Source organism: Caulobacter sp. BK020 (assembly GCF_004342605.1).
Taxonomy (GTDB): domain Bacteria; phylum Pseudomonadota; class Alphaproteobacteria; order Caulobacterales; family Caulobacteraceae; genus Caulobacter.
This window is the reverse complement of record NZ_SLZL01000007.1, coordinates 168,680-223,159: the sequence shown is the minus strand read 5'-3', so window position 1 is coordinate 223,159 and position 54,480 is coordinate 168,680. Positions and strand designations below refer to the sequence as shown.

At 69.5% G+C, this 54,480-nt stretch carries 58 protein-coding genes and 1 tRNA gene (2 of these 59 only partly in view); 46 read left to right on the top strand and 13 right to left on the bottom strand.

The window, feature by feature from the left end:
• From EV278_RS11110 to EV278_RS10965, 30 genes are all read left to right on the top strand, one after another.
• On the top strand, positions 1–186 hold the 3' end of the coding sequence (locus tag EV278_RS11110; protein WP_207905475.1) for a hypothetical protein. It extends 393 nt beyond the left edge of the window; 186 of the gene's 579 nt are visible here — the last part of the coding sequence; the start codon falls outside the window, past its left edge; it ends in the stop codon at positions 184–186.
• A complete protein-coding gene (locus EV278_RS11105; RefSeq protein ID WP_132090793.1) occupies positions 183–1,283 on the top strand; it encodes a toprim domain-containing protein in 1,101 nt (366 codons plus the stop codon). Before EV278_RS11110 ends, EV278_RS11105 begins: the two co-directional genes overlap by 4 nt.
• The gene (locus EV278_RS11100; protein ID WP_132090790.1) at positions 1,280–1,786 is read left to right on the top strand and encodes a hypothetical protein; all 507 of its coding nucleotides are present in this window, start codon (positions 1,280–1,282) and stop codon (positions 1,784–1,786) included. The genes EV278_RS11105 and EV278_RS11100 overlap by 4 nt, the downstream gene beginning before the upstream one ends.
• A complete protein-coding gene (locus tag EV278_RS11095) occupies positions 1,783–3,633 on the top strand; it encodes a hypothetical protein (protein ID WP_132090787.1) in 1,851 nt (616 codons plus the stop codon). The genes EV278_RS11100 and EV278_RS11095 overlap by 4 nt, the downstream gene beginning before the upstream one ends.
• A 536-nt stretch (positions 3,634–4,169) precedes the next feature.
• A complete protein-coding gene (locus EV278_RS11090; RefSeq protein WP_132090784.1) occupies positions 4,170–4,712 on the top strand; it encodes a hypothetical protein in 543 nt (180 codons plus the stop codon).
• A gap of 245 nt (positions 4,713–4,957) precedes the next feature.
• Positions 4,958–6,529 carry a hypothetical protein gene (locus tag EV278_RS11085; protein WP_132090781.1) on the top strand — a complete coding sequence of 524 codons (1,572 nt, stop codon included), beginning with the start codon at positions 4,958–4,960 and terminating at the stop codon, positions 6,527–6,529.
• 15 nt (positions 6,530–6,544) lie between these two features.
• On the top strand, positions 6,545–6,898 hold the full coding sequence (locus EV278_RS11080; protein WP_132090778.1) for a hypothetical protein: 354 nt from the start codon (positions 6,545–6,547) through the stop codon (positions 6,896–6,898).
• Positions 6,898–8,469, top strand: a complete 1,572-nt coding sequence (locus EV278_RS11075) for a hypothetical protein (protein WP_132090775.1) — start codon at positions 6,898–6,900, stop codon at positions 8,467–8,469. Before EV278_RS11080 ends, EV278_RS11075 begins: the two co-directional genes overlap by 1 nt.
• 54 nt (positions 8,470–8,523) lie before the next feature.
• A complete protein-coding gene (locus EV278_RS11070; RefSeq protein ID WP_132090772.1) occupies positions 8,524–8,724 on the top strand; it encodes a hypothetical protein in 201 nt (66 codons plus the stop codon).
• 22 nt (positions 8,725–8,746) lie between these two features.
• Complete coding sequence (locus tag EV278_RS11065; RefSeq protein WP_132090769.1) at positions 8,747–10,426, top strand: portal protein; 1,680 nt, start codon at positions 8,747–8,749, stop codon at positions 10,424–10,426.
• A gap of 218 nt (positions 10,427–10,644) precedes the next feature.
• The gene (locus EV278_RS11060; protein ID WP_132090767.1) at positions 10,645–10,992 is read left to right on the top strand and encodes a hypothetical protein; all 348 of its coding nucleotides are present in this window, start codon (positions 10,645–10,647) and stop codon (positions 10,990–10,992) included.
• Complete coding sequence (locus EV278_RS11055; protein ID WP_132090764.1) at positions 10,922–11,830, top strand: hypothetical protein; 909 nt, start codon at positions 10,922–10,924, stop codon at positions 11,828–11,830. Before EV278_RS11060 ends, EV278_RS11055 begins: the two co-directional genes overlap by 71 nt.
• Positions 11,831–12,071: 241 nt before the next feature.
• Complete coding sequence (locus EV278_RS11050) at positions 12,072–12,986, top strand: phage capsid protein (RefSeq protein WP_132090761.1); 915 nt, start codon at positions 12,072–12,074, stop codon at positions 12,984–12,986.
• Between the two features lie 99 nt (positions 12,987–13,085).
• Positions 13,086–13,565: a hypothetical protein gene (locus EV278_RS11045; RefSeq protein ID WP_132090758.1), complete on the top strand. Its 480-nt coding sequence runs from the start codon at positions 13,086–13,088 to the stop codon at positions 13,563–13,565.
• A 130-nt stretch (positions 13,566–13,695) separates the two neighbouring features.
• Positions 13,696–14,301: a hypothetical protein gene (locus tag EV278_RS11040; RefSeq protein ID WP_132090754.1), complete on the top strand. Its 606-nt coding sequence runs from the start codon at positions 13,696–13,698 to the stop codon at positions 14,299–14,301.
• A 25-nt stretch (positions 14,302–14,326) separates the two neighbouring features.
• Positions 14,327–14,545 (top strand): hypothetical protein, encoded by a 219-nt coding sequence (locus EV278_RS11035; RefSeq protein ID WP_132090751.1) that lies wholly within the window; start codon positions 14,327–14,329, stop codon positions 14,543–14,545.
• Between the two features lie 35 nt (positions 14,546–14,580).
• The gene (locus EV278_RS11030) at positions 14,581–16,863 is read left to right on the top strand and encodes a hypothetical protein (protein ID WP_132090748.1); all 2,283 of its coding nucleotides are present in this window, start codon (positions 14,581–14,583) and stop codon (positions 16,861–16,863) included.
• Entirely contained in the window at positions 16,856–17,260 is a 405-nt protein-coding gene (locus tag EV278_RS11025; protein ID WP_165916607.1) for a hypothetical protein, read from the top strand. Before EV278_RS11030 ends, EV278_RS11025 begins: the two co-directional genes overlap by 8 nt.
• Positions 17,261–17,263: 3 nt before the next feature.
• Positions 17,264–17,788: a hypothetical protein gene (locus tag EV278_RS11020; protein WP_132090742.1), complete on the top strand. Its 525-nt coding sequence runs from the start codon at positions 17,264–17,266 to the stop codon at positions 17,786–17,788.
• Positions 17,788–20,175 carry a hypothetical protein gene (locus EV278_RS11015; RefSeq protein WP_132090739.1) on the top strand — a complete coding sequence of 796 codons (2,388 nt, stop codon included), beginning with the start codon at positions 17,788–17,790 and terminating at the stop codon, positions 20,173–20,175. The genes EV278_RS11020 and EV278_RS11015 overlap by 1 nt, the downstream gene beginning before the upstream one ends.
• Complete coding sequence (locus EV278_RS11010; RefSeq protein WP_165916606.1) at positions 20,175–22,373, top strand: transglycosylase SLT domain-containing protein; 2,199 nt, start codon at positions 20,175–20,177, stop codon at positions 22,371–22,373. Before EV278_RS11015 ends, EV278_RS11010 begins: the two co-directional genes overlap by 1 nt.
• Before the next feature lie 55 nt (positions 22,374–22,428).
• Positions 22,429–22,629, top strand: coding sequence for a hypothetical protein (locus tag EV278_RS11005; RefSeq protein ID WP_132090736.1), 201 nt, complete (start codon positions 22,429–22,431; stop codon positions 22,627–22,629).
• The gene (locus tag EV278_RS11000; RefSeq protein WP_132090733.1) at positions 22,626–25,130 is read left to right on the top strand and encodes a hypothetical protein; all 2,505 of its coding nucleotides are present in this window, start codon (positions 22,626–22,628) and stop codon (positions 25,128–25,130) included. Before EV278_RS11005 ends, EV278_RS11000 begins: the two co-directional genes overlap by 4 nt.
• Positions 25,131–25,197: 67 nt before the next feature.
• Positions 25,198–27,468, top strand: coding sequence for a hypothetical protein (locus tag EV278_RS10995; protein WP_132090730.1), 2,271 nt, complete (start codon positions 25,198–25,200; stop codon positions 27,466–27,468).
• A 2-nt stretch (positions 27,469–27,470) separates the two neighbouring features.
• Positions 27,471–28,895: a hypothetical protein gene (locus tag EV278_RS10990; protein ID WP_132090727.1), complete on the top strand. Its 1,425-nt coding sequence runs from the start codon at positions 27,471–27,473 to the stop codon at positions 28,893–28,895.
• Positions 28,892–29,320, top strand: a complete 429-nt coding sequence (locus tag EV278_RS10985) for a hypothetical protein (RefSeq protein WP_132090724.1) — start codon at positions 28,892–28,894, stop codon at positions 29,318–29,320. The genes EV278_RS10990 and EV278_RS10985 overlap by 4 nt, the downstream gene beginning before the upstream one ends.
• Before the next feature lie 45 nt (positions 29,321–29,365).
• On the top strand, positions 29,366–30,049 hold the full coding sequence (locus tag EV278_RS10980; RefSeq protein ID WP_132090721.1) for a DUF1796 family putative cysteine peptidase: 684 nt from the start codon (positions 29,366–29,368) through the stop codon (positions 30,047–30,049).
• 52 nt (positions 30,050–30,101) lie between these two features.
• Positions 30,102–30,776 carry a glycoside hydrolase family 19 protein gene (locus EV278_RS10975; RefSeq protein WP_132090718.1) on the top strand — a complete coding sequence of 225 codons (675 nt, stop codon included), beginning with the start codon at positions 30,102–30,104 and terminating at the stop codon, positions 30,774–30,776.
• A 3-nt stretch (positions 30,777–30,779) separates the two neighbouring features.
• Positions 30,780–31,193: a 3TM-type holin gene (locus EV278_RS10970; RefSeq protein ID WP_132090715.1), complete on the top strand. Its 414-nt coding sequence runs from the start codon at positions 30,780–30,782 to the stop codon at positions 31,191–31,193.
• A 51-nt stretch (positions 31,194–31,244) separates the two neighbouring features.
• On the top strand, positions 31,245–31,535 hold the full coding sequence (locus EV278_RS10965) for a hypothetical protein (protein ID WP_132090712.1): 291 nt from the start codon (positions 31,245–31,247) through the stop codon (positions 31,533–31,535).
• Here EV278_RS10965 and EV278_RS10960 read toward each other — a convergent pair.
• Both EV278_RS10960 and EV278_RS10955 read right to left on the bottom strand, forming a co-directional pair.
• Positions 31,489–31,851, bottom strand: a complete 363-nt coding sequence (locus tag EV278_RS10960) for a hypothetical protein (protein ID WP_132090709.1) — start codon at positions 31,849–31,851, stop codon at positions 31,489–31,491. The genes EV278_RS10965 and EV278_RS10960 overlap by 47 nt on opposite strands.
• 108 nt (positions 31,852–31,959) lie before the next feature.
• Positions 31,960–32,035 (bottom strand) — tRNA-Lys (locus tag EV278_RS10955).
• 81 nt (positions 32,036–32,116) lie between these two features.
• Here EV278_RS10955 and EV278_RS10950 point away from each other — a divergent pair.
• Both EV278_RS10950 and EV278_RS10945 read left to right on the top strand, forming a co-directional pair.
• Complete coding sequence (locus tag EV278_RS10950; protein WP_165916605.1) at positions 32,117–32,455, top strand: Hpt domain-containing protein; 339 nt, start codon at positions 32,117–32,119, stop codon at positions 32,453–32,455.
• 91 nt (positions 32,456–32,546) lie between these two features.
• Positions 32,547–33,377 carry a TIGR00266 family protein gene (locus EV278_RS10945; RefSeq protein ID WP_132090704.1) on the top strand — a complete coding sequence of 277 codons (831 nt, stop codon included), beginning with the start codon at positions 32,547–32,549 and terminating at the stop codon, positions 33,375–33,377.
• Between the two features lie 111 nt (positions 33,378–33,488).
• On the opposite strand, the gene EV278_RS10940 is transcribed toward EV278_RS10945, so the two are convergent.
• Both EV278_RS10940 and gcvA read right to left on the bottom strand, forming a co-directional pair.
• Positions 33,489–33,818: a chorismate mutase gene (locus tag EV278_RS10940; protein WP_132090702.1), complete on the bottom strand. Its 330-nt coding sequence runs from the start codon at positions 33,816–33,818 to the stop codon at positions 33,489–33,491.
• A gap of 62 nt (positions 33,819–33,880) precedes the next feature.
• Positions 33,881–34,837: a transcriptional regulator GcvA gene (gene gcvA / locus EV278_RS10935; protein WP_132090699.1), complete on the bottom strand. Its 957-nt coding sequence runs from the start codon at positions 34,835–34,837 to the stop codon at positions 33,881–33,883.
• Between the two features lie 221 nt (positions 34,838–35,058).
• On the opposite strand from gcvA, the gene cobA reads away from it, so the two are divergent.
• The 7 genes from cobA (at position 35,059) to EV278_RS10900 (ending at position 40,429) form a co-directional block, all read left to right on the top strand.
• Positions 35,059–35,934, top strand: coding sequence for a uroporphyrinogen-III C-methyltransferase (gene cobA, locus EV278_RS10930; protein ID WP_132090696.1), 876 nt, complete (start codon positions 35,059–35,061; stop codon positions 35,932–35,934).
• A complete protein-coding gene (locus EV278_RS10925) occupies positions 35,931–36,296 on the top strand; it encodes a DUF2849 domain-containing protein (RefSeq protein WP_132090693.1) in 366 nt (121 codons plus the stop codon). The genes cobA and EV278_RS10925 overlap by 4 nt, the downstream gene beginning before the upstream one ends.
• 5 nt (positions 36,297–36,301) lie before the next feature.
• Entirely contained in the window at positions 36,302–37,960 is a 1,659-nt protein-coding gene (locus tag EV278_RS10920) for a nitrite/sulfite reductase (RefSeq protein ID WP_132090690.1), read from the top strand.
• Positions 37,944–38,444: a DUF934 domain-containing protein gene (locus EV278_RS10915; protein WP_132090688.1), complete on the top strand. Its 501-nt coding sequence runs from the start codon at positions 37,944–37,946 to the stop codon at positions 38,442–38,444. The genes EV278_RS10920 and EV278_RS10915 overlap by 17 nt, the downstream gene beginning before the upstream one ends.
• Positions 38,444–39,235 (top strand): phosphoadenylyl-sulfate reductase, encoded by a 792-nt coding sequence (locus EV278_RS10910; protein ID WP_243692157.1) that lies wholly within the window; start codon positions 38,444–38,446, stop codon positions 39,233–39,235. Before EV278_RS10915 ends, EV278_RS10910 begins: the two co-directional genes overlap by 1 nt.
• Positions 39,236–39,546: 311 nt before the next feature.
• Entirely contained in the window at positions 39,547–39,924 is a 378-nt protein-coding gene (locus EV278_RS10905; protein ID WP_132090961.1) for a hypothetical protein, read from the top strand.
• Between the two features lie 34 nt (positions 39,925–39,958).
• On the top strand, positions 39,959–40,429 hold the full coding sequence (locus EV278_RS10900; RefSeq protein ID WP_132090685.1) for a response regulator: 471 nt from the start codon (positions 39,959–39,961) through the stop codon (positions 40,427–40,429).
• A gap of 35 nt (positions 40,430–40,464) precedes the next feature.
• On the opposite strand, the gene EV278_RS10895 is transcribed toward EV278_RS10900, so the two are convergent.
• On the bottom strand, positions 40,465–40,956 hold the full coding sequence (locus EV278_RS10895; protein ID WP_132090682.1) for a 3D domain-containing protein: 492 nt from the start codon (positions 40,954–40,956) through the stop codon (positions 40,465–40,467).
• 346 nt (positions 40,957–41,302) lie between these two features.
• On the opposite strand from EV278_RS10895, the gene EV278_RS10890 reads away from it, so the two are divergent.
• On the top strand, positions 41,303–42,340 hold the full coding sequence (locus tag EV278_RS10890; RefSeq protein ID WP_132090679.1) for a S1/P1 Nuclease: 1,038 nt from the start codon (positions 41,303–41,305) through the stop codon (positions 42,338–42,340).
• Positions 42,341–42,344: 4 nt separating this feature from the next.
• Positions 42,345–42,791, top strand: coding sequence for an NUDIX domain-containing protein (locus tag EV278_RS10885; protein WP_132090676.1), 447 nt, complete (start codon positions 42,345–42,347; stop codon positions 42,789–42,791).
• 11 nt (positions 42,792–42,802) lie between these two features.
• On the opposite strand, the gene EV278_RS10880 is transcribed toward EV278_RS10885, so the two are convergent.
• Positions 42,803–43,138 carry a hypothetical protein gene (locus EV278_RS10880; RefSeq protein WP_132090673.1) on the bottom strand — a complete coding sequence of 112 codons (336 nt, stop codon included), beginning with the start codon at positions 43,136–43,138 and terminating at the stop codon, positions 42,803–42,805.
• 145 nt (positions 43,139–43,283) lie between these two features.
• Between EV278_RS10880 and EV278_RS10875 the strand changes: the two genes are divergently transcribed.
• Positions 43,284–43,631 carry a GIY-YIG nuclease family protein gene (locus EV278_RS10875; protein WP_132090670.1) on the top strand — a complete coding sequence of 116 codons (348 nt, stop codon included), beginning with the start codon at positions 43,284–43,286 and terminating at the stop codon, positions 43,629–43,631.
• Positions 43,628–44,191 (top strand): DUF2239 family protein, encoded by a 564-nt coding sequence (locus tag EV278_RS10870; RefSeq protein ID WP_132090667.1) that lies wholly within the window; start codon positions 43,628–43,630, stop codon positions 44,189–44,191. Before EV278_RS10875 ends, EV278_RS10870 begins: the two co-directional genes overlap by 4 nt.
• Positions 44,192–44,204: 13 nt before the next feature.
• On the opposite strand, the gene EV278_RS10865 is transcribed toward EV278_RS10870, so the two are convergent.
• Positions 44,205–45,254: a ThuA domain-containing protein gene (locus EV278_RS10865; protein ID WP_132090664.1), complete on the bottom strand. Its 1,050-nt coding sequence runs from the start codon at positions 45,252–45,254 to the stop codon at positions 44,205–44,207.
• A gap of 6 nt (positions 45,255–45,260) precedes the next feature.
• The gene (locus tag EV278_RS10860) at positions 45,261–45,656 is read right to left on the bottom strand and encodes a VOC family protein (RefSeq protein WP_132090661.1); all 396 of its coding nucleotides are present in this window, start codon (positions 45,654–45,656) and stop codon (positions 45,261–45,263) included.
• A 122-nt stretch (positions 45,657–45,778) separates the two neighbouring features.
• Here EV278_RS10860 and EV278_RS10855 point away from each other — a divergent pair, with 122 nt between their 5' ends.
• On the top strand, positions 45,779–46,285 hold the full coding sequence (locus tag EV278_RS10855; protein WP_132090658.1) for a PepSY domain-containing protein: 507 nt from the start codon (positions 45,779–45,781) through the stop codon (positions 46,283–46,285).
• Positions 46,286–46,397: 112 nt separating this feature from the next.
• Here the strand turns inward: EV278_RS10855 and EV278_RS10850 are convergent, their stop codons facing one another.
• A complete protein-coding gene (locus tag EV278_RS10850) occupies positions 46,398–47,408 on the bottom strand; it encodes an SDR family oxidoreductase (RefSeq protein ID WP_132090655.1) in 1,011 nt (336 codons plus the stop codon).
• Between the two features lie 132 nt (positions 47,409–47,540).
• On the opposite strand from EV278_RS10850, the gene EV278_RS10845 reads away from it, so the two are divergent.
• The gene (locus EV278_RS10845) at positions 47,541–48,917 is read left to right on the top strand and encodes an MATE family efflux transporter (RefSeq protein WP_132090653.1); all 1,377 of its coding nucleotides are present in this window, start codon (positions 47,541–47,543) and stop codon (positions 48,915–48,917) included.
• 43 nt (positions 48,918–48,960) lie between these two features.
• Here EV278_RS10845 and EV278_RS10840 read toward each other — a convergent pair whose 3' ends face one another.
• Both EV278_RS10840 and mdoH read right to left on the bottom strand, forming a co-directional pair.
• The gene (locus EV278_RS10840; RefSeq protein ID WP_132090651.1) at positions 48,961–49,863 is read right to left on the bottom strand and encodes a cobalamin biosynthesis protein CbiG; all 903 of its coding nucleotides are present in this window, start codon (positions 49,861–49,863) and stop codon (positions 48,961–48,963) included.
• A 106-nt stretch (positions 49,864–49,969) separates the two neighbouring features.
• On the bottom strand, positions 49,970–51,976 hold the full coding sequence (gene mdoH / locus EV278_RS10835) for a glucans biosynthesis glucosyltransferase MdoH (RefSeq protein WP_132090649.1): 2,007 nt from the start codon (positions 51,974–51,976) through the stop codon (positions 49,970–49,972).
• A 324-nt stretch (positions 51,977–52,300) separates the two neighbouring features.
• Between mdoH and EV278_RS10830 the strand changes: the two genes are divergently transcribed.
• Positions 52,301–52,645 carry a copper-binding protein gene (locus EV278_RS10830; protein WP_132090648.1) on the top strand — a complete coding sequence of 115 codons (345 nt, stop codon included), beginning with the start codon at positions 52,301–52,303 and terminating at the stop codon, positions 52,643–52,645.
• A gap of 163 nt (positions 52,646–52,808) precedes the next feature.
• Here the strand turns inward: EV278_RS10830 and EV278_RS10825 are convergent, their stop codons facing one another.
• Positions 52,809–54,026 (bottom strand): RtcB family protein, encoded by a 1,218-nt coding sequence (locus EV278_RS10825; RefSeq protein WP_132090646.1) that lies wholly within the window; start codon positions 54,024–54,026, stop codon positions 52,809–52,811.
• 337 nt (positions 54,027–54,363) lie between these two features.
• Positions 54,364–54,480 carry the 3' end of a potassium channel family protein gene (locus tag EV278_RS10820; protein WP_132090643.1) on the bottom strand. It continues 243 nt past the right edge of the window, so only the last 117 of its 360 coding nucleotides appear in the window; its start codon lies off the right edge, out of view; it ends in the stop codon at positions 54,364–54,366.

Here is a 54,480-nt window from a genome sequence, read left to right as displayed (position 1 = left end):
GCGGCGGGCGCGAAGATGATCTGCGTGGCGGGGAACAATTTCCGTCGTGCGGACGGCGCCGCCGCCATGGGCATAGACTGGCCCGCCACGCGCGCTGAGATCGCGCAGGCCATTCCGCCGGCCTACACCGAATTCCTGGGCCGCCAGCTTCTGGCCCAGGTCACGGCGGCGAGGGCCGCCGCATGACCGCCTCCCGCCGCGAACTCCCCTACGCCTGGCCCGTGGTCAAGGCCGCGATGCAGCAGACCTTGCCGCGGCTGCTGGACCGCTTCGGCTTTGGCCAGTCGCGCCCTGACTTCCAGGGCCGCATCTGGCCGGTGAACCCCTGGCGCGACGATCGCCGGCCGGGCAGCTTCAACATCGCCGTGCGCGACGTGCCGGGCCTGGACGCCGGCGGCTGGCACGATTTCGCCACCAAGGACGGCGGCGACATCTTCGACCTGGTCGCCCGCTGCGAGCGCCACGCCGACAAGATGAGCACCTATTGGTGGTGCCTGGAATGGCTGGGCTGGGGCAAGGGCGACGTACGCACCAAGGCCCAGGCCGACCAGGACCGGGCCCGCGAGGAAGCCAATCGCAAGGCCGCCGAGGCCCGCAACGGCGAGCAGGCCAGCGCCCGCCGCCAGAAGCTGCTGAAGTACTGGCTGGGCCTGGAGCCGATCGCCGGCACGCTGGCGGAAACCTATCTGCGCCAGGCGCGGGGCATCGACCTGTCGCGCCTGCCCAAGATCCCCGGCGCCCTGCGCTTCGATCCGGCCTGCGACCACCTGGACGACGAGACGGGCGAGGTGACCACCTGGCCGGCCATGGTCAGCCACATGACGCGGCGGTCCAGCCTGGCGGGTCTGCACCTGACCTGGCTGGCGCCCGACGGCGGCGGCAAGGCCCCGGTGACCCCGGCCAAGAAGATGCGCGGTCAGATCAGCGGCGCGGCCATTCGCTTGACCCAGGGCCCCAGCCTGATGAGCCCCAGCGAGGCGGCGGAGCGCAAACGCTTTGACCCGCTGCTGATCGGCGAGGGGATCGAGACCACCCTGACCTGCGCCGTGGCGCGGCCCGACTATCGCGCCTGGGCGGCCGGATCGCTGAGCCTGATGGGCCTGCTGGAATGGCCCCCCTGCGCCAGCGCCGTGATCCTGTTGAAGGACAACGACTGGAAGCCCGAAGCCCTGAAGGCCTTCGAGCGCGTGGAACAACACTGGCGCTCACAAGCCGCCGGCCGCCCCCTCAAGGTGGTGGGCGCGGCCGTGGGCAACGACTTCAACGATTGGGTGCGTGGGTGATTTGGCAGCAGTCCTGGAGAGCGGACCCGTTCGCGCGCGAGATCGCCGACCGTCACTATTCGCGTCAGACAGTTGGCGCGACGCAGTTCGTGGCCACCGGCAGCTGCGTTGTTTTCAAAGCGCTGACTGCAACCGGGCGGGCGTACTGGGTCACAGGCTGGCCCAAGGCGGAGTGGGTTAAGCACGCCTGGGCAGGGGCTTGGATGTGTGCGGCCTTTCGTAACGAAGGTGCAGGCCTTTCGTCTGACCTGATCCGCCAGGCCGTGGCCGCGACGCGGGCCTATTACGGGGAGCCGCCATCGCTCGGGATGGTGACATTTGTGGACGCCGCCAAGACGGCGCGCGGTCGCTCTCGGACCGCGCGTCCAGGGCAGTGCTTCCTCGCGGCGGGTTTTGACGACGTGGGCCAGACTGCTGGTGGTCTTCATGCCCTTCAAATGCTGCCAGAAGCCATGCCGGCAGCCGAACCCGCGATTGGCGCTCAGCAAGGTCGCGTCGCATGAGCCCGCCCGCCAACAACCGCCTGGCGGAGATCGCCCGCGAACTCGATCTGGACGAGGTGGAGCTGCAGCAGCTGCGCGAGGCGGCGGCTGGCGATCCCCAGGCCGGCGAGCCGCGCTATATCGGCCAGGAGGTGGTGGAGCCCGGCGCCTGGCGCGAGGGCGGCCATTTCGACCGGGTGACGGGCCTGCCGGAGGGCTGCCCGGTGGCGCCGTTGGGCAAGGCTGGCGACGTGGTCTATCTGCTGGATACCCTGGGCGAGGTTTCGACCTTGAAGGCCAGCAGCAGCGGCAAGGGGCCGATCGGCTATCTGTTCGCCGGTCGCAGCGCGTTCCTGGAATGGGCCTGGCCGCGTTTCGGCAAGGCGGCCAAGGGCGGCAAGCGGCCCGTGGTGGGCTGGGAGGCCGACGACGCCCGCCAGGCCATTGTCGACGCCTGCGCCTGGAAGGGCGTGTTCGACGATGTCGACCGCGTGCGCGGGCGCGGGGCCTGGCTGCACAGCGACGGCAGCCTGATCTATCACGCCGGCAGCCGCGTGCTGTTCCAGGGCAAGTGGCAGCATCCGGGCGAGCTGGGCGACTGGGTGTTTCCGGCCCGCACCCCGATCATGAGCCCCCAGCCGGCGGCGGCCGACCCGGGCCAGGTCGAGAGCCTGATGATGCTGCTGGAAACCTGGAACTGGACGCGCGGCGAGCTGGACGCGCGGCTGCTGTTCGGCTGGATCGCGGCGGCGATGATCGGCGGCGCCCTGGATTGGCGGCCCATGGTGTTCCTGACCGGTGACGCCGGCACGGGCAAGAGCACGCTGCAGAAGCTGATGGCGGCGGTGATCGGCCGGGGGCTGGTGTCGTCGGTGAACACCACGGGCCCGGCGCTGTATCAGCGGCTGAAGCACGACGTGGTGCCGGTCAGCGTCGACGAGCTGGAGAGCGAGGCCGACACCCGCGCCGCCGACGTGGTGATCAAGCTGGTGCGCACGGCGGCCAGCGGCGGCAAGATCAGCCGCGGCAGCAGCGAGGGCGTGGCGCGGGAATACGAGTGTCGCAGCGCGTTCGTGCTGTCGGCCATCAACCACCCGCCGCTGGGCGGCCAGGACGAGCAGCGCCTGGCCATCCTGGCTCTGCGGCCGATCGAGAAGGCGGCCGTGGACGGCCTGTTCGAGGGGCTGGAGCCGCACAAGGTGGGTGCGGCCCTGCTGCGTCGGATGATCGACGGCTGGCCGCGCTGGGCCCGGACGCTGAAGGCCTATCGCAAGGCCCTGATCGAGGTGGGCGGCCACACGGGCCGCAGCGCCGACCAGTTCGGGCCGATGATCGCCGCCTGGCACATCGCCCTGCACGACGCTGACCCGGACCCCGGCATGCTGGACTATTGGGTCAAGGCGCTGGACGTATCGATCCTGGCCGAGGCCAACGGCCAGGCGCCCAACTGGCGCCAGTGCCTGAACCACCTGGTCGACGTGCAGCCAGACGCCCTGCGCACCTACGCCCACAAGAACCTGGGGCCGTACATCCAGGGCTTCAGGGACCAGAACCACCTGGATGACCTGGAAAAGCGGGCCAATGACGTGGGTCTGGCGATCAGCTTCGCCAAGGGCGCTGCCGATACATGGGAGAACGCACGCCTGTTCATTCCCAGCACCCACCCGGAGGTCAGCCGGCTGTTCTCGGGCACGCAATGGGGCGGCCGGCCGGGCGCCGGCGGCGTCTGGGCCAGCGCCATGCTGCAAGCCCCTAAGGACGTGGCCTGGGCGGGCGTGTGCGGCCGAGGCCTGGACCGCGAGCGCAAGGGCGTGCTGGTGCGCCTGAGCGCGGTGTTTGGGCCGTCCTCGGCCTCTTCCAGCCCCTGAAGCCCACAGGCAGGTGACGGCCAGCCCAGGACGCGCGCAGCGCCCGTCCTGGGCGGTGCGGCCGTCACTCCAGCCAGACCCGCATGAAGGGCGACGCTACAGCGTCGCTCCGCTTCTCCAACCCCTTGGACCCTGACCCGATACGGGTCTGCGGTCGGGCCGCCAGGCCCGCGCCCGGACCCCTTCGCCGACGCTAATTGAGGGCCTTAACCCTCCCCCGACCCATCCCGGGGATACAAGAAAGAGGGCGCGGAGCCGCCCGACGGCGTCCAACCGGTCCAACCGGAGCCAGGTTGGACGCAAAGCCTTGCCCGGCAAGGGCTCAAGCCTCATCCAACCATCCTACCGGTCCAACCGTCGCGCCCGCGTGTGTGAGATTGATAGCGCCCCTCGAAATGCTCGCACGTAGGAAGAGGCCGGTTGGACCGGTAGGACGGTAGGATGATGATATTGACCTTCTCATCTCTCTGAAAAGGCTCGAAAAAATGCACAAATCGGTCCAACCTGACCCGAAGTTGGACCGGTTGGATTAAATAATGCCCGATTTATTCGACAGCCCTGGCCCAGGCGGCGTTTCGCGCGCGAGCGCGGCCGAGCCGGCGGCGCGGCGGCGAGGCCGGCCAAAGGGCGCCCTGGGCAAGAAGTCGGGCGATCTGAAGGCGATCCTGGTCCACACCTATGACGGGCGGACGCCTGGCCAGCAGCTGGCCGAGTTCTGCATGCCGACGGCGCGGGAGGTGAAGGCCTGCAGGGCCGAGGCCAAGGCCCTGGGCCTGTCGCCCGGCGTGCTGGCCCAGATGCGCAAGGCCAAGGTGGTGGCCAAGGAACTGTCGATCTCGCCCGACCAGGCCTACGCCATGATGCTGACCGCCAACCGCGAGCTGCTGCCCTACGTCCACCAGCGCCTGCCGCAGGCCGAGGCCCCGCGGGAGGGCGCGCCGCTGCCGCTGATCGTGCTGCCGGACGGTCCCGACGCCGTGGCCGCCCTGCCGATGGCCGCGCTGAGCGAAGACGTGGAATTTCAAGGGCTTAACGATCTAGTCCCAGCGCAACTCTCACGCCCAAACTCTCACGACTGACAGCAAGCCCTTGTAGCGCAAGGGTTTGCGCCATCTCGACCAACTGATTGAAAATCAGCGGGTCAAGCTGGGCAGGGCACCTCCCGGGGGCCTTCGACCACCCCCACCCCCCAAATCGCGGCCGGCCCCATCTTCTCAAGGGGGGTCTTCCGAGCGATCGCCTCGAATTTCTGGCCAAGCCCCCCGGCTGCCGGGCGAGCCCAACCTGACCACATCGAAACGGGTCGGGGTCGGGGAAGAGGCTTTTGGCGTCACTGGAGCATATCAGCGACTGGACGAACGTGGCCGGGCCTGTGGCCCGGGCCTACGAACTGTCGCGCGTGCCCCTGTGCGTGATCGAGGGGCCTACTGGGGGTGGGAAAACGCAGGCCTCGGCCCGCAAAATTCTCCGCGTCGCTCTCTGGCAGCACCCTAGCCCTCGCAGAAACCTGCGCAAGGCCGAATATCAGGGCAAACAGGTCTGGGTTGGCGAGCGGCGGGCCAAGATCACCGTGGTGGCGCCCACCTATCCAGTGCTGTGGGACACCGCGATCCCCAGCTACCTGAAGGTTTACAACCAGGGCTGGAAGAACGCCAACGGCAGCGGCGGCTGGGGCGGCACGCGCAGCCGGCCGGCGGAACACAAGTTCGAGCTGGCCTCGCCCGACGGCGGGATGCTGCATATCGAGGTCGATTTCCGGGCGATCAACGACGAAGACGTCGAGGATTTCATGAAGGGCCGGGAATCCACGGCCTTCTGGCTGCCCGAGCTGACCACCCACCCGGCCGAAAACCTGTTGTCGAAGGCCTCCAACCGGGTGGGGCGCTTTCCCGAGCCCGAAGACCGCTGGGATCCGGACGAGGCCGCCGCCCTGGGCTGGGAGCCCGCCTACAAGGGGGTGTTCGGCGACACCAACTCGCCGGTGATCGGCAGCTGGTTCCATGATCGCTTCTACGTGCGGATGGAAAACCGCGACGGCTATTACCGTCAGCCGCCCGGCGTGCTCGATGACGGCTCGACCAACCCGATGGCTGAGAACCTGCACAATCTGCGCAAGATCTCGCCCGACTACTATGGCGACCTGATCCGCGGCGGCATGGACGACTATGACGTCGCCCGCCTTCTGGCCTGCAAGCCGGGCTGGAGCCTGAACGGCAAGCCGGTGCACGCGTATTTCGACCCGCTGCGCCACGTGGCCAAGCGCCGGCTGGAGATCGACCGCGGCCTGCCGGTGCGGATCGGCGTGGACGGCGGCAACACCCTGAAGTTCGCGGCGGTGTTCTATCAGCGCAGCTTCAGCGGCCAGGTGCGCGGCCTGCGGGTGATCGCCCCGCGCGACAGCCAGATCGACCTGGCCACCGGCTGCGGCCAGGTGCGGCGGATCTTGGACACCGAGTTCCAGGGCCTGCCCGCCGAAATCACCGTCGACCCGGCCGCCAAGGCCAGGACCGCCCTGGACAAGTCCATTAGCTACGCCCAGCTGATCCAGGCCCACAGCCGGGTCACCACGCGCCTGGCGGCCAGCAACGAACCGACCATCCGCCGTGCCGCCCTGAGCAAGCTGCTGAAGGCCCAGGCCGGCCCGGGCGAAGAGGCCTTCCTGCTCGACCCCGAGCACTGCCAGGATCTGATCCAGGCCCTGGGCGGGGGTTTCAGCTACAAGAAGACCGGCAGCGTCTACAGCCCCCAGCCCGAGAAGAACGACCACAGCCACCCCGCCGAGGCGGCCGAGTACGGCTGCCTGGGGCTGGAGGGCATCGGCGCCCTGACCGGCGGGTTTATCCCCCCCCATGCGGGCGGCTCGCAGAATGGCCCGGGCGTGATCCACGACCGATAGGCGGAGCTGTAGGCGATGAAGGTTCAAAGTGATCCCGACCACCCCCTGATCACGCGGGCGGACCCGACCGTCTATCAGCTGGCCACCAACCAAAGTCTGGCATCGGGGGCCAACACCAGCGCTGTCGACGGCGTCCCGGGCGCTTCGTACCTATGGGACGTCCAGGGCAGCTTCGCCGGCGGCTCCACGGTCAGCTTGCAGTACCTCAAGTCAGACGGCGCGACCTGGGCCATTGCGACCAAGCCGGACGGCACGCCGGCCACGGTGAGCGCCTCCGGGATCGTCGGGGTCGTCCTGGGGGGCAACGCCTCGGTGCGCCTGCTGGGCGCCGTGGCTACCACCACCAATCTCTATTCGAGCCTGAGCTGATGAGCCTGCCGAAGTCCTATGGTATCGCCCTCGGCTGGCCGGCGGGCACCGGCCAGAAGGCCGTGCCTAGCCCCCCAGCGCTGCTGGCCTACTGGTCCGCCCGCTCGGCGAATGTCAGCGGCTCGCTGATCAACACCGTGCCGGGGCGCAAGGCGCGCCTGATCTCGAAGACCTCGGACGCGACACGGCCGACCTTGACCGCCGGTCGGATGATCTTCACGGCGGGCTCGAACACGCGGCTCCAGGAGAACCCCGCCGTTCTCCAGCCGCGCAAGCTGACGGCCACCACGGTCGTTACGCTGCCCGACGCGACGGGATCTGACGCCGGCAAGGGCTTCACCTGCACGGGCGGCTGCACCGCGCCGGACGGCACGCGCTGGGCGATGAATTTCGGCGTGCCGACCGAGCTGTCTGGAGCAACGCCCGCGCCGTCGCTTGTTCACCTGTCGGCGGACCTGAACTCGCCGACCATACTGGCGCAATACAGCCTCGCGTCCATCTCCGCGACCCTGACGACTGGCGTTCAGGGTGTTGGCTACGACATGGTGGACGATCTCGTCTACTTCTGGGGAGCCAACAACTTTTGGTTCGTGAACCCTGCGAACGGCGCCTTGGTGCGTTCCCTTCCGTTCACGGCGTTTCCGGTCAACGGCACGGATTTTGACCCAGCGACTGGGAACATCGTTGCCTGCGCCACGGGCAACAACACCACCCTTTACTGGATCAACAAGTACACCGCGGCGCTGGGGCGTTCCGTGCCGATCGCGGGCACTGCGATCGACCATTTGCGCTTCTCGGGCGGCTATCTCTGGTATTCGGGCGGCGATAACGGCTCGGCTCAGGGCGGGGCGATCCGGCAACTGGACTATTCGGTTGTCGGGAGTGAGCGCGTGGTCGGAGAATGGTTCACCGACGCTGGCGCTCCAGAGGGGCTGGTTGAGGTCAACGGAGCCGTCGTTTGGCTACTGAACGACGGCTACTACCACAACCCGCCAGGTGACGCGACAAACACGGTGCGCCGCTATGTCCTGGACCCGGTCCCTGGGACCTATCCCGGCGCCGGCCGCGTAGCCGTCGCGGCCTGGGTTGGAAACCTCGTCGCGGCGACCGGCGGCACGACCATGGCCTGGTCGGTCGGCGAGCCGACTTCCTCGGGTCAGCGCGGCATTGGCGTGGCCTTTCCGGCCTCTGTTACCAACTCCCTGCGCGTCTACGCCAACAACTCGTTCGCCACCTTCAGCGTGACCACGAACGTTGAGGCGGTGTGGTCTGTGGTCTGGGATTTCAACGCAGGCACCGCGCGGCTGCGCAAGAACGGCGTCGATGTCGCCACCACGGCGATCTCCGGCCTGTCATCCACGGCTCTGTACCCGACGATGCAGATCATGCTCGGCGCCACCCGTGAAGACACCTCGCTGACGCGAAGCTCCACCTCCTCGCTGGCGAACCTGCTGATCGGATACGATCCGGCGCTGGTCGAACTCTATGAGGGCGAGGTGGCCTGGGATGCGGAGGTTCAGGCTCTGTTGCCGACTGGCCATGCCTATAAGGCCGCCGCGCCGATCTACTAAGCGCAGCCACCGCCCTAACCCCCCCGCCGTCTTCCCGCCCGCAAGCTCAGCGTCATGAGCTTCCTGCGCCCCCCCAAGCAGCCGGCCCCGGTGGCCACGCCCGATCCGGCCGATACGGCCAATCGCATCGACGACGCCCGCCGCCGGCGGCTGCTGGGCGGCGGGCGCAACGGCACGGTGCTGGGCCAGATGGTCGAGGGGGCGGCGGCCAGCCGCTCCAGCCCCAACACCCTGACCGGCCTGAACGGCGGCTGAGCGCGAAGGGCGGGGGGCGGTCATGGCCGAGGACTTCAAGGCGATCCGTCGGGAGTGGGACCACCTGCAGGCCCTGCGCGCCACGCGCGACGGCGAGATGCAGCAGATCGCCGACGTGTTCATGCCGCGCAAGAGCTTCATCTGCACGCCCCAGCCTGGCCTGCTGCGCCCGCGCATGGTGACCACCAGCAAGCCGATCGAGTGCCTGAACCGCAGCGCGGCCATGCTGGTGGGCTATCTGGTCGATCCCACCCGGCCCAACATCCTGCCTAACGTGTCGCGCGGCCTGGTGGCCGCCGGCCGCAACACCGAGCTGGACAGCGAGAGCCGCGACTACCTGACCGACACCGGCTGGACCGTGCATGACCGGATGATGCTGGCCCAGAGCAAGTTCTTCGCCAGCCTGGCCCGCGTCGCCCTGGAGATGGTGGGGTTCGGCACAGGCGTGCTGTGGACCGGCCGCAAGCGCGGTTTCGGGCCCATCTACGCCGCCCGGCCGCTGCGCAACTGCTGGATCGGCGAGGATGAGGAACAGGTGGTCGACACCCTGTTCTATCGCTGGACCATGCCCGCCTGGAAGGCGGTGCAGCGCTATCCCGAGGCCCGCAAGATCGACAAGCTGGCCAAGCTGGCCGACGACGAGAAGACCCAGCAGGCGCCGGTGACCCTGGTGCACGCGGTCAAGCCGCGTGTCGGCGGCGAGGCCGGGGCGTTCAAGGATCGCAAGCCCTGGGCCAGCGTGGTGATCGCGCCCGATTTCGACGGGGCGGTGCTGGAGGTCGACGGGTTCGACAGCTTCCCGTTCGCCGTGCCGCGCCTGGGCGTGGAAGAGGGCAGCGCCTATGGTACGGGCCTGGCCTGGCGGGCCCTGCCCACGGCCCTGGTGCTGAACGACCTGCAGGGCAGCGTCGAGCGCGGCGTGGCCGGGCGGGTGGAGCCGGCGATGTTCGCCCCCAGCCGGTTCCTGAGCAAGCCGCTGGATCGCCGCCGCGGGGCGGTGAACTATTACGACGAGAGCGGCCTGGGCTTCCAGAACCTGAAAGACGCCATCCAGTACCTGCAACAGGGCGGCGATGTGGGTATCGGCGTCGACTACATGAAGATGCTGGCGGCCGACCTGGAAGAGGTCTTCCTGACCGACTGGATGAAGCTGCGCGAGAACGGCAACGTCACGGCCGAAGAGATCATCGAGCGCCGCAACCTGCGCATCCGCAGCATGGTGGCCTATGTGCCCAGCGTCGACCGCGACCTGATGGGGGTGACGGCCGACCGCACGCTGGAGGCCATGGTGGCCGAAGACCAGCTGCCGTCGCCGCCCGACCAACTGAGCGGCGTGGACGTGGATTGGGAATATGCCGGCCCGCTGGCCATCGCCCAGCAACAGGGCCAGGTCGACGCGATCCGCCAGTTGCTGGGCGTGGCCCAGATCGCCGCGAACATGGATCCCGAGAGCGTGGACGTGCTGGCCCTGGACGAGGGGCTTCGGGCCGTCGCCGAGGCCGTGGCCGCCCCGGCCGGGGTGCTGCGCAGCCGCCAGGCCACCGACGAGCGCCGCGCGGCGCGCCGCGAGGCCCAGCAAGCCGAGCAGGAGGCCCAGGTGGCCGCCACCACGGCCGCCGCCGCCCGCGACGGCGCCCAGGCGGTCAACAGCCTGAGCCAGGCCGAGAACAACAGCGGTGACCAGGGAAGGATGGCCGCATGAAAAAGCCCGTCAAGAAGGCGGTGACCCCGCCTGCGTCTTCGCGCCAGATCACACCTGGAGGGATCGTCTACATCGACCGAACTTGCGGCGGATGCCGCTTTTGGTCAGACAGGAAATGTCGACGATACCCGCCGACGCCGTTTCCTGGCTCACCCGGTGTTTTTCCCGCTACGGCCAAGGATGATTGGTGCGGCGAGTTTGGCGTGAGGCTCTGAACCATGGCCGAGTTCGAAGCCCGCCACGCGGCCGACCAGGCGCGCCGGATCTCCAGCCCCGATCTGGATCGGGAGTTCGCGAAGATCCCCCGCGTGGTGCTGCTGAAGATCATGAGCATGGGCGGCCTGATGCGCCGCCGAGCCGACGACACACCGGCCGAGGCCCGCGCCTATCACGACGGGATGGCGGACCTAGCCCTGGAAATCATCACCCACGCCGGCTTCGACCACGAGGCCCTGCTGGCGGCGGCGATCACGGGTTCACTGGAAGGAGAACGAGATGACCGACACGAGCACGAGCACCGGCGGGGACCAATCCTCGACGGCGACGGACCAAACGAGGACTACTGACACCGGCGCGGGCGCGGGCGCCGGCGCTGGAGGTGGTGGCGAGGCCAAGTCCTGGCTGGAGCAGCTGCCCGAGGCGATGCGGGCCGACCGCAACCTGGCCAAGTACGAAAGCCTGGAGGCCTTCGCCAACGGCCACCTTCATGCCCTGCAGCGGTTCGGTAAGGACCCCGCCAGCCTGCTGGAGGTCCCCGCCAAGCCGGATGACGAGAAGGGCTGGGGCGAGCTGTTCAACAAGCTGGGCCGCCCCGAGACGGCCGACGGCTACAAGCTCGATCTGGACGAGGGCGCCAGCGACGCCGACAAGGCTTTCGCCGACGGCTTCAAGGCCATCGCCCATAAGGCCGGCCTGAGCCAAGCCCAGATGGGCGCGGCGGTCGGCTATCTGAACGAGACGATCCAGAAGGCGCACCAGGAAGCGGCGGAGGCGGCCAAGGCGGCCGCCGCCGAATGCCAAAAGGTGCTGGGCGCGGCCTGGGGCGACAAGAAGGCGGTCTATGAGACCGAGATCCCCAAGCTGCTGGGCGACCTGGGCGAAAAGCTGAAGATCGAAGGGGTGTTCGACAAGCTGAACGCCCAGGGCCTGGGCAGCAGCCCCGAGCTGCTGCAGATCCTGGCCGCGGTGACCGACATGCGCGCCGAGCCTGGCGCTCTGCCGGGCGCGGGCGCTGGCGAGGCTGGCCGCCCGGCGACGCCGTACCAGGCCCAGGCGGCCCTGTCGGCGCTGCACGGCGATCCCGCCAAGCTTAAGGCCCTGCAGGACAGAAACGATCCGCTGCACAAGACGGTGCTGGCCGAGCGCGAGGCCCTGCTGAAACAGGCCTATCCGGCCGGCCAGTAAGCGTAACGGTTGACGGCGAGGGCAAATCAGTCCAGCCCTTGTCGTCAATCCGCCCGACCGTTGGACACCCGGTTCACCCCGGCCCATCAGGAGGCGGCGCCCGACGGGGCGTTAAACACCAGGCTCGCGCCCGGACACGAAACCGGGGACCGCTGCCGATCAAACCCCAGACCTTTGATCGAGCCCGCGCGCCCATTCCCTCGACAGGCCCGGTGCGTGGCCGCAGCAAGAGAGCCGCACCATGGCCGCCGAAGACACCATCCCGTCGCACTATGTGCAGGGTTTCCGCGCCAACCTGAACCTGCTGCCCCAGCAGATGAACAACCGCCTGCTGGGCTGCGTCGACGCCGACCTGGCCTATGGCGAGCCGGGCACCAGCTTCAACTGCGACGACATCGGCGCCAGCCAGCCGGCGCCCGTGACCACCCGCGTTCCCGACAGCCCGGCCGGCTTCCTGGAACAGACCCGCCGCGGCGGCCACTTCGAGGCTTTCGCCGACGGCAAGTTCATCGACAATCGCGACAAGGCGCGCGAGCTGGCGGACCCCAGCAGCAAGACCATGCAGTCGATCATGGCCGGCAAGAACCGGTTCATGGAAGACAAGATCATCGACGGCCTGTTCGGCACCACCTATTCGGGCCAGAACCTGACCACGGCCAACACCTTCCCGGCCGGCCAGATCATCGCGGTCGACAGCCGCGAGAACCTGCATGACGCCGAAACCGTGGCGGCCAGCGGCAACCTGGGCCTGACCATCGGCAAGATCATCACCGCCAGCGCCATCCTGGATCGCAGCGAGCTGGAGGGCGAGCGCTACTTCGGCTGGACCAGCTACGAAAAGGCCCAGCTGCTGGCCAGCACCCCGGCCACCAGCGGCGACTACAACACGATCAAGGCCCTGGCCAACGGCCAGATCGACAGCTTCTACGGCTTCCGCTTCGTGCGCACCGAGCGCATGCCGGTGGCCAGCTCGATCACCAAGTGCGGCGCCTGGATCAAGTCGGCCATCGAATACAAGGCCCGCGAGATCATCACGGCGACGATCACTCAGCGGTCCGACAAGTCGTTCCGTTGGTACGCCTACTACGAAACCGAGCATGCGGTGGCCCGTCGCTACGACAACGCCGTGGTGCAGGTGCTCTGCAGCCGCGTCTAGGTTCCTCCCGACTGGCCGGGTCGCAAGACCCGGCCGCTTCTTAGGATTTCGGGCCACAGGGCCCCGCCGGCCAGCCGGTGAACATGAAGGGTCAAGACCATGACCAAGTACTATGGCAGCCTGGTGGGCACGCCCAAGCAAGCGGTTCCGCCGGCCCTGATCCCCAACGTCCTGGCCGACAACAAGGACTGGGTGCTGGTGCGCGACACTATCGAACTGGCCGCCTCGGCGACGGACACGGTGCAGGCGGCGCTGCTGCCCTGGGAAACCGTGCTGAACCCCTACGCGTCGGACATCAGCTTCGACGACCTGGGCACCGGCACCACCCTGAGCCTGGGCAACGTCACCTATCCCACGGCCCTGATCAGCGCCACCGACGTGGCCACGGCCGCCGGCACGGCCAAGGCCATGAAGAGCGTCGACATCGCCAACTACTTCAAGCCCCTGTGGCAGACCCTGGGCTACGCCACCCTGGCCGCCGCCCAGGCGGTGAGCGCCCAATGCGAACTGCTGTTTACGATCAACACCGCCGGCGCCACCGGCACGCTGACCTGGCAGTTGGTGGGCATCAAGCGCTAACCCCCTCGGGACCCCTTTCGCCCGGCGCGCCGCGTCGCTCTCAACCTCGCGACACCCGGGCGGACAGACGGGGCGGCTTCTCCTTCCAGGGGCCGCCCCGTCACCACATCCGGACTAGGAAAATCCCGCCATGGCCAGCCGCGAAAGCGTCGTCAACATCGCCCTGCGCAACATCGGCGAGGAGCTGACCGAGACCCTGGATCCGTCCATCGCCCGCTCGGCGGTGCGCAAGGTGCTGGCCTTCCTGGACGACGCCCGCGACATGGTGCTGATCGCCCATGACTGGCTGGACGCGCGGGGCTATGAGACCCTGCAGCCGACCGGGGCGGCCGGCAGCTTCCGCTGGCCGGGCCTGTACTGGCTGCCGAACGGGGCGCTGGTGGTGCGCGACGTCGACGGCTGCGTGGCCTGGGAGCGTGGAACCGAAGTGGATTCGGCCACCGGCGCCGCGCGGTTGGTGATCCGCGCCGACACCGCCACGGCAGCCCTGGACGTCACCTTCACCCGCCGGATCGACTGGGCGGTGATCCCGGTCTGGTTGGAGCAGGCCATGGGCCTGCAGCTGGCGGCGATGGCCGGGCCGTCGGTGAACGGCGACTGGACCATGGCCACCAAGAACGGCGACCGGGCGGCGGCGGCCATCGCCCTGGCCCAGGGCAAGGACGGGGTGCAGACCCGCGAGCGCTATCCCCTGATCCCTGATCCGTACGGCGTCCTGCGCCGCAGCGCCAACTAGGGCGCGTCAATATCTGGAGACTGAGATGACCGACGAGCAAATCAAGTACATGACCGAGCGCTTCCTGTCATGGAAGCTGCCCGCGAATTTTCGCCCCGACAACGGCATCAGCTTCAAGCCGACGTACAACGAACACATGCCGTTCGGGCCACAGTATCACGACCCGAGCGGCACCAACCTGTTCGACTACGATCAGGCGCAGGCAATGATCCGCCACATGATCGAAGGGCTGCCCGCCAGCTAACCCCCCCGCCCGCGCCCCCGCGCGAAGCTGGGGCCATGTCAAAGGCGATCGGCTGGAAAAATCGGTTCAATTCGGGCGAGCTGGCTGACGAGGCCTGGTCGAACAGCGACCTGCAGCAGCACGCCAACGGCTGCGCCCTGGCCCTGAACGCCATGCCCCGGGCCCAGGGGCCGCTGCAGAAAAGCTATGGCTTCTGGTTCGCCGGCCTGTGCATGGATCAGGACGCCGCCACCATTCAGGTTCCGTTCAAGCGCAGCGTCGACGACGCCTGGTCGATCGAGCTGGGCGACGGCTATGGCCGGGTGCGCGACGCCCTGGGCGCGCCGGTGATGAGCGGGATGAGCCCGCTGCAGTTCGTTTCGCCCTATGCGGCGGCCGACCTGGCGGGGTTGCGCTGGTACCAGACCGGCGACGTGATCGTGTTCTTCCACGCCGACGGCCGCCAGCCCCAGCGTCTGCTGCGCGGCCCGACCGGCGGCTGGGGCTTTGCGCCCTATCTGTTCGAGAACGGGCCCTGGCGCACCGAGAACACCAACCGGGCGCTGACGATCGAGGCCGACGACATCACCGGCGTGGTGAACCTGACCGCCAGCGCGGCCCTGTTCGATCCCGGCATGGTGGGTGCGTCGTTCCGCCTGCGGGCCCCGGAAGGCAGCATCGGCCTGCAGACCTGGACGCCCGACGTCAACCCGCCCGACGCCTCGTTGTGGCTGAGCAACGGTCGCGCCTACTACGCCGGGGCCAGCCTGGGCGACGAAAAGACCGGCCTGACGCCGCCGATCCATGAGCAGGGCTCGGTCAGCGACGGCAACATCGTCTGGACCTTCCTGCACGACGGCAGCGGGGTGGTGCAGATCACGGCGGTGACCGACAGCACCCATGCGACCGGCCTGGTGCTGCAGACCCTGCCGTACCAGGGCAGCGGCGGCGGCGAGGAAACCTACAACCCCGCCAGCAGCTACGCCTTCCCCGCCACCAGCACCTGGGCCGAGGCGGCCTATAGCGATTATCGCGGCTGGCCGACGGCCTGGCCGACGGTGCGCGAGCAGCGCCTGGTGGTGGGCGGCGGGCGCAGCGAGCCCGACAAGTTCGACGCCAGCCGCACGGCCGGCTACGACACCGCCAAGGCCGACTTCAAGCCGGGCCTGGGCACAGGCCGGGTGGTGGCCGACGACGCGGTGCGCCAGTTCTGCGGCGACCAGTCCAGCACCCTGGCCTGGCTGATCAGCGCCGGCCAGCTGATCGCCGGCACCCATGCCGACGAGAACGTGATCGCCGGCGCCACCCTGGACGAGCCCCTGACGCCCGACGGCACCAAGGTGCGGCCCCTGACCGAATATGGCAGCCAGAGCGGCGTGGCGCCGACCCGGGCCCATGACGCGGTGCTGTACGTGGCGCGGGGCGGCACCACCCTGCGCGAGCTGGTGGTGGGCGGCGATCTGAGCCTGGCCGGTGGCGACCTGAGCTTTCTGGCCGAGCACATCGCCGGCCGGGGCATCGCCCAGTTGGCCTGGTGCGGCGAGCCCGACAACCTGCTGTGGGCGCGGCTGGAGGATGGGGGGCTGGCCTGCTTCCTCTATCACCGCGAGCAGAAGGCCTTCGGCTGGGCCCGCCAGGCCCTGGGCGCGACCAGCGCCGACGACCCCGGCTGGACGGTGGAAAACATCAGCGCGCTGCCGGGCGCCTATGGCCGCACCGCTTTGTGGGTGCACGCCCTGCGGATCAAGAACGGCGCGCCCCAGCGGATGATCCTGATCCAGTCGGCGCGGCAGGAAGGCCTGCGCCTGCACGCGGCCGAGCGCTACGCCGGGGCGGCGACCACGGGGGTGAGCGGGCTGGATCACCTGGAGGGCGAGAGCGTCACCCTGATGACCCGCGACGCCCAGGGCCGCTGGGCGCAGTATCGCGACCGGCCGGTGACGGGCGGCGTGGCCACCCTGCCGGGCGGGCGCACGGCCACCGAGATCCTTGCTGGCCTGCCGTACCTGTTCCGTTTCGAAAGCCTGCCTACCGACCTGGAGGGGCCGGGCAGCACCCAAGGCCAGCGGACGCGGGTCACCCAGATGCTGGTGATCGCCAAGGGCGTGGCCGGGGCGGCGCGGGCCGGCACGATCACCGACGGCGAGGCGCCCAGCCCGCTGGACAGTTTCGGCGTGCGCAATGTCGACGAGACCAGCGGCGTGGTTCCCAAGCGCCTGGCCGTCAACGTCACCTGTTCGGCCGGCGCAAGCCGCGACGGGCGGCTGGTGGTCGAGGACGACAGCGGGTTTGACTTCACGCTGCACGCGCTGCGGCCGGTGGGGTGGAGCAATGCCTGAGTTGGTGTTGCGCCCGCATCTGGACGGCGACCTGGCGCGGTTTGTTCCGCGCGAGGACTTCGCGCGCGACCTGGCCTCTGCAGGTGGGGTGCTGCCGCAGGGCGGGAAATGGACGCTGTTGGATTTTGGCGGTCCTCGGACGGTTGTTCGCGGCATCGGCGGCGTGGAGCCGCTGGGCGATGGGCGTTGGGCGGCTTGGGCGTGCTTGGCCGATCTGCGCCCGCGACACTGGCTGGCGGCGGCGGCGGCGGCTGAGAGGTTGCTGCGGTTCACGGCGCGGCGGGTGGATGTGCGCACCATCGTCGCCATTCCCGCCCCGACGCCGCAGGCGGTGCGGTTGCTCAAGCGTATCGGGTTCGTCGAGGTCGGCGAGCCCTACATGGTCTGGGAGGGCTGATCCATGGCCGAAGGCGGCGGCGAAGCGCAGATGATCACGGCCGGGATCTCGGCCATCGGCAGCATGCTGGGCGGGGTGGGCCAGTTCATGGCCAGCCGCGGCCAGGCCAGGGCGCTGCGGCGCGGCGCGGCCCAGGCCCGCCGCGAGGCTGGGGTGCGCGCTGGCCTCGCGCTGGAGGAAGGCGACCGCGCGGCGGCCCAGGCGGCGGTCAACGCCGCGGCGGGCGGCGGCGGCCTGACCGGTAGCGCCCTGGGGGCGCTGGACGACCTGGCCAGCAGCGCCATGTTCAACGCGCGCAGCGCCATCTATGAGGGCGTCACCGAGGGTCGGAACCTGGACTATCAGGCCAAGGTGGCCAAGAAGCAGGGCGGCCTGGCCCTGGTGACCAACTGGCTGCAGGCCGGCGGCAGCGCCGGCAGCGCCCTGGGCGACATGCAGCAGCGCCGGGCGGCGCGGCTGGAGGCGGCGCGGACCCGCAGCTGGAACAGCCAGCCTAGCGGATTCGACAACGGCCGGGGCCTCTACTGATGGCGACCCTGGGCAAGAGCGCGCCGCGCGCGCAGCGGCCGTCGACCGACACGCTGGACTATCGCGGCCTGAACCAGGGCCTGCAGGCCGTGGCCCAGGGCGTGGCCGACTATGGCGCGGTGCTGGACAAGGGCGACCAGCGCCGGGCCGCCGAGGCCATGGCCTCGGTGCGCGAGCAGTTCGATCCGGCCTTCAACACCGCCGTCGCCACCTATGACGGCCAGACCCCGGGTTTCGCCTCGGCCCAGGCCAAGGCCTATGACGACCATGTCGAGTTGGCACGGCAGGGCCTGACGCCGACGCAGCAGCGCTATTTCGACCAGACCAACCTGGAGCAGCGCCTGAGGGTGCTGGACCAGGCCAGCGGCGTCGAGGCCCAGGCTCAGGGCGCGCATCTGCGTCAGGTGCGGGCGGCCGACCAGAACAGCCGGATCATCCGCCTGACGGGGGATTTCCAACAGCAGACCAAGACCGCCCTGCGCGCCGCCTTCGTCGAGGCCGATCCGACCGCGCCCGACTTCCTGCCCAGCCGGCTGGCCGATTTCGATCAGCGGGCGGCCGAGGTGATGAAGGGCGTCAGTCCGGAAGACGCGCCGCTGGTCAAGCTGCAGTTGGAAAACCAGCGGCGCGACCTGCAGAACGTGGCGGCCGACACGGCGCGCGGGCTGCTGGACGCCCGCATCGTCGACAATACGCGCCAGACGGTCAGCCTGCTGATCAACAGCGTGCGCGAGGATCCGGGCGAGTTGACCGCCGCCCTGGCCAAGATCCCAGCGGCGGTGTCGCAGTTGCCGGCCGACCTGCGCCAGAAGATGGGCGCGGCCCTGCCGGGCGACATGATCGCCAGCGCCCTGGATGGGCTGGAGAGCCGCGAGGACTATTACGGCATGGAGGCCCTGCTGGCCGACAAGCGAACCAAGGCCCTGCTGGCCCCGCCGCAGTTCGCGGCCATGCAGGCGCGGGTGACGACGGCGGCGACCAGCCAGAAGCGCCAGTTGGCCGCCCAGACCGTCAACGATCGCTTCCAGGCCGAACTGGCCAGCATCGCCAGCACCGGCCAGAGCACGGGGTTCGATCCGGCCAGTCTGATCTCCGTCTATGGCCCGGTCGACGGCCCGGCCAAGGTGGCGGCGGCGCGTCAGTCGATCGAGGACGCCAAGACCGTGCGTCAGGCGACGTACGATTTCGCGGCCCTGACGCCCAAGGACCAGGCCGCGCGGCTGGACCTGCTGAAACCCAAGCCCGGCGATCCGGACTTCGCGCGCAAGCAACAGGTCTACAACCTGGCCCTGGCCACCGGGCAGGAACAGTCGCGGCTGCGGCTGACCGATCCGGCGGCGGCGCTGCTGGTCGACAAGTCGGCGGCGGAACTGTGGCGCGGCGTGGCCGACGGCACGCCGGCCAGCGCCCAGGCCTGGGCCAACGACGCCCTGCGCCGCCAGGCCGCGATCGGCGTGCCGGCCGACCAGCAGCGGATCCTGCCCGTGGCCGTGGCCAAGGACATGGTCAAGGCCGTGGTCGCCGACAAGGAACCGGTGGGCAAGACGGCGGCCCTGACCGGCCTCTACGGCTACGCCCAGCGCTTCGGGCCCAATTCCGGGCGGGTGCTGCTGGAGCTGCAGCGCGCCGGCCTGCCGCCGGCCGAGGCGGCGGTGATCAACGCCGTGGACGGCGACCCGATCGTGGTGGGCGCCTACGCCCGGGCGCTCACCCAGGCCCCGCTGGTCAAGCTGGATGCGCCCACCAAAGCCAAGCTGGAGGCCAAGGTGGCGGCGCAGCTGAAGCCGCTGGTGGAAAGCTATGCGGGTTCGCAGGACGGCCTGGCCTATTCGAACGCGCTGAGCTTCGCCGTGTCGACGATGGCCCGGGCCAACATGGCCGACGACGCCGATGTGGACGCCGCCGCCCGCAGCGCTGCGCGCAACTTCCTGCAACGCTACGCCTTCGACACTCGGACGGGAAACCGCCTGCCGGCAGCCGAGGCGGCGCGCAAGGTGATGATGGTTCCGGGGACGACCGCCGAAAACCTGAACCGGACGGGTGAGGTCTTGTCGTCTGCGCGCATGGTGGCGCCGCCGCGTGAGGCCACCGGCGAGGTGGCGGCGCGCATCGGCTCGTATCGGGTGCTGCGCGACCTGGTGTCCAACGACGGCGCGGGCCTGAGCCCGGTCGCGGGGCGGGGCGCGGCGCTTGCGCCAGAGGATTATCGCAAGCGGTACGCCACCCAGGTGGCGCACAGCGGCCGATGGGTCAGCACCGGCGACGACGCCGGCATGATGTTGATGCTGCCTAGTCCGCAGGGCGGCCTGATGCCCGTGCTGGCCGCCGACGGCAAGCCTGTCGTGCGCAGCTGGTCGGATCTCTACAGCCGAGCGGGAAAACCCTGATGCCTTTGCCTGGTTTCGTCCGAGACGACACAATCACGCCGGAGATGGCGGGAGAACTGCTGGAGCGCTCGCCCTCGGCCGCCACCGACGTGCGTTCGACCCTGCTGTCAGGCGGAACGCTGGGTCTGCCCTCGGACATGGTGGTGCGCAATGTCCGTCGCGGCGTCGATGCGCTGGCGGACCAGGGCGCGGAGATCCTGACGCCGGAAGCCGCGACGGCGCGGTTCGGCATCGAGGGCGAGCTGAAATTCGACAAGCCGATCACCGCCAGCGCCGCGGCCTATCGGCGGCTGAACAAGCGCGACGAACTGCTGCGCCGCGACCTGCTGCAGCGCAACGAAAGCGTCGGCGGGCTGGAGGGGTTCGGCTTGGCGGTGCTGGGTCAATCGGCCCTCGATCCCCTGGGCTTCGCTTCGAACTTCATTCCCGTGGCCGGCGAGGGGCGGATCCTGGGGCAGCTGGGGTTTTCGGCGCGGACCCTGGCGGCGTCCCGCTCGGCGGCCGCCCTGACCTCGGCGGGGCGGGGTGCGCTGGAGGCCGGCGTGGGCGGCGCGGGGATCGAGGCGATCCAATACGGCCTGGGCCATGGCGTCGAGGGGCGCGACTACAGCCTGGACGACGCCCTGACCGGCGTGACGGGCGGGGTGCTGTTCGGCGGGGCGCTGGGCGGCGGGGCGGGGGCGTTGGGCTTTCGCGCGCCGATGGCGCGGCCGGGGTTCGACAGCCTAGCCGCGCGGCTGGAACGCCAGGAAAGCCGGGGGGTGCAGTCGGCGGTCAGCCCTAAGGGGGCGATCGGCGTCATGCAGCTGATGCCCGACACGGCGCGGGCGGCGGCCAAGCGGCTGGGCGTGCCGTTCGACGAGGCCCGCCTGCGCACCGACGAGGCCTATAACCGCCAGCTGGGTCGCGAAGAGCTGCGCCATCTGCTGGAGCGCTATGACGGCGACGAGCTGCTGGCCAGCGCCGCCTACAACGCCGGGCCGGGCGCGGTGGACCGCTGGATCCGCAAGTTCGGCGATCCGCGGGCCGGCGCGATCAGCCACGAGGACTTCGCCGCCAAGATCCCGTTCGACGAAACCCGCGACTATGTGGCCAAGGTGGGCGCCGACCGCGCCCCGCTGCCCCGCGCCGCCGAGGATTTCCCGCCCATGCCGCGCGCCGTGGCCATGCTGGACGAGGGCGCGCGGTCCGGGGCCCTGGCGCGGGCCGTCGACGGCCTGAGCGACGACACCCTGACCGACGTGGGCGAGCTGATGGAGGCCGAGCTGGCCCGCGGCGGCGGCCCACGCCCCGGATTGGACGAGAGCCCCGCCGCCTATGGCCTGCAGATCCGGGGCCAGCTGGGCGAGGCGGGCGTGGCGACCACGGCGCGGGGCGAAAAGATCGCCGTGCGCCAAGCGATCGTCGAGGCCTGGGACCTGATCGCCAGCCACGACACGGCCCTGGTGCGGCGGTCGGACCATCCCGGCGACCTGGCCCCGCGCCAGGACGGCGCCCAATGGCTGGCCGAGCGGGTGCGCGAGCTGGAAAACCGCGAACACCTGGACGATCTGACGTCGGGCGAGGCGGCCGAGAAGGGCCCGCCGATCATCGCCCGCGACGGCACGGTGGAGGCGGGCGGGGCCGAGGTGATCGCCCTGCAGCGCCTGGCCGACAATCCCGGCCGGTTCGCGGCGTATCGTGCGGCGCTGGAGGCCCAGGGCCATGACGTGGCCGGGTTCGAGCATCCGGTGCTTGTGCGGGTGCGCGAGCAACCGATGACCGGGGCCCAGCGCGTGCGCCTGAGCCGGGAGATCGAGGCGGACGGCCCGCGCGCCCGGACGGCGTCGTCCCCGGCCCCCAGGGGCGGCCTGGAGCCGGCGCGGGCGGTTCCGGTGCAGAAGGCAGGCGATGAGGCCGGCGCCGTGCTGCGCGGTGACCGCGACGCCGACCTGCCGTCGTCGCCAGCCCGCGCCCCGGCCGCGTCGTTCGAGGCACCCGAAGTGCTGACGCCCGAGGCGGTGATGGCGGCCGATCCGGAACTGGCCGAGCTGGCCCAGTCGGTGGCGGCGGCGATCGAGGACCTGAAGGCCACGCCCGGCCTGAGCGAGCGCCAGCTGAAGGCGGCGACCGATCTGGCCGATCGCGACAAGCCCAAGACGATCGCCGAGGCGGTGCGGGCGGCGGCGTTCTGCCTGGCCGAGGGCGGAGCGGCCTAAGCCCCCCGGTCCTTCTGGCCCCTCAGAGTTGGGGCTTTCCTGGAAGGAGGCGGTTATGGGCGAGGGTCTGACAGGTGAAGCCTTCCTTGAGGCTGTAAGGCGAGCGTTTGAGGTTGCGGGTTTGTCGCTGCCTGAAATGACGCTTCGTCAGCGACTGGACTTGACCGATGCGCTGCACCGCGAAGCTGATCCTTACCGGAGCGGCTTCTACTGCAGCGAGTGCGGTGAAGAAGTGGGATACGGCGAGGAAGAATGACCAAAGCCTGCCGCGCCCCCGTCCGCGCCGCCGTCGGCGACGCCTTCACCGACGACGAGATCGACGCCCTGCTGGAACGGGTGGTTCAGCGCAAGAAGGCCAAGGCCGCCGCCAAGGTCAGCCTGAGCGAGGGCGGGGCCTGGAAGGAAGCCGCCGCCGAAATCGCCCGCGACGAGCTGAAGGCCTCGTTGATCGAGCAACGCACTCGGATCTTCGCCGAGCGGGCCAAGCTGCGCCGTCGGGCCCAGCTGTCGGCGATGGAAGGTTCGCCGGCCCGCAAGCTGCTGGCCTTCATCGAGGGCGACGAGACGCAAGGGTTCGGCAACAGCTTCTCGATCGACGCCCAGGGCCGCGCGCTGGAAACCGAGCTGCTGGCCGGGATCGAGCGCGGCCTGCGCAAGAACGGCCTATGGGACCGGATCGCCAACGCCCTGGACCAGCAGGATCCGCAATTCGAGGAAGCCGTGGCCACCGAGATGGCCCGGCTGAACGGCGGCCGCGAGACGCCGACCGGCGACGAGGACGCGGTCAAGGCGGCCGAGATCTTCAACGGCGCGATCGAGCGTGGCCGCCAGATGCAGAACGACGAGGGGGCGTGGATCGGCCAGCTGGACGGCTATGTCGCCCGCCAGTCGCATGACGCCCTGAAGGTGGCCGGCGGGTTCTGGGGCGGTGTCGGCTCGATCAAGACCGCAATCCGCAAGGGCGGCCTGGCGGCGATGAAGAGCGAGGCGGCCCAGAAGGCGTTTCAGCGCTGGCGCGACACGATCGCGCCGCTGCTGCATGAGCGCACCTTTGCCGACCTGGGCCTGACCGATCGCGGCCTGACCGGGGTGGCGGCGCGCGAGGAGATGCTGCGCGGCGTGTGGTGGAACATCGTCACCGGCAAGCATGAGATCATGGCCGGCGCCGACGATCTGGGCGACTTCACGCCGCCGGCCAGCCTGGCCCGGAAGGTCAGCGCCGAGCGCGTGCTGCATTTCCGCGACGCCAAGAGCTGGCTGGCCTATCACCGCGAGTTCGGGCGCGGGTCGCTGTTCTCGGCGATCGTCGGCGACGTGCGGCGCGCGGCGCGCAACACCGCCCTGATGAAGGGTTTTGGCCCGGCGCCGGAAGCGGCGTTCAAGGCCGAGGTCGAGCGCGGCCTGGCCGACGCCCGGGCCACCCACGATGCGGTCGAGGGCAAGGCGTTCCTGGCCAAGCGGATGGAGCAGGCGTTCGAGCAGATCGACGGCCGCGCCGACGCGCCCGAGAACGTGCGCCTGGCCATGATCGGCCAGATGATCCGCGGGCACGAGAGCATCAGCAAGCTGGGCGGCATGGTGCTGAGCGCGTTCGCCGACGTGCCGGTGGCGACCCAGGCCCTGGCCCGGGTGGGCGTGGACTGGCTGGCCGGCTATGACGGGATCCTGCGCGGGATCAGCCGCCTGGACGGGCCCCAGGCGCGCGAGGTGGCCGAACTGATGGACGTGGGCGCGCGAGCGGCCTCGGGTCGGCTGAGCACCCGCCTGGCGGCCAAGGACGGCCCTCTGGGCTGGATCGGCTGGGGCCAGCGCTTCAACATGAAGATCAGCGGCTTCGAATGGTGGAACGACGGCCTGCGCGCCGGCGTGGCCACCATCCTGAGCAAGCACCTGGGCCAGAGCGCCGACCTGGCGTTCGACGCCCTGCCGATCGGCACGCGCGAGACGTTCGAGCGCTATGGCATCGACGCGGCGGGGTGGGACAGGCTGCGGGCCGGCGCGGCGCAGCAGGAAGGCGTGGGCCGGATCATCACCGCCGACGCGGCCGGCGACGACGCCGACCTGGCCCTGCGCTTTCGCGCCCTGACGCAGGAGACGCTGGACAACGCCACCTCCGAGGCCCGGGCCCGCGAGCGGCGGATGATCGGGGCTGGCACGCGGCGCGGCACGATCGCGGGCGAGGCGATCCGCCTCTACACCCAGTTCTGGAGCTTTCCGCAGACCTTCATCCAGCGCAGCCTGATCCCGGCGGCCAAGGGCTATGCCGGCCAGAAGCCGGCGGCGCTGCTGGCGCACCTGATCCTGTCGACCACCCTGTTCGGCTATGTCTCGATGCAGGCCAAGCAGATGGCCAAGGGCCGCACGCCCCGGCCGCTGAGCCCCGAGGCCTTCATGGCCGCCATGCTGCAGGGCGGCGGGCTGGGGATCTATGGCGACTTCCTGTTCGGCGACTTCAACCGGTTCGGCGGCTCGCCGCTGAGCACCCTGGGCGGGCCGGCGATCGGCGACCTGGAAAGCGCCATGAAGCTGTGGTCGGCCCTGCGCAGCGGCGAGGACGTGGGCGCCGAGGCGTTCCAGTTCGCCAAGGCCAATACGCCGTTCATCAACACCTGGTGGACCAAGGCGGCGCTGGACTATGTGCTGCTGTGGCGGGTGCAGGAAGCCCTGAACCCCGGCTGGGCGGCGCGCTACCAGAAGCGGGTCGAAGACCAGACCGGAAGCGAATTCTGGCTGGCGCCCACCGACGCGGTCCGCTGACCTAACCCCCCCTCCCGCGCGGGCGCGCGACGCTGACGGACCGTTTCCGTCGTGAGCCTGCGCCCCGATGACCATCACCGTGGAAAACCCCGTCACCGTCTACGTGCCGACGGGATCGAGCCTGGGGCCGTTCGCGACGCTGTGGAGTTATGAGCTGCCCGGCGAAATCCAGGTGGTGGTGGAAGCCGACGGGGTCGAGGCGGCGCCGCTGGTGCTGGACAGCGAGTTCACCGTCGTCGCTGCCCCGCGCGAGGCGGGCGGCTATACGGCCAACGTCACCCTGACGGCCCTGGGCTTGCCCGTTGGCGGGTGGGCGGCCGATGGATCCAGCCGCCGGCTGATCCTGCGCCGCGCGACGCCCAACCAGCAGGCCGAGCCCTTTGGCCAGGTCGACGGCTTCCGGCCCCTGGCCAGCGAGCGGACCTGGGACCGCCAGGTGCGCATGCACCAGGAGCACAGGGCCATGGTGGCCCGGGCCCTGTTGAGCCCGGCCGGCGAGGTGGGCGGCGCCATGCCGCCGGCTGGCCAGTGCGCGAACAAGGTTTTCGCCTGGGACGGAGACTCCTCGCCCATCGCCCTGGATGCGGCCGGGGTGCTGGCCGGTCTGGCGACCAAGGCCAGGGGTTCGCTGGTGGCCGTGGGCGGAGAGGCGACGGTGACGGTGTCGCAGCCGGTGGCGGCCGGCGACGAGGCGCTGGTCTCGCTGTTCATCGGCGGGGCCGAGCAGGAAGGCCAGGTCGACTACATCGCCGACGGCAGCGCGGTGCTGGCCCTGGCCGAGCCCCTGGTGGCCGGGGCCGAGGTGCGCTGGGTGCATCTGGGCGGTTCGGCCGGCCTGACCGCCGCCACCCGCCCGCGGCTGTTCGGGCGCGGGGCGGAGGCGGTCTATCGACGTCCCGAGGACAAGGCTGCCGACTGGGTCAGTGTGCTGGACTACATCCCGGTGATCTACCACTACGGGATCTGGAACCGAAACAACGTCACCGACCTGGCCGACTACATCGAGAACGCCATCCGATCGGAACGCTTCGTCGACTTCCCGCCCGGCCAGTATCGCCTGGGCCGCACGGTCAGCCGACTGGAAAGCGAATGCATCCTGCGCGGCGCGGGCCAGTTCGCCACGGAGATCGACATCGTAAGCTTCACCGGCGATGGCCTGGTGCTGGGCAATGGTTCCGACCTGCGGACCTATTTCGCGGTCTCAGGCATGCGGATCGCCAGCAGCGTGCTGCGCGTCAGCGGCGCGGCCCTGAAGATCGACAAGGCCTTCATGGTCGAACTGACCGACCTGGTGATCGCCGACCAGGCCTTGGCCCTGTCGCTGCAGACCTGCATCAACACCACGGTCGACCGGGTCCACGTGCTGGCGCCCGTGGCCGGCGGCGTGGGTGTGGTGGTCAACGGCGGCAACGACACCCACCTGCGGCGCATGTACCTGCAGGCCGACGCCGGCCTGAACGGCGGGGTGGCGGTCGACATCCAGTACAGCGCCTATGTGACCTTGGACAACGTGACCCCGGTCGGCGACTGGGAAGGTGGCATCGACCTGCACCCGCGCGAGGCGGGGGCCTATATCGACTGGGTGTTCATGACGAACTGCTGCGGCGACAGCTGCCGCGAGTTCGGGATCCGCATCTGGTGCGAGGGTGACGCGATCAGCGTCAAGGGCGTGCAGATGCTGGGCTGCTGGGGCAGCACCTGCGACGTGGGGCTGCTGGTCGACTGCACCGGAACAGGCTTCGTCGACGGGATCACCGCGACAAACTTCCGCGCCCTGACCAACCGCAAGGAAGGGATCAAGTTCGCCACCGGGGCGAACGTGCGCAACGTCCACCTGGTGGCCCCGATCGTCGCGGGAAATTCCTCCGGCGCGCCGGGCGTCTATGACGGGATCTATGTCGCGGGCGGCCTGTCGGGCTTTACCTGCTTGGGCGGGGCCAGCGGGCTATACGCGGTCTTGCCCGCCACTCAGCGGGCGGGGATCTATTTCGACGCCGGCGTCACCGACGTGATCGTGGTGGCCGGCACGAACGTCACCAACAACACCGCCTATGGCATCCGCGACCTGGCCACGGGCGCCACCAAGTACTTCGCCGGCTGCGCGGGCTTCCTGATCAAGGCCAACGGCGTGGCCACCATGAACAGCGGCGCCACCACCAAGGTGGTGACCCACGGCCTGAGCGTGCCGCCCACTCGCGTGAACGTGACGCCGCGCGGCGATCCTGGCGGGCGCGTGTGGGTCACCGCGATCGGCGCCGCGAACTTCACCATCAACACGTCGGCGGCCCCCGGAACGAACTGCGATTTCGGCTGGGAAGTCGCGCTCTACGGGGGGTAACGATGAGCCGTATCCAGAGCCTGGGGGTCGAGCACAAGGACCCGGACACCGGCGATGTTTCGCGCCTGGACCAGGTGGTCGAGGCGGGCAAGCACGGGTCGAACCTGAAGGACGACTGGGCGGATAACGCCCGGTCTGCTCGTGGGATTGGGCGTCAGATCCAGCCCTTGCGCACGCTGTTGCGAGACTGGGATTTTACCGATGAGATGGGCTGCAACGTCACGGGGAACCCGTTCCTGGCCGACGCCAACACCGCGATCGTGCGCCAGGCGCTCGCTCGCTACGCCGAGCGTGGCTATGGCATCCTTCGCCCCCGCGGCACTGTTCAGCTCAATGCTCTGACCCCGCTCACCTTCGCTGACCAGTGCGGGATCGAAGGGGAGTATCGGGGCAAGTCTGGCGTTCTTCTCAACCGGGCGGCCAATGGGAATTTCATCGAACTCGGTCACTCCGGTTTCGTGACCAGCGCTCATATCGGCCGGGCCGGCGGCACGGGGTATCACACCAGCGGCGCGGCGATCAGCGCGGTGGACAAGAACGACATCAACATCGAGGGCAACTGGATCCGGGGGCACTACGGCCTCACCGAAGTCAGATCGACCGTGAGCAACATGCATGGCGGGGTGACGATTATTCGCAATGTCTTCGGTGACGTGACGCCGTCGGCGGAGGCGGCCGGCAGCTATGCGATTTGGACCGATCGCCTATTCTCGCTGCACGTCGAGAACAACACGACTGGATCTGCCTATGGCTGGGGAAATCCCAGCTTCGGCTGGCGGATCGGGGCCGGCAACAGCATCATGGACATCAACAACAACCTGACCGGCCTGTCCGGTCTGGGGTTGTCACGGATGATCGATCCCGACGACGAGCTGCTTTCACTGACCATGTTAGGCGGTGACGTCGATGGCGCGCCCTCAGGCTTGGCGGCGTCGTGCCTTGTGAAGCCGAGAGTTGGCGGGCGGGTGATTATGCTGAGGGCGTCGTGTGTCGAATTCGGCAACGCCGTGACGGGCGCAGCCCTGTCGCTGGACGGGACGGACGGCCTGATCGACAGCATCGAACTGGCCAATTGCGCCATCATTCACAACGGCGCCGAGGGCATTAAGGCAAAGGGCGGCGTCGCGCGATCCTCAACCAAGGGGATCGGACATCTGAAGATGATCGGAGGTAACATTTCCGGCTGCGGCACGGATGGTCTCTGGCTGGACCAGTACGTCGCCAAGACGCTCATGCGCGGCGTGACGGCCGGTGAGATCTCCGGCAGTGGTCCGGCCTACTACGGCGGCAATGGCGCCTGGGGCGTCAATGGCTCCAGTGCGAACAGCTACGACATCGAAGTCTTCGGAACCGGCAACGGGTTGGGCCTGTGCAACCTGGCGGACAATGGCGGAACGCAACGGGTGGTGGCGAGGGCGTGGGCATGAACGGCTTCTTCCTGAAAGACGGCGTTGTCACGAGTTGGGCGTTTGGGGTCGAGGACAATCGCGATCGGCTTCTGGGGGAGGCTTTGGCGGCCGCGGCGGATGAAACGCTGAAGCCCCACCATCGTGCGGTGGCCGCCGCCAGGGCCGAAGCCCTCGCGCGGCCTGTCGACAGGGGTGTGTTTGTCGCCTGTGAACCGGCGGAGTGGCCCGAAGCCGTGGCTGGTGGCGCGCCAGGCTGGCCGCGCACGCTGCGCCAGCGCGTGCTGAGCGCAACCGACTATACTGAGCTGCCTGGATGGCGAAAGGAGAAGCCTCAGGCGAAGCTGGATGAAGTCGACTTGGCGCGCGCCGCCTTGCGCGAACTCCCGGCCACATGCCCCGACCCTGTCTCGGCGTTCGGCCTTCTCAAGGCCGGCTTGGCCTGAGCGGGAGAATTGACGTGGACTCAAGAGGCGCCGATAGTCCGGCGCATGAGCTTTGCGGCGCGTCAGGTTGTTTCCCTTGGGGGGAGTTGTCAGCCCCGGCACCAGTTCCATAGGCTGGGTGTCGCCGCTGTGGCGGCGCCGTTCGACAACATCATTTCCGACCTGGGCGCGGTGATCGAGATCCTGAATAACCGGGCCGAGGGGCTTGGATCTTCCGCCACGGCGGCCTTCGATCTCAGCACCGCCTACGATGATCGCTACGGCTGCACCTTGCAGCACGACTTTCGCAATGGCGGCGATCCTGTAGTGATAGATCCGCCCGGCTTGGCCTATACCGCGGATCGATACAGCAAGCGTTGGGGCAACATGGTGGCGGCTTGCGCCAGCGGTGCTCCGACCTTGTTTGTGCGGGTCGGCACCTTCCTGCCCCCAAGGGCGGCTTCAATCTTCTACCGGGCCCGGGGTCTTGGTGCGGCCCAGGCGAATGCTGTTCCCAAGGCGTTGGAACGCTTGTTCCCCTGCACGCCATTTCGCGTGCTGCTCGCCGTGCACGACGATCTTCATCCGGTGGATCCAGCTGGCCTGGACGATCGCATAGACTTGGTCAGCATCCCCCCGCCCGTTTTCGACCGGCCTGAGGCGTGGAAGGGGCTCGACAGCGCCTGGGACGAGCTTGCGGCCCGGTTTTCCTTCCCGCGCGCGCGCCCTGGGCATCACTGCTGGTGTTAGCTCCCCGGGCCCCCTAAGCCCCCCTCGCGCCCGCGCGCGCGAAGCTGGGCGCATGAACGATGTCACCATCACCGCCCTGAAACTGCAGCAGCTGTCGCGCCGCTGCGACTACACGGCCTTGGCGCCGCGCCTGCAAAAGGCCTGCGCCGGCAATGGCATCACCGCGCCGGCCGAGGTGGCGGCGTTCGTCGCCACGTGCTGCGTCGAGAGCCAGGGGCTGACGGTGTTCGCCGAGAGCCTGAACTATACGGTCGAGGCGCTGCTGGCCAAGTTCGGCCGCCACCGGATCAGCGAGGCCGACGCCCGCCGCCTGGGCCGGATCGACGGGGTGGACGCGCGCGGCGCCAAGGTGGTGGTGCGCAAGGCCGACCAGCAAGCGATCGCCAACCTGGTCTATGGCGGCGCCTGGGGCGCTGAGAACCTGGGCAACACCGAACCGGGAGACGGCTGGCGGTTTCGCGGCCTGGGGCCGGGCCAGGTGACCGGGCGCGCCAACATGGCCGCGCTGGAAAAGGCCATCGGCCTGCCTCTTCTGGCCCACCCCGAGCTGCTGGCGGACCCGGCCCATGGGTTCGAGGCCTCGGCCCGGCTGTGGAAGGCCAAGCGCATGGGCCAGCTGGTCTACGGCCCGCCAGAGGCCCTGCGACGGGCCTGGAACGGGGGCTTGAATGGCCTGGCCGAATACAAGGGCTGGCTGGTCCAGACCCGCAACATCCTGGGAGCGTGAGCGATGGCTGGACTGACCGACCTGCTGGGCATCGGCCTGGGCGTGCTGGACAGGGTGCTGCCTGATCCCCAGGCCAAGGCGGCGGCCCAGCTGGAGTTGATGAAACTGGTCCAGGCCGGTGACCTGGCGGCCCTGGCGGCCGAGACCGACCTGGCCAAGGGGCAGGTGCAGGTCAACGCGGTCGAGGCGGCCAGCCCCAGCCTGTGGACCTCGGGCTGGCGGCCGTTCATCGGCTGGGTCTGCGGCGCGGCCCTGGCCTATACCTACCTGCTGCGGCCGATCCTGAACCCGTGGGTCACCAAGTGGACCGGCGTGCCGATGGAGGCCCTGGACATGGTCGAGTTGATGAGCCTGCTGGCCGGCATGCTGGGCCTGGGCGGCCTGCGCACCGTCGAAAAACTGAACGGCAAGGCCTAGTTTTCGAACCGGCCGCCTGGCCGGGCGTTGCGTATCTGCCAGGGGGCGAGGGTGAGCGAAGGAAGACAGACCGTGGCCGGCGCCTACGCCAAGATGGAAGCCCACGAAGATCTCTGCGCGGAGCGCTACGGCAACATCCACGCGGCGATCACCGAGCTGAAGGCCGACAGCAAGCAGGGCCGCAACGCCCTGTATGGCCTGGTGGTGGCCCTGCTGGGTTGGTTGATGTTGCAGGTCTACAGTGACCTGAAGAGCGCCGCGCGGCCGCCCCCGGCGCCGGCGGCCATGGTCGCGGTCAGTCCGCCGGCGGCTCCACCAGTCGCGCCGCCCGCGAGCCGCTGACCTCCCAGACCCGCCACTCGACCAGGGTGCGCAGGATCCCGACATCCTGCCAGGTGACGCAGAGGCTGCTGGCCAGCACGCCGTGACAACGCCCGCGCCGGCACTTCAACGCCTCGCCCTGCAGCAGCTCGCCCAGCGGCAGGGCCGCCAGCGGCTTGCCGGCCAGGGCCGCCAGGTTCAGGTCGCGGGCCATCCGGCAGGACGGACAGCCGACGCTCACCCGCAGCCCCAGGTCGGCGCAGGCGCGTAGCGTCAGGCGATGCGGCTGGAAGGGCAGGCGGGCGGCGGTGGACATGCGCGAACGAAACTGGAACATCGCGCCGCGATCAAGGACAAACTCTCACGTGAGAGTTTGCGAAAACTCTCACGGCCGGTAAGATTGGTGTTCGACCCGAAGGAGAAGTCTTGATCTGTAAGGGGTTTTTGGTGGGCGCAGTAGGATTCGAACCTACGACCCGCTGATTAAGAGTCAGCTGCTCTACCAACTGAGCTATGCGCCCGCTCGGTCCGAAGCAGTAAAGCGCCTCGGCGGCGAGGCGCGGAACATACGCAAAGAATCTTGGAACGCAAGGGACTATTTTTTGGCCAGACGAGATATCAGCGGAGCCGTGGATTTCGCTTACCTGGAAGGGTTCGCGATGAACGATTCCACGGTCATCGACGAGGTGCTGGCGCTGTTTCGCGAACAGGCCGCGCTGTGGACGCCGATGCTCGACAAGAGCCACCCGGGCTGGATGGATGCGGTCCATACGGTCAAGGGCGCGGCGCGGGGCGTGGGGGCCTTTGCCCTGGGCGACGTCTGCGCGCAGGCGGAGGCGGGGACCCGGAGCCTGGGCGACGTGCGCAACGCCCTGGACGCGGCGCTGCTGGACATCGCCGCCTACGCCCACGAACGGGCGCTGCGGTCGCTGAAGGGCTAGCGGCGGCGTTCCTGAACTTACGAACCTGTAATTGGCTTGCCGCGCGGCGCTCGCCTAGGCTGCGGGCGCCACAACGGGAGTCCCTTCGACCATGACCAACAGCCCCTGGTCCCACCAGCGCAGCGCCAGCGTCGCCGACGACGTCGATTTCGAGATCAAGGGCCAGGAGCTTCAGTTCCTGGAGATCGAGCTGGATCCCGGCGAGAGCGCCGTGGCCGAGGCCGGGTCGTTCGTCTGGAAGGACGCCAGCGTCCAGATGACCACGGTGTTCGGCGACGGCTCGGGCGACACCGGCGGCGGCTTCATGGGCAAGCTGCTGGGGGCGGGCAAGCGCCTGGTCACCGGCGAGAGCCTGTTCACGACCGTCTTCACCCACACCGGCTCGGGCAAGGCCCGGGTGGCCTTCGCCTCGCCGACGCCCGGCGCGATCCTGCCGATCAACCTGGGCCAGCTGGGCGGGTCGCTGATCTGCCAGAAGGACAGCTTCCTGGCCGCCGCGCGCGGCGTCTCGATCGGCATCCACTTCCAGAAGCGGGTGATGACCGGCCTGTTCGGCGGCGAGGGCTTCATCATGCAGCGCCTGGACGGCGACGGCTGGGTGTTCGTCCAGATGGGCGGAACGCTGGTCGAGCGCGAACTGCGGGCCGGCGAGGAGCTGCACGTCGACACCGGCTGTCTGGCCGCCTACACGCCCGGGGTCGACTTCGACCTGGTTACCGCCGGCGGCGTGCGCAGCGTGCTGTTCGGTGGCGAGGGCCTGTTCTTCGCCCGCCTGCGCGGCCCGGGAAAGGTCTGGATCCAGTCGCTGCCGTTCTCGCGCCTGGCGGGGCGGATGCTGGCGGCGGCGGGCGGCCAGGGCGGCAACCGCGGAGAGGGGTCGATTCTCGGCGAGCTGGGGGATCTGATCGGAGGGAACCGGTAAGCTGCGCAGGGGCTGCGCTGCTGACGGGGACATGCCCTTGCGGCGGGTCCCCAAGTTCGCGCTGCGTCTGATGGGGACACGCCGCAAGGGCATGTCCCCGGCCGGCGCCGGTCAGCCCTTCGTCCGGTCCCAGCTGTCGTACTCGTAGGCGATGCAGCGGTCGATCAGCGTGCGCCACACCGGCTCGGCGATGGCTTCCGACAGGCCCGAAGCACGGGCGGCGGCCTTGACCTTGTCGACCACGTCCTCGATGCGCGCCCGGTCGAACACCTTGCTGCGGTCGGCCTTGATGCGGGCGGCGGCGTCCATGTAGCCCTGGCGTTCGGCCAGCAGCGCCACCAGGGCCCGGTCCAGGGCGTCGACGCCCTGGCGGACGTCGAGCATCGTCTGGCAGTCGGCGGGGGCGAGGCGCTCGTCGACGCTGAGAGTCGTCTTGATCATGCGCCCCTTTAAGCCGGTTTGAGCAGCCGGGACCATCCCAAACCTGACCGTTGGCCGGCCCCCTAGATGCCGGCGCCGTTGTCCATCGTCAGCAGGGCCGCTTCGTGGGCGGCGGCCTCTTCCTTGAGCCAGGCCACGAAGGCCTTGACCTGTGGCAGGCGGCCCTTGGCCTTGGGGTGGACGACGTAATAGGCGAAATCCACCGCGGTGGCGGCTTCGAACGGGATCACCAGCCGGCCGGCGTCGAGATCGGCCTGGGCCAGGGTCTGCTTGGCCAGGGCGATGCCGCGGCCGTTGGCGGCGGCTTCGATCACCAGGCTGGACTGGTTGAAGCGCGGGCCACGCGCGCCGTCGACGCTCTTGATGCCCCGCGCCGCCAGCCACATGGCCCAGTCGGGGCAGCTGTCGTCGGCGTCGGGCGAGCCGTCGTGCAGCAGGATGTGTCGGGACAGGTCCTCGGGCGTTTCCAAGGGGTTGGACGCCAGAAGTTCGGGGCTGGCGACCGGGATCACCGTCTCGCTGAGCAGGCGGATCACCTCCAGCCCCGGATAGCGGCCTGAGCCGTAGCGGATGGCCAGGTCGACCTCGCCGGCCGCGAAGTCGACGACCTCCATGCCGGCCGACAGCCAGACGTCGACCTGGGGCTGGGCCTGCTCGAACTTGCCCAGGCGCGGCACCAGCCACTTGGCGGCGAACGAGGGGGCGGCGGTCAGGGTCAGGCGGCGGCCGTCGACCGCGGCGGTCAGCAGGCTGGCGGCCTCGGCCAGGCGGTCGAAGGCTTCGCGCAGGGCGGGCAGGGCGGTCTGGGCCGCGTCGGTCAGCAGCAGGCCCTTGGGGGTGCGCTTGAACAGGGCCGCGCCGACATAGTCCTCCAGGTTCTGGATCTGCTGGCTGACCGCGCCGGGCGTCACCGACAGCTCGTCCGCGGCGCGGCTGAAGTTCAGGTGGCGCGCGGCCGCCTCGAACGCACGCAGGGCGTTCAAGGGCGGGAGGCGACGTCGTTCGGACTGTCTTTCCATGAGTTTTACTGAACGCCCCGGCAGAAGACCTTGTTTGCGAATTGGCCCGGTCGCGACCAATTTGCAAGCGTTCGCTGATGGAGATGGCCCTTTTCCTTGGCGAACGCGAGCGGGGCGGACCCTAGGGTTCGCCCCGCAATGCTTTCGGCGTAACCGGTTTGGCGAGGTCGCCGGTCCGGGGCGTCGCCAATGGTAGCTGGCTTATAGAGGACCTGAATCACATGGCTCGGCCAACGGTCCGATCCGCTTCCCGGTCGCCCTCTCGTTTGGGAGCCGGTCTTGTCGCTCTCGGCGGCGGGACGAGCGCCCGCGCGCCGGGAAAAGTGATCCTGGTCGGTGCGGGGCCCGGCGATCCGGAACTGTTGACGATCAAGGCGCTGAAGGCCCTTCAGGCCGCTGAGGTGGTGGTCCACGACGGCCTGGTGTCCGACGAGATCCTCGACCTGGCGCCCGTGGCGGCGCGGCGGATCAATGTCGCCAAGCGCAAGTCGCGCCACACCCTGCCGCAGGACGACATCAACCAGTTGCTGGTCGCCCTGGCCCTGGAGGGCCTGATCGTGGTGCGGCTGAAGGGCGGCGACCCGTTCCTGTTCGGCCGCGGCGGCGAGGAGCTGGCCGCCTGCCGCGAAGCCGGGGTCGACTGCGCGGTCGTGCCCGGCGTCACCGCCGCCTTGGCCGCCTCGGCCGGCGCCGGCGCGCCCCTGACCCATCGAGGCGCCGCCCAGGCCGTGACCTTCGTCACTGGCCACGCCGCTCACGGTGAGCCAGACCTGGACTGGACCGCCCTGGCGCGGCCGAACCAGACCGTCGTCGTCTATATGGGCGTCTCGACCGCCGGCCTGATCGCCGAACGCCTGGCGGTCGCCGGCCGCGCCGGTTCGACCCCCGCCCTGATCGTCGAGAACGCCAGCCGCGCCGACGAGCGCCGCATCCTGACCACCCTGGCCGGTCTGGCCGTCGCCGCCGAGGGCCTGAAGGGCCCGGCGCTGCTGATGGTCGGCGAGGCCATGGCGATGGCGGACATCGCACTCCCCGATCTCAGCCTTGCCAAGGATGAGGTCGCTTCCAATGTTCAACGCGTGAGCCCCGGTCAATGAAAGCTGTCACCGCCAATCGCCTGATCGACGGCGAGGTCGTGTTCTGGAAGGCCGGCGCCTGGGTCGAGGGCTTCGGCGACGCCCAGCTGTTCGGCGAGGACCAGGACGCCGAGGTCGAGGCCGTGGTCGCCAACGGCAAGGCCCAACCCACGGTGGTGGTCGACGTCTATCCGATCGACCTGGCTCCGGTGGATGGCGGGCTGGCGCCCATCAGCTACCGCGAACGCATCCGGGCCCTGGGGCCCACCAACGAACCCACCCACGGCAAGCAGGCCGTCGGCGGCGAGGTGATCGAGGCGCTGCGCCACGCGGCCGGCGCCGCCCGCTCGACCGGTCGCGTCGACCTGATCCGCAGGAAGTAGGCCGCATGTATCTGTATGATCCCATCGACCGTGAATTCCTGACCGACCGCTCCAACGAGTTCCGGCATCAGGTGGCCCGCCGCCTGGCCGGCGAGCTGACCGAGGACCAGTTCAAGCCGCTGCGGCTGATGAACGGCCTTTACCTGCAGCTGCACGCCTACATGCTGCGGATCGCCATCCCGTACGGCTCGCTGAACGCCCGCCAGGCCCGCCGCCTGGCCTGGATCGCCCGCACCTACGACAAGGGCTACGGCCACTTCACCACCCGCCAGAACATCCAGTTCAACTGGATCAAGCTGAAGGACGCGCCCGACATCCTGGACGCCCTGGCCGAGGTGGACCTGCACGCCATCCAGACCAGCGGCAACTGCATCCGCAACGTCACCGCCGACCCCTACGCCGGCGCCACGGCCGAGGAGATCGACGATCCGCGCGTGTGGTCCGAGGTCCTGCGCCAGTGGTCGACCCTGCACCCCGAGTTCAGCTTCCTGCCGCGCAAGTTCAAGATCGCCATCACTGGCGCCCTGGCCGACCGCGCGGCGGTCAAGGTCCACGACATCGGGCTCATCTTGAGAAAGGGCCGCGACGGCCAGATCGGCTTCGAGGTGATCGTCGGCGGCGGCCAGGGGCGCACGCCCTATGTCGGCCCGACCATCCGCTCGTACCTGCCGGCCGAGCACCTGCTCAGCTATGTCGAGGCCATCCTGCGCGTCTACAACCGCCATGGCCGCCGCGACAACATCTACAAGGCCCGGATCAAGATCCTGGTCGCCGCCCTGGGGGCCGAGGAGTTCGCTCGCCAGGTCGAGGAGGAATGGGGCAAGATCGACGCCGCGCGCGCCAACCTGCCGGCCGGCGAGCTGGCCCGGGTCCGCGCCGCCTTCGCCCAGACCAACTTCGAGACCCTGCCGGCGGTGTCGGACGCCTTCGAGGCCGCCCGCGCCGCCAGCCCGGCCCTGCAACGGTTCGTGCGTAACAACGTCAAGGCGCACAAGCAGCCGGGCTACGCCATCGTCGAGGTGTCGCTGAAAGCCATCGGCCAGACCCCGGGCGACGCCACGGCCGAGCAGCTGGAGGTCGTCGCCGACCTGGCCGAGCGCTACAGCCTGGACGACCTGCGCGTGACCCACGCCCAGAACCTGGTCCTGCCGCACGTCAAGCTGGACGACCTGCCGGCCGTCCATGCGGCGCTGGAAGCCGCGGGCCTGGCCACCGCCAACATCGACCTGGCCAGCGACATCATCGCCTGCCCGGGCCTGGACTACTGCGCCCTGGCCAACGCCCGCGCCATCCCGATCGCCCAGGACATCGCCCGGAAGTTCGCCGATCCGGATCGCGCCGAGACGGTGGGCGAGCTGAAGATCAAGATCAGCGGCTGCATCAACGCCTGCGGCCATCACCACGTGGCCCACATCGGCATCCTGGGCGTCGACAAGAAGGGCGAGGAATTCTACCAGCTCTCGCTCGGCGGGTCGGGGGCCGAGGACGCCAGCATCGGCCGGATCCTGGGTCCCGGCCTGTCGGCCGACAAGGTCGCGCCCGCCATCGACGCCCTGGTCGACGCCTATCTGAACATCCGCACCGGCGACGAGCGCTTCCTCGACACCTATCGCCGCGTCGGCCTCGAACCCTTCAAGGAGGCGGTCTATGCCCAAGCTGATTAAGCTGGCTGGTGACACGGCCGAGTGGGCCGAGGACATCTTCACCCACGTCGGCGACGACGACGCGCTGCCGGAAGGCGACGTGATCCTGTCCCTGGCCCGCTTCCAGGCCGAGGGCGAGATCCTGCTGTCCAACAGCCGCCGCGTCGGCGTGAGGATCGAGCCGGACCAGGAGGTCGAGGCCCTGGCCTACGACCTGCCGCGACTGTCGGTGGTGGCCCTGGCCTTCCCGAAGTACCGCGACGGTCGCGCCTACACCTCGGCCCGCCTGCTGCGCGAGCGCCTGGGCTTCACCGGCGAGGTGAGGGCTGTCGGCGATGTGCTGCAGGAACAGGCCGGGTTCATGGTCCGCTGCGGCTTCGACGCCTTCGAGCCCGCCGACGGCGCGACGCCAGAGGCCTGGACCAAGGCCGCCCACCGCTACCGCCATGTCTATCAGCGCGCCGCCGACAACCGTCCGGTGGCGTTCGAGGAAAGGGCCAGCTGATGGCCTACGACCAGACCGTGACCGAGGTGAAGCCGACCGCCGTTCCGCAGCCGCTCGTCCCGGAAAACGGGGTCGCGGACCTGGCGACGCGGCTGGACGCCGAGCTGCGCGACGCCCATCCGCTGGCCATTCTGCGCAAGGCCTACGAGACGTTCGGCGACAAGCTGGCCCTGGTCAGCTCGTTCGGGGCGGAATCGGCGGTCCTGCTGCACCTGGCCAGCCAGGTGTCGACCGCCATTCCCGTGCTGTTCCTCGACACCGGCATGCTGTTTGGCCAGACCCTGGACTATCGCAAGCAACTGGCCGCCAAGCTGGGCCTGAGCGACGTGCGCGACCTGCGCCCGGCCTATACCGACCTGGCGATCACCGATCCCAAGTCAGACCTGTGGCGCACCAACACCGACGCCTGCTGCCATATCCGCAAGGTGCTGCCCCTGGATCGCGCCCTGGGCGAGTTCTCCGCCTGGACCACGGGCCGCAAGCGCTTCCACGGCGGCGACCGCCTGCGGCTGCGAGTGGTCGAGGAGTCCGAGGGCAAGATCAAGTTCAACCCGCTGGCCAACTGGGGCAAGGCCGAGCTGGACGCCTATGTCGCCGAGCATGACCTGCCGGCCCATCCGCTGGTCGCCCAGGGCTTTCCCTCGGTGGGCTGCTGGCCGTGCACCAAGCCGGTGGACGATCCCAACGCCGACGTCCGCGCCGGCCGCTGGGCGGGGCAGGACAAGACCGAGTGCGGCATCCACGTCGCCCGGGCCCCCGGCGCCGCGCCGAACGTGGGCGAGGGGATCTAAGGCCAAGCGCCTTTAATTCTGACGGCTCCCCCAATAGCTCGTCATTCCGGGTCTCGTGCCCGGGACCCTTGGTTCAGCTGACGGTGAAGCGCCTTGGCGGGCCAGCGCGCCAGACCGCCGCACTCCCATCCGCCCCGAGGGCTGCTGCGGAGGGCGCACCAGCTCGGGCGGCTCTGGCCATTCCAGACTTTCCAGCAGCTGACCGCGCGGTTTCGACGCAGGGGACCGGGTCGGACACATCCCCAGGGTTAAATCGTCGTTAGGTCTCGCCTCGTAGCTTCGGCCTGGGTTCGGGAGAAAAGATCGTGTCGATGGTTGGGGGTGAGCTTCGGTCGGACGTCTCGGCGACGTTCGATGTCCTGTCGTGGGAACTGGAGCTGGCCGGCGCCCGCTGCATCTTTCTGGACACGTTGATCGGCAAGCTGATCGGGACCGTGGCGCCCGAGCATCGTGAACAGCTGATCGAGGGCATCCAGGCCGTGGACCTGCTCAGCCAGCACCTGACCGGCCTGTCGACCTTCGCCCGCAGCCTCAGCCAGACCGTGGCCGCGCCCGAGGCCATCGAGGTCGGCGCCGCCTTGCGGAGCGTCACCCTCGGCGCCCTGGCCGACCGGATGACCTCGTCGTTCGGCGGCGACGAAGCCGGCATCAACGACGGCGACGACGCCGGCGACCTGGATCTCTTCTGATGGCGGACCGCCGACACAAACCGCGGGGGCGCCCATGAACATGGTTCAACCCGGCACACGCATCCTGGTCGCCGACAGCGACCGGGCCGTCCTGGAAATGCTGCAGATCCGCCTGGACCTGGCCGGCTACCACGCGCTGGCGGCCCGCAGCGGCCCGGCCGCGCTGGAAGTGGCGCACAACATGCGTCCGGCGATCCTGGTTCTGGACCTGGTGATCACCGAGATGAGCGCCTTCGAAGTGATGGCGGCGCTGCAGCGCGACGTTGCGCGTCCGGTCGGCCAGATCCTGCTGGTGGGCAAGCGGTTGGGCGTTGACGAGGTCAAGCGCGGCGCCGCCCTGGGCGTCCGGGCCTGCATGCTCAAGCCGTTCAGCGGCGCCGACCTGGTCGAGCGCGTGGGCAAGATGCTGAAGCCGCCTTCGCCGACGCCGGCCCCGGGTAATGGGTTCGCGCCGCGGAGCGCTCCCGCAGGCAGGCCTTCGCCGTCCAGCGACGTCTTCATCTAGGAAAGCCGGAGCGCCTTGCCTCCGGGGGAAGCCGCCTATTCCGGCGGGCAGCCCTTGAACTCGCCGACCTTGGTCACCGAGAGGGTCGAGAGGTTGAGGCCCATCAGCGGCTTCATCGAGGACGCGCCCTGGCCGCTGAACAGGTCCAGCTTGTTGCCCTTGATCGCCCCGCCGATGTCGGAGGCGTACCAGTAGCCGTCGTGCTTTTCGCCGTTGGGCATCGGCAGGCCGACGGTTTCCTTGATAAACACCACGGTGCGGCGCGGGATCACGGTCTTGTCGACCGCCAGGGTGCGCATGGCCACCACCTTGCAGCCCAGGCTGTCCAGGGCGCGGATGCCCTTGGCGCCGGCGTGGTAGAGCGTGGCCTTCATCTTGTACTCGACCGACCCCGGCATGGTGCCCGTCAGGGCGCCGGTGATCAGATCGCCCAGCGGATCGGGCTTGGAGTCCGAGTCGGCGGCCAGGGCGGGGAGAGCGATGGACATGGCCGCGATGGCCAGAAATCCCGCAAACGTGCGTCGCATCGAGGGGGTCCTCTTATCGGCGTAGAGTGTCGGTCGGCGGCCTGATTACTAAGATCACAGCCGCGTGACAACCCACCAGGAGGCGACCTGATGCCGCGCTGCACCCTTAGCGGCGGCGCTCGGCGCCATCGTTCGAACGCAGTTTTGGTTCCCTGATGAGCGTTAACCGGGACCTGGCAAGGGATTGCATGCTGACGCTTGAGGGCGGAAACGCCCCGCTCTGGCGATCGGCGTCACCGTGGCATAAACCGGAGTCGTCCACGGCTTTTCGGCGGTGCACGCGTCTTGAGCCGGTCCGCGGGACAGGCTGAGTCGCCGCGATCGCCCCGGCCGTCCGTTCGTTGGAGTGCGCATGAAGCCGTCCGTCCGCCTTTTCGCCAGCGTCGCGCTGATCGCCGCCATGGCCGCCCCCGCCAGCTCGGCCCTGGCCTGGGGCGCCTGGGGTCACCGCATGGTCGGGGTCGTCGCCGCCGAGAGCTTCCCCAGCGACCTGCCGGCCTTCCTGCGCACGCCGGAGGCGGCCGCCGCGATTGGCGAATACGCCCGCGAGCCGGACCGCTGGAAGGGCTCGGGCAAGGTCCACGATACCGACCGCGACGCCGCCCATTTCCTCGACATCGACGACGAGGGGCGGATGTACGGCGGTCCGAAGTTCACGGTTGAGACCCTGCCGCCGACCCGCGCCGACTACGAGAAGGCCCTGGCCGCCGTTGGCCACGACAGCTGGAACGCCGGCTACCTGCCGTATTCGATCATCGACGGCTACCAGCAGCTGGTGAAGGACTTCACCTACTGGCGCATCCTGAAGTCCGTCTCCACGACCGAGAAGGACGCGATCCGCAGGGCCTACTACGTCGCCGACCTGAAGCGGCGCGAGGAGCTGCTGGTCCGCGACCTGGGCGTCTGGGCCCACTATGTCGGCGACGCCAGCCAGCCGCTGCATCTGAGCGTGCACTACAACGGCTGGGGCGATTACCCCAATCCGAACGGCTACACCCAGAGCAAGGCCACCCACGGCAATTTCGAGGGGCCGCTGGTCAAGGCCGTGGCCGTCGACGCCGACGTCAAGGCGCTGGTTCCCGCCTACCAGGACTGCGGCTGCACGATCGAGGCGCGGACGGTGACCTATCTGACCACCACGGTCGGCTTCGTCGAACCTCTGTACAAGCTGGAGAAGGAGGGCGGTCTGGTGGCGACCGACCCGCGCGCCAAGGCCTTCGTCGACGAGCGTCTGGCGGCCGGAGCGACCCAGCTGCGCGACATGGTCGTCGACGCCTGGAAAGCCAGCGCCACCGGCAAGATCGGTTACCGTCCGGAGATCACCGTTGACGACGTGATCAGCGGCAAGGCCGATCCGTGGAACGATCTGTACGGCAAGGACTGATCCCATGCAGGCGTTCGACGCGCCCGAGCCGGGCCTGGAGTACAAGCACCGCTGGGCCGCCTTCGGCATCGCCGAGGGGGCCAACGGGACCATCGCCCTGGTCGAGGTCCGCAAGCCGGGCCGGGCGCCCTATTTCGACCTGCCGGGCGGGGCGGTCGACGGCGACGAGGACGAGCACGCCGCCATCGTGCGCGAGTTCGGCGAGGAGACCGGTCTGGTCGTCGAGGTGGAACGCCGGGTGATCGAGGTCAGCCAGCCGTTCCTGAAGTCGAACGGCCAGCCGGTGTGCAACAACGGCGGCATCTATGTCGTCCGCGTCACGGGGCAGCGGCCCGAGCTGAAGGTCGAGGACGACCATGCCCTGGTGTGGCTGGACCCGCGCGACGCCGTGGTGGCCCTGAGGCACGACGCCCACGCCTGGGCCGTGGCGGCGTGGCTGCGGCGGGGATAGCCACCGCGGGCCTACGTCTTCAGCAGCGCCTTGGCCTTTTCCGGCGCGACTTGGTCGAAGATCATCCGCAGGTGCTGGTCCTTGGCGTGGTCGTTGTGCAGGTCCCAGGCCAGGGAGACGGGCAGGCGCAGGCGGCGGCCGTCGGCCAATTTGGCCACCAGCACGCGCCAGGAAAAGCCGTCGCCGGGATCGCCCAGCGGGTCCTTGAACTCCAGCGGCGCGGGATCGCGCAGGCGGAACCGGCGGCCCTCATGCGCCGTGAACCAGGCCAGGTCAGCTGCGGCGACCGGGTCGGCGTGCGGCTGGGCGGGCGTCGCCACCAGCTTTCCGGTCAGATTGTTGGCCATCTCGCGCCTCCTGCGTTCATCCGCGGTCTCTAACCCCTTTGGCGCGCTCTTGCCATCGGCGCTCCTGTTCGCGGCTCCGCCCGAGGTGTTAAAAATATATCCGGGTAATATTGACTCAACAAAATACCCGGGTAAAAAGCTAACCATGGAAACGACGAACAACCGACGCGCCCTAAAGCGCGACTACAAGGACCGCGCGGTCCAGGCGGGGATCTACGCCGTCCGCTGCGCGGCGACCGGCGAGGTCTGGATCGGCGGCACGCCCGACCTATCGACCCGCCAGAACGGCGTCTGGTTCGCCCTGCGCATGGGCGGCCACACCAGTCCGACCCTGCAGCAGGCCTGGAACGCCCACGGCGAGGCGGCCTTCGGCTTCGAGGTGCTCGAAGTGCTCGATGACGAGGGGCTGGAGCGGCTGGGCCGGGCCTCGCTGCTGGTCGAGCGCCGCGAGCACTGGCGCGCGACGCTACATGCCGAGGGGCTGCGGCGATGAGCGAGCCCGTGACGGCCTATGTTCTGTTCGAGGGCGAGCGGAGGCTCGCGGCCGGCCCCAAGTTGGAGGTGGCGGTGGCCGCCCAGGCGCGCCTAGCCCAGGCGCCGGAGGCCTCGCTGCTGATCTTCGATCCCGAGGGGCGGCAGGTGGATTTCGACCTGCGTGGCGGACCGTGGGACATAGCCTTGAGATTAGGGGAAGGCGAGGCCGCCCCGCGCGGCCGGGGACGGCCCAAGCTGGGAGTCACGGCCCGTGAGGTGACCCTGCTGCCGCGCCACTGGGAATGGCTGGCCGCCCAGCCGGGCGGGGCGTCGGTCGCCCTGCGCAAGCTGGTCGAGGCCGCCCGTCGCGAGAGCGAGGGGCCCGACCGCCGCCGCGCCGCCCGCGACGCCGCCTACCGCTTCGCCTCGGTCATGGCCGGCGACCGGCCGGGCTTCGAGGCCATGAGCCGGGCGCTGTTCGCCGGCGAGGCCGTCGGGTTCGCGGCGCGGATCGCCGACTGGCCGGCGGACATCTGCGACCACCTGCGGACCCTGGCGAGCGAGGCGTTCGAGACTTGAAGGGGAGCAGGGCCTACTTCACGCCGCCGCGCGCCAGCACGTCCGCCAGCACGGCCTTGTAGGCCGCGTCGAACGGCCCGCGGTCGCTGTCGGGCTTGGCCGGATAGACCGTGCGCAGGCCGGCGATACGCTGGGCGGTGGCGGTCTGCCACTTCGGATCCATCTTCAGCAGCCGGCCGATGATCGCCTTGTCGTCGCGGCCGACGGCCGGTTCGTAGGCCAGCAGCGCCTTCACCTGCCACAGGAACTGGCGCAGGGTGTCGGGGCTGGCGTCGCCGTCGGTGCGCCCGCCCGTCCAGTTCACCGCCTCGACGATCTGCCTGCGGAAGCGCGGATCGTCCCAGGTCGAGGGCGTGTGGCCCAGGTTGGTGAAGAACAGCCGGCCCTGGCCGATCTGGCGGGCCCAGGCGATCGGCACGGCGTAGGGCCGCTTCAGCGGCGTGCCGGCGAAGTCCAGGGTCTGCAGCACGCGCACCTTGGACGGATCGAAGTCGCTGTGCTGGTAGATCTCTTCGGCATAGTCGAAGCTGACCGGCCACATGCTCACCAAGGCCAGGTCGGGATCGAGGGTCTCGACGCGGATCGGCGTGCCCTGGGTCCAGGGATGGCCGGCGAACTTGCCGTTGATGAAGCGGGTATAGGTCTCGCCCGGGCCGTCATAGGGCCAGCCGGTGTCGGTGGCGCTGTGGATCCCGACGAAGCCCAGCTTGCCGGCCTTCACCCGCGCCTGGATCGCGGCCCAGGCCCCCGGCGAGATCGGCAGGGCGCCGGTGGTGTAGAACACCAGCACGTCGACGCTCGCCAGCCGCTCCGGCGTGATCTCACGGGCGTCCTGCGTGACCTCGGCGGTGAAGGCGCCGCTCTCCCGGCCGATGGCCTGCATCGCGATCTCGGACGGCGCCAGCCCGCCGTCGGGACGCGCAACGGGCGCGTGCTTCCAGCCGACCGACTGATCCAGATAGAGCACCCGCAGCGAGGTCGGCTTGGCCAGGGCGGGGGCGGCGGCCAGGACCGCGAACAGGGCCAGGGGGGCGACCAGCAGGAGGGCGAAAAAGCGACGCATGGAGGATCAGGCCTTGGTCTTGGGTTGCAGCAGGTCCCAGCGGTTGCCGTAGAGGTCTTCGAACACCGCCACGCTGCCATAGGCTTCGTGGCGGGGCTCCTCAAGGAACCTCACCCCGGCCGCGCTCAGCCGGGCGTGGTCGGCCTCGAAGGCGTCGGTGTGCAGGAACAGCCAGACCCGGCCGCCGCCCTGGCCGCCGACCAGGGCCGTCTGCTGATCGTCGCTGGCCTTGGCCAGCAGGAAGCGCGTGCCGGCCGCGCCCGGCGCGACCACGACCCAGCGCTTGCCGCCGCCCAGCTCGCTGTCCTCCACTAGGGAAAACCCCATCTTGCCGACATAGAAGGCCAGGGCCTCATCGTAGTCGCGGACAAGCAGGGACAGGAGGGCGAGGTGCTGGGCCATGGAGACTCACTCGGTGAGGTCCCTGCTTAGCATGAGGACGCGACGTGCGATCCGCGCGCCGTCGACGTTCGATTGAAGCATACTGCCGGGATCGCCGACGATCCGCCTCTGGAGAAGCCGCCATGTTCGCTCGTTCGACCCTAGCCCCGGCCCTCGCGCTGGCCCTGATCGCCGGCCCCGCCCTGGCCCAGGCGCCCGAGACCAAGATCACGCCGGTCGAGGCCACCGACCTGCCGCCGGCCGTGGTCGCGGCGGTCACCAAGGCCGCGCCGGGCCTGAAGATCAAGGAGGCGGAACTCAAGGTGCGCGAGAACCGCCGCTATTACGATGTCGAGGGAACCTTGCCGGACGGCGCCGAGATCGAGTTCGACCTGCTGGAGGCCGGCGGCCGGTGGAAGATCGTCGAGACCCAGCGCGACATCGCCTGGACCGCCACGCCCCAGCCGGTGCGCGACGCCGCCGTCAAGGCCGCCCCCAAGGTCGCGCCGGTCCGGGTGATCGAAAGCACCCAGGCCGACGGGGAGGTGATCTACGAGCTGTTCGCCGAGGGCCAGCCTACGGCGCCGGCCCTGGAGGTCAGCTGGAAGGGCGGTGGAGCCAAGGTGCTGACGCAGGCCTGGCCGCATTAGGGGCCGTGTTCACGAATCTCCACGATGAGGTTGGCTTCGGCGGCTGTGCAGTAGAAATCCTCGTCCTTTGACAAGCTCAGGATGAGGATTTCTCCGGGGGCTATGGCCGCCCCTACCCCCCGCTGTACCCGCCGATGATCGGCAGAACCTCGCCGGTGATGTAGCTGGACGTCTGGGGCGAGGCCAGGAACACATAGGCGGGGGCGATCTCCTCGGGTTGGGCGGGGCGCTTCATTGGGGTTTTGCCGCCGAACTGGGCCACCTGCGGGCCCAGCTTGTCGGCCGGGTTCAGGGGCGTCCAGACCGGACCGGGGGCCACGGCGTTGACCCGGACGCCCTTGTCGACCAGGTGGGTGGCCAGGGAGCGCGTGAAGGCGTGGATGCCGCCCTTGGTCAGGGAATAGTCCAGCAGGTCCTTGTTGCCGAGCAGGCCGGTGACCGAGCCCGTGTTGATGATCGCCCCGCCCGGCGGAATGACCTTCACCGCCGCCTGGGCCATGTGGAAATAGCCGTAGAGGTTGGTCTTCAGCGTGCGGTCGAAGTGCTCGACGGTCAGGTCCTCGAAATCCAGCACATGCTCCTGGAAGGCGGCGTTGTTGACCAGGACGTCCAGCTTGCCCAGCTCCGCCACCGTGCGCTCGACGGCGGCCCTGGCGTAGGCGGGATCGGCGACGTCGCCGGGCAGCAGGATGGCGCGGCGGCCTTCCCGCTCGACGGCGGCTCGGGTCTCGGCGGCGTCCAGCTCCTCGTCGAGATAGGCGATGGCGACGTCGGCCCCCTCGCGGGCGAACAGCACCGCCACGGCCCGGCCGATGCCGCTGTCGGCCCCGGTGATCAGGGCGACCTTGCCCTCCAGCTTGCCCGAGCCCTTGTAGAACGGCGCGTCGTACATCGGAGCCGGGTCCAGCCTGGCCTCGACGCCCGGCTTGGCCTGGTGCTGCTCGGGGAACGGCGGCGCGGGGTAGGGGCGGGCGCCGGCCTGCATGGCGGGCTTTTCCTGTTTCTGGCCGCCGTCCTGGAACGAACGCTGCTCCTTGGCGTCCAGCGGGGCCTGGATGTCGCGCTCGGCCTGGGCGGCGCGATCGGCGGCGGGTTCGAATTGCGGGGTTTCGACATCGGGCATGGAAGGCCTCCTGCGGCTGACGACGGCGAAACCAGCGGGCGGCGGGGATGTTCCAAGCGCGACCACCGGAAGCGGGCTTGCCCAAAGCGTGGGCATCGGTCACCTTCCCGGCCTCTTTGAAAGGCCCAACCGATGTCGCGTTCCGCGGCCGCGCCGGCTCCCCGCCCTGGGAAGCCGCACGGCGTCATTGTCTCCGACCTGATCGAACTGCTGCGGCTGGCCGGCCCGGTGGTGCTGTCGCGCCTGGGCATCATGGTCATGGGCCTGACCGACGCCATCGTGGTCGGCCACTTCTCGGCCCGGCAGCTGGGCTTCCACGCCATGGCCTGGGCGCCGACCTCGATCTTCGTGACCGTGACCGTCGGCCTGCTGGTCGGGACCCAGGTGATGGGCTCGCGGGCCATGGGGGCGGGGCGGCCGCACGAGGCTGGGGCCGTGCTGCGACGGGGCGTGGTCTACGCCTTCTGGCTGGGCGTCGCGGGTTCAGTGCTGCTGGTCCTGGCCGGACCGCCGCTGCTGCATCACGTGGGCATCGAGACCGCCCTGGCCCAGGGCGCGACCGCGCCGCTGATCGTGTTCTCCCTGTCCCTGACGCCCTACGCGGTCAGCGTGGCCCTGAGCTTCTGGCTGGAGGGGCTGGGGCGGCCGGGGCTGGTCACGGTCAACATGTGGGTCGCCAACCTGGTGAACCTGGCCGTCAACCTGCTGCTGGTGCCGGGGACCTTCGGCCTGCCGGCCCTGGGGGCGGTGGGCGCGGCCTGGTCGACCTTCGTGGCCCGCAGCGTCTTCGCCCTGATGCTGGCGGTGGTGATCGTGCGCCTGAAGGACGCCCGCGCCATGGGCGTGTTCGACAAGCCCACTCGCGATCCTGTCGCCGAGAAGGAGCAGCGGCGGGTCGGCTACGGGGCGGGGACCTCGAACCTGTTCGAGGTCTCGGCCTTCGCCGGCATGAGCCTGGTGGCGGGCTGGCTGGGCGGGCTGAACGTGGCCGCCTGGGCGGTGGTGCTGAACGTGGCGGCGGTGATCTTCATGGTCCCGCTGGGCCTGTCGACCGCCACTGCCGTGCAGGTGGGCCGGGCCTATGGCGCGCGCGACAGCCAGGGCATGAGCCGGGCGGGCTGGATCGCCTTCGCCGTCACCGCTGTCTTCGCCCTGCTGGTGGCGGTGCTGCTCTATCCGCTGCGCCACGTGGTGGGCGAGGCCTATACCAGCGACCCGGCCGCCCTGGCCCTGATCGCCCCGGCCCTGGCCCTGACCTGCCTGTTCCTGGTGCCCGACGCCGTGCAGGTGGTCTGCGCCCAGGCTCTGCGGGCCCGCGGCGAGGTGTGGATCCCGGCCCGCACCCACATGATCAGCTACGCCCTGATCATGGGCCCCCTGGCCTGGTGGCTGGCCCTGCCGATGAAGCTGGGCGTCAATGGCATCGTGGTGTCGGTGATCGTCACCAGCTTCGTGGCCGCGGCGTTCCTGCTGGGACGGTACCGGATGCTGGACGTGAAGGAGCGGTGACCACGTCTGGGGATAGGCGCGTGCGCCTGTCCCCATCAGCAGCCTAGATCGCCGCCCCCAGGATCCAGCCCTCTTCGGTCTCCGCGTCCACCACCAGGTCGGCGGGCGCGTCCTTGCTCGGACCGAACAGGGCGGCCAGCTTGCCGGCCTCGTCCAGCTTGGCGAAGTGTTCGGCCAGGGCGCGGACCTGGGCGGCGTCCTTGACCTCGCCGGGGGCCGGGGTGGCCTTGACCAGCGAGGGGTAGACCTCGGCGATCACCACCTGCACGCCCTCGAGGTCGGCCTCGGTCAGGGCCTTGAAGCCGGTCTCGAACGGCCAGACCCGCGCGGCGTCGCCGCGGGCGTCCTTCAGCCGGCGGGCGGCCGGGATGCCGACGATCGCCTGACCGCCGACCGAGCCGTTGTAATAGAGCTTCCAGATCGAAGCTGCGCCCTTCGCCGCCAGATCGGTGTGGCGGTACTCGGGCAGGTCGTCCGGACCGTGCTCGCGGGTGCGCTTGGGCTGCAGGGTGGTCAGGGCGTCCTTGGGCGGGCAGCCCCAGAACGGGAACGGCCCGCCGGTCAGCCGGCGGTTCAGCTCCGAGCCGACCCCGAAGCGGTTGTTGGTGTTGTCGGCCTTGTCCTTGACCATCTTGGCCAGCTGGTCCCAGACCGCGCGCCAGGGATGGTCGCCCTTCAGGGCCAGGGCCGCCGAGACGCCGCGCGGGAAGCCCAGCGGGAAGTCGAAGCCGACGAGGGCCCGCTCGCCCCGCTTCTTCAGGTCGTCCAGGATCGTCGCCAGCTTGGTCTCGGCCTCCTGGCGGGTGGGCGGGTTGAAGCTCTCGAAGGTCAGACGGAAGCGCACGTCGCGCTTCATCACGCCGATCCACACGGAATCCGCCCCCGTGGTCGGCTTGGCCGCCGCGCTCCAGTCGACGATCACATAGGCGCTGAAGAGGCGCGACACGGCGGACGCTCCGTTGGGATTGAACGAAGCGCGCTTCTACTCCGGCCGGCCGCGGGCGGCCACCCTTAAGCGATGAAAGACGCCGTCGCGCTCAAGCGACAAGCCCTCAGGCGGCGTTCCGTTCCGCCGCCGCGTCGGCGACCAGCACCGGGGGCGGCTGGCGGCTGAACCAGCGGGCGGGCGGCTCGCAGGCCGGGCCCAGGGCCGCGCGGACGATGGCTGGCGGGCGGCGCTCTTCCGGGGTCATGAACAGGCCGTTCGACTTGACGCCCAGGCCGGCCAACTTGTGGGCGCCCAGCATGGTCAGCGGCACGGCCAGGATCAGGCCGGCCAGGATCGGCATCGTCGCGGTCAGCAGGTCGGGCGTGAACCAGAAGGCCACGGCCAGCACCACGCCGGTGACGCTGATCCAGCCCATGGCCGCGAAGGCCTCCTTGCCGGTCACCTTGTCGGCGTCGCGGCGCTGGGCGCCCCACCCGCCGACACGTCCAGCCAGGATCTCGACCAGGGCGCGGGTCTGGGTGAACATCAGCATCGGGGCGACCAGGGCCGAGAGCAGCATCTCCACGCCCAGGCCGGCCAGGATCCGGCGGCGGCCGCCGAAGCCCTTGATCTCGTGCTTGCGCGAGAAGACCAGGATGGAGCCCAGGATCTTGGGGCCGAACAGCAGCACGAAGGTGATGATCATCGCCCAGGCGGTGGCCTGGATCTCGCGCCAGTCGATCAGGGCGTGGGCCGCGGCCTGCAGGTCGGCCATGGTGAAGGCGGCCTTCTTCAGCTCGGGCATCAGCATGCGCGAGATGATCCCCGACGACAGGGCCACGAACCACAGGGGCGAGAGCCCGTAGCTGAGCACGCCGATCACCAGGTGCAGGCGGCTCATCCAGTGCAGGCCGGGCAGGCCGACCAGCGGGATGTGCTGGACGTTGCCCCGGCACCAGCGGCGGTCGCGGGTGGCGAAGTCCAGCAGGTTGGAGGGGCTCTCCTCGTAGGAGCCGCCCAGATAGGGGGCCAAGTGCACGCCCCAGCCGCCGCGGCGCAGCAGGGCGCTTTCCAGGGCGTCGTGGCTCATCACCTCGCCGCCGAACGGCTTGGGGCCGTTCAGCTCGGGCAGGCCGCAGGTCTCGGCGAAGGCCCGGGTGCGGACGATGGCGTTGTGGCCCCAGAAGCTGCTCTCCGAACCCGACCACCAGGCCAGGCCGGTCCAGGCGACGCGGCCGTAGAGGCGCGTGGCGAACTGCAGGGTGCGGGCGAAGATCGTCTGGCCGTTGATGATCATCGGCATGGTCTGGATCAGGCCCACGCGCGGATGACGCTCCATGGCGTCGGCCAGGCGGACCATGGCCTCGCCGGTCATCAGGCTGTCGGCGTCCAGCACCAGCATGTGCTCGTAGTCGCCGCCCCAGCGCGCCACCCAGTCGGCGATGTTGCCGGCCTTGCGGCCCGTGTTCTGGGTGCGCTTGCGGTAGAAGGCGTGGCTGCTGGCCTCGCGGCGGAAGCGGGCGAAGCAGGCCTGCTCGGCCAGGGCCACGGCGGCGTCGCGGGTGTCGCTGAGGATGAAGATGTCGAAGGCGCGGCTGTTGCCGGTCTCGGCGATCGAGGCGTCCATGGCGCGCAGGCGGGCGAACACCTCGGCGGCGTCCTCGTTGTGCACCGGCATCAGGATCGCCGTGCGGGCCTTGGGCTTGGGCATGGGCGAGCTGGCGCTGTCGTCGATGCCCAGCGGATCCTTGGGCTTGCCCAGCAGCACCACGAAGCCGACCACGGCGGTGCAGAACCACAGGGCCAGGGCCAGGAACAGCGGGACCAGCAGGGTCAGGACGACAGCTTCCAGGCGGGTTACGCCGCCCAGGGCGATGGTGTCGTAGGTGGCCCGCCAGCCGGCGAAGGCCATGATCGCGGTGGCGACGAACACGCCCCAGCGACGCAGGACCAGGTTATCCTTCGCCGTGGCGACGGGCTTGGCTTCGCCCTGCCAGAAGGCCAGGGGCTGGACGGGCATGGCCAGGGGCGCGTCGGCGGGGATCTCGACCCGATCGCTGGTGGAGACCGCCATGTCGTAGGCGATGCTCCGCGAGGAGGTCAGGTCGAAGAAAGCGCCGCGTTCGCTCATCAGGTCCATCGTCTCGGCTGTCCGGTTCGGACGGGTCCGAGAGCCGGGCCTCTCCGAAAGGGGGCTTTCGAGAGGCGCAAGGCCGGTCTTCACGGGACGCGCGAGGATCGCTAGGGATGGGGGTCCGCTAGGATCGGCGTGCTCGGTTCGGACGGTCCGGCGTGGTCTCGACGACCGGCGTGGAGAGCCGCCGGTCTCCTTAGAGTAAAACTTCGATCACAAAATCGCTACCACAATCGCCGTCCTTTTCGCACTTGCGGTAAAAAACCTTGTATGAAGGACGTGTTCGGATTGATCCGTTGAATCAAGAAATTCTATAAGTCTATGAAAATCAAGACGATATTGGCAATTTTGCTGGTTGGTGCTCTGGCGGCCTGCGGTCCGGGCAAGCCGGCGAAAACCGCGTCCGAGGCCCCGCCGACCGCTTCAGCGGCGCTTCCGGCGGGTCCGGAATACGATTCGACGGGCGTGATCGCCCTCGTCGACGGCCAGGCGGTAACGCTCGATCACGAGGGCGCGAGCGCCGCCCCGCTGGCCGCCGGGCGCACCGTCTTCCAGGCCTATGGCGACATCTTGGCCGAGGGCTCGCTGGCGCCGGGCGCGCGGGTGGCGTTCAAGTTCCACAAGGCTGGCGACGCCTGGGAACTGACGGAACTGAAGCCGCGCTAGAGCAAATCGCGCGATATAGGAATCGCACGACTTGCTCTAGATTTTTGTTTTCGCATCGCTTTTGCGGAAAACCGGCGTCCACTTTTCCGCGCGATGCTCTAGGCGCCTGAGGCGGACCGGTCAACGCGAAACGCCGCCCGGTCACAGACCGGACGGCGTCCCGCTAGCCCTTCACGCAGACGACTTGGCGCAGCGTGTGGACGATGTCGACCAGATCGCTCTGGGCCGCCATGACCGCATCGATGTCCTTGTAGGCCATCGGCGTTTCGTCGATCACGTCGGCGTCCTTGCGGCACTCGACGCCGGCGGTGGCGGCCACGTGGTCGGCGACGGTGAACCGCCGCTTGGCCTCGTTGCGGCTCATCGCCCGTCCGGCCCCGTGCGAGCACGTGCAGAACGAGTCCGGGTTGCCCCGGCCGCGCACGATGAACGACTTGGCGCCCATCGAGCCCGGGATGATCCCCAGCTCACCGTCCTTGGCCGAGACCGCGCCCTTGCGGGTCAGGAACACGTCCTTGCCGAAGTGCTTCTCCCGCGACACGTAGTTGTGGTGGCAGTTCACCGCATGCTGCGTGGTCGCCAGGTCGGGAAAGGTCCGCTTCAGCACGGCCAGCACCTGCTCCATCATCACCTCCCGGTTGGCCAGGGCGTACTTCTGCGCCCAGGACACGGCCCGGACGTAGTCGATGAAGCCCTCGCTGCCCTCGACGAAGTAGGCCAGATCCTCGTCGGGCAGGTTGATGTACCAGCGCCGCATTTCATGCTTGGCCCGCTCGATGAAGTAGGTCCCGAACCGGTTGCCGACGCCGCGCGAGCCCGAGTGCAGCATCACCCAGACGTCGCCGGCCTCGTCCAGGCACAGCTCGACGAAGTGGTTGCCCGTGCCCAGGGTGCCCAGGTGGCCGAAGCCGCGCGGATGGGCCGCCTTAGGGTGCCGGGCCACGACGTCGTCGTAGCCGGCCTGCAGGCCCGCCCACCGCTCGGCCGCGGCCGCCGGCGGCTCGACCTGCCAGGCGCCCTTGTCGTTGCGCCCGCCGTTGTCGGTCCGTCCATGCGGCACCGCCGCCTCAATGTCCGAGCGGACGCCGAACAGGTTGTCGGGCAGGTGCTCGGCGCGGATCGAGGTGCGCACCGCCATCATGCCGCAGCCGATGTCGACGCCCACGGCGGCCGGGATGATCGCTCCCCGGGTGGGGATCACCGAGCCGACCGTCGCGCCCATCCCCCAGTGCACGTCGGGCATGACCGCCACGTGCTTGTGGATGAAGGGCAGGGCGGCGACGTTGCGCAGCTGCTTGAGGGCGGCGTCCTCGATGGGCACGCCTCGCGTCCACGCCTTGATCGGCGCGCCGTCGCTTTCGATATGCGTGAAGCCGCTCATGGGCTTCTCCTTTTCCAAGCCGCCCCTCCTGGCGCCTTGGTCGGAAAGCCTCTCGCACAAAACGAAGAAACCCCTCCGGCCAGGCCAGGAGGGGTTTCCTTACGAACATCCCGAGTTCAGACGAACCCTAGACCGGAACCCCTACCGACGCACGCACGCCCATCCGTTCGACCTGGCGGTCGAGCAGATTGCTGGCGGGCAGATAGGTCGGGGCTTTGTGCGCCATGGTCCTCGTCCTTCGGGAGGCGGGCGATTACAGTGTTCGCTCAACGATGGAAAGGGGTTTCGTGAGGAGGGCGGCGCCGGTGTGTCGCTGGAGCCACGGTCGTTGCGGCGCCTACGCCCGCTCCGCCCGGTCGAGCTTGTCCTCCAGGCGACGCAGCGCCGCCTTCAGCTCCTCCTGCTCGGCGTGGCTGAACTCGTTGTGGTCCTTGATGCAGCGCGAGCAGATGTT

Bases quoted from the DNA above. Each gene is read 5' to 3' on its own strand.
- EV278_RS11070 (WP_132090772.1), top strand. From the start codon at position 8,524: ATGAGCTTCCTGCGCCCCCCCAAGCAGCCGGCCCCGGTGGCCACGCCC.
- EV278_RS11010 (WP_165916606.1), top strand. From the start codon at position 20,175: ATGCCTTTGCCTGGTTTCGTCCGAGACGACACAATCACGCCGGAGATG.
- EV278_RS10915 (WP_132090688.1), top strand. From the start codon at position 37,944: ATGCCCAAGCTGATTAAGCTGGCTGGTGACACGGCCGAGTGGGCCGAG.
- EV278_RS11035 (WP_132090751.1), top strand. From the start codon at position 14,327: ATGACCGACGAGCAAATCAAGTACATGACCGAGCGCTTCCTGTCATGG.
- EV278_RS10985 (WP_132090724.1), top strand. From the start codon at position 28,892: ATGAACGGCTTCTTCCTGAAAGACGGCGTTGTCACGAGTTGGGCGTTT.
- EV278_RS10875 (WP_132090670.1), top strand. From the start codon at position 43,284: ATGGAAACGACGAACAACCGACGCGCCCTAAAGCGCGACTACAAGGAC.
- EV278_RS10880 (WP_132090673.1), bottom strand. From the start codon at position 43,138: ATGGCCAACAATCTGACCGGAAAGCTGGTGGCGACGCCCGCCCAGCCG.
- EV278_RS11080 (WP_132090778.1), top strand. From the start codon at position 6,545: ATGAAGGTTCAAAGTGATCCCGACCACCCCCTGATCACGCGGGCGGAC.
- EV278_RS10975 (WP_132090718.1), top strand. From the start codon at position 30,102: ATGAACGATGTCACCATCACCGCCCTGAAACTGCAGCAGCTGTCGCGC.
- EV278_RS10900 (WP_132090685.1), top strand. From the start codon at position 39,959: ATGAACATGGTTCAACCCGGCACACGCATCCTGGTCGCCGACAGCGAC.
- EV278_RS11050 (WP_132090761.1), top strand. From the start codon at position 12,072: ATGGCCGCCGAAGACACCATCCCGTCGCACTATGTGCAGGGTTTCCGC.
- EV278_RS11090 (WP_132090784.1), top strand. From the start codon at position 4,170: ATGCCCGATTTATTCGACAGCCCTGGCCCAGGCGGCGTTTCGCGCGCG.
- EV278_RS11025 (WP_165916607.1), top strand. From the start codon at position 16,856: ATGCCTGAGTTGGTGTTGCGCCCGCATCTGGACGGCGACCTGGCGCGG.
- EV278_RS11095 (WP_132090787.1), top strand. From the start codon at position 1,783: ATGAGCCCGCCCGCCAACAACCGCCTGGCGGAGATCGCCCGCGAACTC.
- EV278_RS11045 (WP_132090758.1), top strand. From the start codon at position 13,086: ATGACCAAGTACTATGGCAGCCTGGTGGGCACGCCCAAGCAAGCGGTT.
- EV278_RS10855 (WP_132090658.1), top strand. From the start codon at position 45,779: ATGTTCGCTCGTTCGACCCTAGCCCCGGCCCTCGCGCTGGCCCTGATC.
- EV278_RS10870 (WP_132090667.1), top strand. From the start codon at position 43,628: ATGAGCGAGCCCGTGACGGCCTATGTTCTGTTCGAGGGCGAGCGGAGG.
- EV278_RS10920 (WP_132090690.1), top strand. From the start codon at position 36,302: ATGTATCTGTATGATCCCATCGACCGTGAATTCCTGACCGACCGCTCC.
- EV278_RS10895 (WP_132090682.1), bottom strand. From the start codon at position 40,956: ATGCGACGCACGTTTGCGGGATTTCTGGCCATCGCGGCCATGTCCATC.
- EV278_RS11040 (WP_132090754.1), top strand. From the start codon at position 13,696: ATGGCCAGCCGCGAAAGCGTCGTCAACATCGCCCTGCGCAACATCGGC.
- EV278_RS10830 (WP_132090648.1), top strand. From the start codon at position 52,301: ATGAAAATCAAGACGATATTGGCAATTTTGCTGGTTGGTGCTCTGGCG.
- EV278_RS10905 (WP_132090961.1), top strand. From the start codon at position 39,547: ATGGTTGGGGGTGAGCTTCGGTCGGACGTCTCGGCGACGTTCGATGTC.
- EV278_RS11075 (WP_132090775.1), top strand. From the start codon at position 6,898: ATGAGCCTGCCGAAGTCCTATGGTATCGCCCTCGGCTGGCCGGCGGGC.
- EV278_RS11000 (WP_132090733.1), top strand. From the start codon at position 22,626: ATGACCAAAGCCTGCCGCGCCCCCGTCCGCGCCGCCGTCGGCGACGCC.
- EV278_RS11020 (WP_132090742.1), top strand. From the start codon at position 17,264: ATGGCCGAAGGCGGCGGCGAAGCGCAGATGATCACGGCCGGGATCTCG.
- EV278_RS11065 (WP_132090769.1), top strand. From the start codon at position 8,747: ATGGCCGAGGACTTCAAGGCGATCCGTCGGGAGTGGGACCACCTGCAG.
- EV278_RS10850 (WP_132090655.1), bottom strand. From the start codon at position 47,408: ATGCCCGATGTCGAAACCCCGCAATTCGAACCCGCCGCCGATCGCGCC.
- EV278_RS10980 (WP_132090721.1), top strand. From the start codon at position 29,366: ATGAGCTTTGCGGCGCGTCAGGTTGTTTCCCTTGGGGGGAGTTGTCAG.
- mdoH (WP_132090649.1), bottom strand. From the start codon at position 51,976: ATGAGCGAACGCGGCGCTTTCTTCGACCTGACCTCCTCGCGGAGCATC.
- EV278_RS10960 (WP_132090709.1), bottom strand. From the start codon at position 31,851: ATGTTCCAGTTTCGTTCGCGCATGTCCACCGCCGCCCGCCTGCCCTTC.
- EV278_RS10940 (WP_132090702.1), bottom strand. From the start codon at position 33,818: ATGATCAAGACGACTCTCAGCGTCGACGAGCGCCTCGCCCCCGCCGAC.
- EV278_RS10845 (WP_132090653.1), top strand. From the start codon at position 47,541: ATGTCGCGTTCCGCGGCCGCGCCGGCTCCCCGCCCTGGGAAGCCGCAC.
- EV278_RS11060 (WP_132090767.1), top strand. From the start codon at position 10,645: ATGGCCGAGTTCGAAGCCCGCCACGCGGCCGACCAGGCGCGCCGGATC.
- EV278_RS11105 (WP_132090793.1), top strand. From the start codon at position 183: ATGACCGCCTCCCGCCGCGAACTCCCCTACGCCTGGCCCGTGGTCAAG.
- cobA (WP_132090696.1), top strand. From the start codon at position 35,059: ATGGCTCGGCCAACGGTCCGATCCGCTTCCCGGTCGCCCTCTCGTTTG.
- EV278_RS11055 (WP_132090764.1), top strand. From the start codon at position 10,922: ATGACCGACACGAGCACGAGCACCGGCGGGGACCAATCCTCGACGGCG.
- EV278_RS10825 (WP_132090646.1), bottom strand. From the start codon at position 54,026: ATGAGCGGCTTCACGCATATCGAAAGCGACGGCGCGCCGATCAAGGCG.
- EV278_RS10990 (WP_132090727.1), top strand. From the start codon at position 27,471: ATGAGCCGTATCCAGAGCCTGGGGGTCGAGCACAAGGACCCGGACACC.
- EV278_RS10885 (WP_132090676.1), top strand. From the start codon at position 42,345: ATGCAGGCGTTCGACGCGCCCGAGCCGGGCCTGGAGTACAAGCACCGC.
- EV278_RS10995 (WP_132090730.1), top strand. From the start codon at position 25,198: ATGACCATCACCGTGGAAAACCCCGTCACCGTCTACGTGCCGACGGGA.
- EV278_RS10865 (WP_132090664.1), bottom strand. From the start codon at position 45,254: ATGCGTCGCTTTTTCGCCCTCCTGCTGGTCGCCCCCCTGGCCCTGTTC.
- EV278_RS10925 (WP_132090693.1), top strand. From the start codon at position 35,931: ATGAAAGCTGTCACCGCCAATCGCCTGATCGACGGCGAGGTCGTGTTC.
- EV278_RS10970 (WP_132090715.1), top strand. From the start codon at position 30,780: ATGGCTGGACTGACCGACCTGCTGGGCATCGGCCTGGGCGTGCTGGAC.
- gcvA (WP_132090699.1), bottom strand. From the start codon at position 34,837: ATGGAAAGACAGTCCGAACGACGTCGCCTCCCGCCCTTGAACGCCCTG.
- EV278_RS11030 (WP_132090748.1), top strand. From the start codon at position 14,581: ATGTCAAAGGCGATCGGCTGGAAAAATCGGTTCAATTCGGGCGAGCTG.
- EV278_RS11005 (WP_132090736.1), top strand. From the start codon at position 22,429: ATGGGCGAGGGTCTGACAGGTGAAGCCTTCCTTGAGGCTGTAAGGCGA.
- EV278_RS10910 (WP_243692157.1), top strand. From the start codon at position 38,444: ATGGCCTACGACCAGACCGTGACCGAGGTGAAGCCGACCGCCGTTCCG.
- EV278_RS10945 (WP_132090704.1), top strand. From the start codon at position 32,547: ATGACCAACAGCCCCTGGTCCCACCAGCGCAGCGCCAGCGTCGCCGAC.
- EV278_RS10860 (WP_132090661.1), bottom strand. From the start codon at position 45,656: ATGGCCCAGCACCTCGCCCTCCTGTCCCTGCTTGTCCGCGACTACGAT.
- EV278_RS11015 (WP_132090739.1), top strand. From the start codon at position 17,788: ATGGCGACCCTGGGCAAGAGCGCGCCGCGCGCGCAGCGGCCGTCGACC.